This window comes from Acutalibacter muris (genome assembly GCF_002201475.1).
In the GTDB taxonomy this organism is placed as follows: domain Bacteria; phylum Bacillota; class Clostridia; order Oscillospirales; family Acutalibacteraceae; genus Acutalibacter; species Acutalibacter muris.
The window spans coordinates 3,725,188-3,782,858 of record NZ_CP021422.1 but is presented as its reverse complement, the minus strand read 5'-3'; the positions used below and the strand labels follow the sequence as shown (position 1 = coordinate 3,782,858).

Below are 57,671 nucleotides of genomic sequence, written 5' to 3'. Positions count from 1 at the left end.
TAAAGATACACCCCTTTATAGAATAATTTTATGAGGGACAAGCAAAAGTATGCCTGGAAACCAAAGGATACCGCTCTATATATTGGAAAAAAATGTAAAAAAACGTCAAGATATAGAAAAATGAAAAAAGTCGAAAAAAATTTAAAAAAAGGTGTTGACAAACGGGGAGTAGTGTGGTAAGATAGTCAAGCGCTCGAGAGAGCGGCCCGAAAAAAGGCGAACGAGAGCGAAAGCCGAGCAAGCCGAAAAGGGGAGCGTAGAGCGCAGGAGTTTACCGGTACTTTTCCGCAGGAAAAGGCAGCCGCTTCGCGGCTGAGGGAAACTCCGGGACTTACCGGAGCGTCAGCGAAGGTAATGTCCGAGGACCTTGAAAATTAAACAACGAAGAAGGAAGAACGACCCGTGAATTCTGAGAGTGAATACTCTTGGAGTGAGGAAGCAGAACCTTAGAAATCTGCAGAGAAGCTAGACGCTTCGCAACGAGCTAAATTAAAGCTCTAAGATTGATTTAAGAGTGGAGACGCTTTTAGATACCATATTTTAGAGAGTTTGATCCTGGCTCAGGACGAACGCTGGCGGCGTGCCTAATACATGCAAGTCGAACGGAGATATTCGCTGATGAAGTACTTCGGTAATGAATCTTGGATATCTTAGTGGCGGACGGGTGAGTAACGCGTGAGCAACCTGCCTTTCAGAGGGGGATAACGTTTGGAAACGAACGCTAATACCGCATGACATTATCTTATCGCATGGTAGGATAATCAAAGGAGCAATCCGCTGAAAGATGGGCTCGCGTCCGATTAGGTAGTTGGTGGGGTAACGGCCCACCAAGCCGACGATCGGTAGCCGGACTGAGAGGTTGGACGGCCACATTGGGACTGAGACACGGCCCAGACTCCTACGGGAGGCAGCAGTAAGGGATATTGGTCAATGGGGGAAACCCTGAACCAGCAACGCCGCGTGAGGGAAGACGGTTTTCGGATTGTAAACCTCTGTCCTCTGTGAAGATGATGACGGTAGCAGAGGAGGAAGCTCCGGCTAACTACGTGCCAGCAGCCGCGGTAATACGTAGGGAGCGAGCGTTGTCCGGATTTACTGGGTGTAAAGGGTGCGTAGGCGGCTTGGCAAGTCAGTAGTGAAATCCATGGGCTTAACCCATGAACTGCTATTGAAACTGTCGAGCTTGAGTGAAGTAGAGGTAGGCGGAATTCCCGGTGTAGCGGTGAAATGCGTAGAGATCGGGAGGAACACCAGTGGCGAAGGCGGCCTACTGGGCTTTAACTGACGCTGAGGCACGAAAGCGTGGGTAGCAAACAGGATTAGATACCCTGGTAGTCCACGCTGTAAACGATGATTACTAGGTGTGGGTGGACTGACCCCATCCGTGCCGGAGTTAACACAATAAGTAATCCACCTGGGGAGTACGGCCGCAAGGCTGAAACTCAAAGGAATTGACGGGGGCCCGCACAAGCAGTGGAGTATGTGGATTAATTCGATGCAACGCGAAGAACCTTACCAGGTCTTGACATCCCGCTAACGAGGTAGAGATACGTTAGGTGCCCTTCGGGGAAAGCGGAGACAGGTGGTGCATGGTTGTCGTCAGCTCGTGTCGTGAGATGTTGGGTTAAGTCCCGCAACGAGCGCAACCCTTACTGTTAGTTGCTACGCAAGAGCACTCTAGCAGGACCGCCGTTGACAAAACGGAGGAAGGTGGGGATGATGTCAAATCATCATGCCCCTTATGACCTGGGCCTCACACGTACTACAATGGCCATTAACAGAGGGAGGCAAAGCCGCGAGGCAGAGCAAAACCCTAAAAATGGTCCCAGTTCGGATCGCAGGCTGCAACCCGCCTGCGTGAAGTTGGAATTGCTAGTAATCGCGGATCAGCATGCCGCGGTGAATACGTTCCCGGGCCTTGTACACACCGCCCGTCACACCATGGAAGTCGGTAATGCCCGAAGTCAGTAGCCTAACCGCAAGGGGGGCGCTGCCGAAGGCAGGATTGATGACTGGGGTGAAGTCGTAACAAGGTAGCCGTATCGGAAGGTGCGGCTGGATCACCTCCTTTCTATGGAGAACTGACTGAGGAATGACTTGGTCTAACATCCTAGGTCGGCACGGAGTCGAGAAACCGGATTCGTTGTTTAATTTTGAAGGCCCTCCGGCATTGGCGCAGAAGCGCCAAGTCGCAGAGAGCTTTCAGGAGAGGAAAGGGAACACCTTTCGAGTATGGGGGTGTAGCTCAGCTGGGAGAGCACCTGCTTTGCAAGCAGGGGGTCATCGGTTCGAACCCGTTCATCTCCACCAGGGCAGAGAGTAGACAAAACCCAAACTTATGGGCTTATAGCTCAGCAGGTTAGAGCACACGCCTGATAAGCGTGAGGTCGGTGGTTCGAGTCCACTTAAGCCCACCAAGGCCGAAAGGCCAAAGGTTTTCCTACAGAGGGAAACTTGACGACTTGACGGAGCGTAAGCGGAGTCAAGTCAGGTGTACCTTGAAAACTGGATAAAGCGAAGAAGACAGAAATCGAGAGTTTTAACTGAGATATAGTCTTTTGAGTTGCTATGCAGCTCATGACTTGTTAAGGTGAGAACTGCAATTTCTAAAGGGTAAAGTAAAGCTTATTCAAAGCGAAACTTTATGAGAACACATGGTCAAGCTACAAAGAGCGCAAGGGGAATGCCTTGGCACCAGGAGCCGAAGAAGGACGCGATTAACTGCGAAAAGCCGCGGGGAGCCGTAAGTAGGCTTTGATCCGCGGATATCCGAATGGAGCAATCCGGCTGGAGTCATGTCCAGTCATCGTATGGTGAATACATAGCCATACGAGGGGAACCGCCTGAACTGAAACATCTAAGTAGGGCGAGGAAGAGAAATCAACCGAGATTCCGCTAGTAGTGGCGAGCGAACGCGGAGGAGGCCAAACCGGGGGTAGTAATATCCCCGGGGTTTGGACAGCTATATGTATCATGGAGCCTAGTTGAACAGCATGGGAAGGCTGACGAGACAGTGTGAGAGTCACGTAGACGAAAGGCAAAGTGAGCTGGCTGTATCCAGAGTACCGCCGGGCACGTGGAACCCGGTGGGAATATGGGGGGACCACCCTCCAAGCCTAAATACTACCTGGTGACCGATAGAGTATAGTACTGTGAAGGAAAGGTGAAAAGTACCCCGGGAGGGGAGTGAAATAGAACCTGAAACCTTGTGCTTACAAGCACCGAGAGCCCGTCAATGGGTGATCGGGTACCTTTTGTAGAATGGTCCGGCGAGTGAATGTAACTGGCGAGGTTAAGAGCTTAAGGCTCGGAGCCGTAGCGAGAGCGAGTCTGAATAGGGCGTATGAAGTCAGTTGTATTCGACCCGAAACCGGGTGACCTACCCATGTCCAGGTTGAAGTGGAGGTAAAACTCCATGGAGGACCGAACCGACTCCCGTTGAAATGGTAGCGGATGAGGTGTGGGTAGCGGAGAAATTCCAATCGAACCCGGAGATAGCTGGTTCTCTCCGAAATAGTTTTAGGACTAGCCTTGTATTAGATTACCGGAGGTAAAGCACTGAATGGCCTAGGGCCCGAGAGGGTACCGAAGCCTATCAAACTCTGAATGCCGGATAATTGATGTACAGGAGTCAGACAGTGGGAGATAAGTTTCATTGTCGAAAGGGAAACAGCCCAGACCCACAGCTAAGGTCCCAAAGTACACTTCAGTGGAAAAGGATGTGGGGTTGCACAGACAACCAGGATGTTGGCTCAGAAGCAGCCACTCATTAAAAGAGTGCGTAATAGCTCACTGGTCGAGTGGCCCTGCGCCGAAAATTTAACGGGGCTAAAGTGTACACCGAAGCTTGGGATTCCGTAAGGAATGGTAGGAGAGCGTCGTATAAGGGGTGAAGTCAGAGCGGAAGCGCTGGTGGACTTTATACGAGTGAGAATGCCGGAATGAGTAGCGAGAAATATGTGAGAATCATATTGGCCGAAAGTCTGAGGTTTTTGGAGGAAGGTTCGTCCGCTCCAAGTTAGCCGGGAGCTAAGGTGAGGCCGAGAGGCGTAGCCGATGCACATACGGTGGAAATTCCGTAGCCGCCGAAGGATTTAAGCAAGAGGACACCCTGGAAGGGCACGACCCGGGCGATGGTTGCCCCGGGCGAAAGGGACCGAAATCAAGTAGGGAAGCGTGCTTAGAAGGGGGCGAGAAAAGTCTTGTGTATATCCAAGGCGCCCGTACCGCAAACCGACACAGGTAGACAGGAAGAGGATTCTAAGGCCAACGGGAGAAGGGTAGTTAAGGAACTCGGCAAATTGATCCCGTAACTTCGGAAGAAGGGATGCCACAGAGATGTGGCCGCAGAGAATAGGCCCAGGCGACTGTTTAGCAAAAACACAGGTCTCTGCTAAATCGAAAGATGACGTATAGGGGCTGACACCTGCCCGGTGCTGGAAGGTTAAGAGGAGATGTGAGAGCATTGAATTGAAGCCCCAGTAAACGGCGGCCGTAACTATAACGGTCCTAAGGTAGCGAAATTCCTTGTCGGGTAAGTTCCGACCCGCACGAATGGTGTAACGATCTGGGCACTGTCTCAATTACCCGCCCGGCGAAATTGTAGTACCGGTGAAGATGCCGGTTACCCGCGACAAGACGGAAAGACCCCATGGAGCTTTACTGCAGCTTAATATTGGGTTTCGATAATTTATGTACAGGATAGGTGGGAGGCTACGAACTACGGGCGCCAGCTTGTAGGGAGCCACCCTTGGGATACCACCCTTAGATTGTTGGAATTCTAACCTGCGGCCGTGAATCCGGCCGGGGGACATTGTTAGGTGGGCAGTTTGACTGGGGCGGTCGCCTCCAAAAGAGTAACGGAGGCGCTCAAAGGTCAGCTCGGCACGGATGGAAACCGTGCTACTGAGTGTAAACGCATAAGCTGGCCTAACTGCGAGGATGACGGTCCGAGCAGTAACGAAAGTTGGAGTTAGTGATCCGGCGGTATGAGAGTGGAATTGCCGTCGCTCAACGGATAAAAGCTACCCTGGGGATAACAGGCTGATCTCCCCCAAGAGTTCACATCGACGGGGAGGTTTGGCACCTCGATGTCGGCTCGTCACATCCTGGGGCTGTATTCGGTCCCAAGGGTTCGGCTGTTCGCCGATTAAAGTGGCACGCGAGCTGGGTTCAGAACGTCGTGAGACAGTTCGGTCCCTATCTGTCGTGGGCGCAGGATATTTGAGGAGAGCTGTCCTTAGTACGAGAGGACCGGGATGGACGCACCTCTGGCGCACCAGTTGTCATGCCAATGGCACGGCTGGGCAGCTATGTGCGGAACGGATAAACGCTGAAAGCATCTAAGCGTGAAGCCGCCTCCAAGATTAGATATCCCACAGCTCAAGCTGGTAAGGCCCCTTGTAGACTACAAGGTTGATAGGCTGCGTGTGTAAGCATGGTAACATGTTCAGCTTGGCAGTACTAATAGGCCGAGGGCTTGACCATATTTGTTCCCACCCTTTTTTCGATTCCTTTCCTAGCTTTATCCAGTTTTTAGGGTATATGAGTTTTACTCTAAAGGTAAAATATGAAAGGTTCAGTCCATCCAGTCGGATGGGCTGTTTTTTCAATATATTGGAGGTGTATGCATTTGATGGGCCATCTTGGATTTTCATATGTGGGCTTGATTTTCCTGCTGATGCTATTTATCCCTAACATCGCATGGACACGAAATATGCCGGAGGGGTATTCCCCGGAGGGAGAGAATAAAATTCTGTTAGCATTTGAGAGGGCTGGGGAGATATTGACAACCACGCTTGCCCTGATATTTGACGACCTCAATTTCCATGGATGGACAAGTTGGACTTGGTGGCTTATCATAGCCTTTGCCTTCATGGCGATGTACATATTGTGGTGGGCAGGGTACTTTAGAAGTAAAAAGGAGCTCCGGGACTTCTATAGCAGTTTCCTGGGTATCCCTGTTGCCGGAGCGACTCTGCCGGTACTTGCTTTCCTGTTTCTTGGGATATATGGGCGGGTTATTTGGTTAGTGCTGGCCGCGCTGGCGCTGGGTATAGGGCATATCGGAATACATATCCAGCATAAAAGGAGCTTAACATTTAAAAATGACGGCAGGAGATGAATTTATATGAGTGTCGTGGCGCACACAATGCAATATATGGGCGGAGAAGTGAATCCTCCCTTCCTGGAGATCCGCAGCTATCTTGATTCAGACTATCCGGCATATAGAGAAATTTATAATGACTGCTTTACAGATATGCGTCAGGCCCTAGGGGTGTACCCTATAGAATGCTGTGATACCAGGGAGAGGCTCCTAAAAAAATCAGAAAATATCTTCCTTCTTGAGATAGATGGCCGACTGGCAGGTTCCATAGCTATCTATAACAATGAGATAGACGACCTGATAGTAGCCAGACAATATAGGCGGAAAGGATATGGTCAGGGGCTGCTGCGCTTTGCAGTGGCCCGTATGCAGCATATGGGCGTCTCGCCCATCATGCTCCATGTTGCGGACTGGAATCGTGGGGCCCTTGAGCTCTATTCCCAAAACGGTTTCCGCGTCATTAAAACAGAGACCGTATAGACTATATCTTATTCTGCGAGGTCAATTATGAATAAAACGGAAGTATTCGATTTCTACGAAAACGGCGCGGAGATAGGCCGTCTTGAGCGCGGCCTGGGAATTATTGAAGCCGCGCGCACCAAGGAACTTATTTCGCGCTTTATCAAGCCAGGCATGACCGTCTATGACGTGGGCGGCGGTATCGGGTATTACTCTGACTGGCTTGCCGCCAAAGGGTGTACGGTTTCACTATATGAGCTTGCACCCTCGGCCGTTCAATATGCTAAGGAGCACCAGACAGCCCACTACTATGCTGCTGCTGCGGACGCACGCGCTCTGCCTGTTCAGGAGGGCTCCTGTGACGCTCTGTTGCTCATGGGACCCTTATACCACCTGATGGATAAAGAGGAGCGGCTCAAGGCCCTCTGTGAAGCGTACCGTGTCCTGCGCCCGGGCGGTCTACTGATTGCCACGGGCATTTCAAAGTTCAGTTCTGCCACGTGGGCCCTCTCTGTCTATCGTACCGCTAATAACTTCATTGACGATGAGGTCTATATGAATATGCTTCGCGGCGAGCTCATTAAAGGCGAGCACCATAGGCTGGAGAAATATCCCAACTTTATTGCCGAGGCGTACTTCCACACGCCGGAGACCTTTGCCGCAGAGCTTTCGGAGAGCGGTTTTAATGTAAGTGAAGTGCTGGCAATCGAGGGTATAATTTGGCCGACCCCGAACCTGAACGCGAAATGGGAAGACCCGACCAGCCGCGAGCGCCTGTTGGAGCTGCTGCGGCTTACGGAATCAGAGCCATCAGTCTTAGGCTATAGCCCGCATTTTATGGCAGTTGCCGTTAAATAATAAAAAGCAGGACAGCTCCTTATTTAAGCTGTCCTGCTTTTATTATGCACAATCTTAGAAAATGCTCTGTAAGCTCTCCACTGCTGATGAACTGCTGGTGGCAATAACATTTGTTAAAAGAATAACATCTGTTGCCCCCGACTCGTTGACGAGCTCCGGCACGCTGTTGCTATAGCGGCTATAGTCCACCACATAAACCTTTTGATAGTGCTGAGTCAGGAAGGGGATAAAATAATTGCCGAAGGAGTCCTGCACTACGACACAGGCAGAGTTGTCGGTTATGTCGCTGTTTTCCAGCACCTTATAGGGCTGGTCACCGGCGGCAAAAATCAGATATAACAGTGAGGAGTCATAGCCATCGCCGTCAGAAATCACCGACCAGTCCTCATATTCGACGCCGTCGCTGTCGGTGAAATTCATGCTGGTGTTTCCACCGGGGAAATAGGCCTCCACCGTGTCGTCATATAGTGCGCCGCTGGTGGACTCGCTGTAGAAACCGCCGGAAAAGCCCTCGTATTCCTGCTTGGTAAAACTGTCCAGCGCGGCGGGCTCGATACCCTTTGCAGAGCAGAAGGAGCGGTAGGCATAGTACGCGCCCAGCTGGGTCCAGGTGCGGTCACTGTGGAAATATATGTATTCGTCGCAGTGCTCCCGGAGTGGAGTAAAAAGGGGTACAGTCTTTACAGAGGAGTTAATAGCGGAAATAGAAGGATAGATATAGTCGTCTATTGCCTTGCGCTGGTCGCTGCTGTTTATACTGTTTTCAGTGAGGTAGCTCTCCTGAAGCATAACGTCCATGCTTGTTGGTATTACCATGCTGTAGAAATTTACAGAAGACGAAAGGCTTTCGGCCGCGTCGCTGACCGCTAGGATATAACTGTTGGTGGTTTCCTCATTAAAGTGGTAATAATCATACCCACATCCCCCGGCTATCATAAAGCTCCCCATGTCGGAGGGCTCGGAATCCGGGTAGAGCTGGTCGGGCAGAGCGGCGGCAGGAGTGGGCGCTGGGGTTTCCAGGGCCGAAGCAGGCTCGTCCTCAAAGGGGGCAGAGACGGCCGAGGAGGGAGCCGGAGAGGAAGACTGGCTATCGCCGTCGTCCTCCGCGTTTCTATTTAGGAAATAGACCAGCGCCGCAACCCCCGCAAGGACAACCAGAGCCAGCAGCAACCATAGGAAGCGCGGCGGGCCATTGTGGCGGCTGGGCCTGCGGACCGGACCGCCGCCGCGCCGGCGGATATATTCACGCTGCTCCATGATAAATGCCCCCTTTCCGGGCGATAGTTAAAGGATTTTGCAGCGCCGTTCAAACGGCGGGCCCATTGGACCCAAGATCGTGTGGCGGCTGCTGGGGATTCAAGGGCTGCGGCTCCTGGGGCTGCTGTACGGCCACCGGCGGGGCATATTGGGGGGCGGCAGGATACACATTCTGCTGGGGATATGGCTGCTGTGGGGGCTGCATAGGCTGCTGAGGAACGCCATAGGCCACGGGATACTGTTGTTGGACAGGCGGAGCCACGGGCTTTGGCTTGCTCTTGCCATAGATGTGGTAGGCAAGCTCAGAGAACAGCGGGAGATTGGCTTCCTCCTCCTTGCGCACTCGGAGGAGGCCAAGAAGGGAGAGCACAATAGCGGCTAGGTAAACCAGCACAAAGGCGATAGTGGCAATCACAGACAGGAAAGCCGAAATATACGGTATGTGCACCAGATTGACCAGGCTCACAGCCTGGTTAAAGAAAAACACCACGACGGAAAGCATACAGGCCTGAAGGGTCTGCCGCCCGGCCCATTCGTCCTTTTCAAGGAAAATGGCAGCCATAGCAAAGAGCAGGCAGATAAGAGGTGAATCGAGAATAACGGCGGCAAAGGCCGCGATGGGATAGAAACATAGAACGATGCCGAACTTACCTTTTTTCATAGAAAAAGCCTCCTTTATATTCAGCCTAATAAAGAATCTATACTCATAGTTTAAGGCATTGCAGGGGGCAAGTCAAGAATTTTATTCTTAACGGTTTCTGACAAAGGGATATGAGCTTATCTTCAGCTAAGATATAACATATATCTAGTGGTTTATATTTATTAGAAAGCCATATAGGCTGCATCAGGAAAATATTTTAAAAATTTTGAAAAAAGGGCTTGCATTTTAAAATCAATTGTGGTATTATATTTAAGCAGTCGGGAAGACCGACAGCGATAAGTTGGTGTTGATTACGACGAGGGTCCACCCGTTCCCATCCCGAACACGGAAGTTAAGCTCGTTCGTGCCGAAGATACTTGGCTGGTGACGGCCCGGGAAAATAGGTTTTCGCCAACACTAAGAGACAGCCTTGATAGAGGCTGTCTCTTTTACTTACCAGAAGGTTTCCCAATAAATTCTACTAGGCTGCCTGCATACAATAGAATGTGGATATAATAAAGCAGACATACAATATATTCATAAAAGGAAAAGAAATTCGGAAAAATTCAAAAAAGGGCTTGCATTTTAAAATCGATTGTGGTATTATATTCAAGCAGTCGGGAAGACCGACAGCAATAAGTTGGTGTTGATTACGACGAGGGTCCACCCGTTCCCATCCCGAACACGGAAGTTAAGCTCGTTCGTGCCGAAGATACTTGGCTGGTGACGGCCCGGGAAAATAGGTTTTCGCCAACATAAAAAGACGGCTTCATTTAGAAGCCGTCTTTTTCATTTTAAAAAAGAACTGGGCGGAGCTCATATGCAAAATGGCAGAAGAGAAAATAAGAGCAAAATAGGCTTAACAGGGAGAAAAAACGAGTTAGTCTGGGAGCCGATTAAAAAATTGGGAAAAGCTGTTGACAGACGGGAGAACTTGTGATATCATCAACAGGTATCAAGAAAGAAGGCAGTGAAAGTTTGGAGGTTTAAGCTATGTCAACTACGATGCCTAAGGCCGGGGAAGTCGAGCGTAAGTGGTACGTTATCGACGCTGCCGGCAAGCCTTTGGGCCGGGTGGCGGCCCAGGCTGCGGTACTGCTCCGCGGCAAGCATAAGGTCACCTTCGCGCCCCATGTGGACTGCGGCGACCACGTCATCATCGTGAACTGCAAGGACGCCGTCCTTACCGGCGGCAAGGCGGAGAAGAAGTATTATTACCGCCACACCGGGTATATCGGCCATCTCAAGGCGACGCGTTATGACGCTTTGATGAAGACCAAGCCGGAGCTCGCAATGCAGCTGGCCGTCAAGGGGATGGTGCCGTCCAACTCCCTTGGGAGAAGCGCCATGTCCCGTCTGCGTCTGTACGCCGGCTCGGACCATAAGCACGCGGCCCAGAAGCCGGAAGCTTGGAATATGTAAAGGAGGATGTTGAGCTATGTATGAAACCGCACCTTATTTCTACGGAACAGGCAGGAGAAAGAGCTCCGTGGCTCGTGTCCGCCTTTACCAGGGCACAGGAAAGGTCACCATCAATGACCGGGATATCGACGATTACTTTGGCCTTGATACTCTGAAGTATATTGTCCGCCAGCCCCTGGCCCTGACCAATACCGACCAGAAATTCGATATCGTTTGCCGGGTAGCCGGCGGCGGCGTTACGGGACAGGCCGGCGCCATCCGTCACGGAGTGGCCCGCGCGTTGTTACAGTTCGACGGCGAGAATCTGCGCCCCACCCTGAAGAAGGCCGGATTCCTGACCCGCGACCCCAGAATGAAGGAACGCAAGAAGTACGGCCTGAAGGCCGCCCGCCGCGCTCCCCAGTTCTCAAAGCGCTGAATTTTGGAAAAGACCCCTGGAAGCCTACGGTTTCCGGGGTTTTACTTTTTAAAATACCTATGCTTTCCAGAAAGCTTTACATTTACGGTCAATTATGATAAGATAGAAAAGCAAAAAGCAGATCAGTTAGGAGAAGAGATGTATTATAAAAAGCAAAAGAGAAAGCTATGCCTGCGGATTGCCGCCCTGGCCGCAGCAGGGGCGCTTGCCCTTGTGCTTATTGCGGCGGCAGTAATGAAAGCCACCGCCTATTCTGTTTCCGGCACTGTACTGGACGGTGAGAGTACATACAGTGTTAAGACGGGAGAGGCGGCTCCTGAATTATTCCTGACCGCTGCCAGACGCCAGGGTATGCCTGAGCTGGGTCCGTCAGATACCACCGAGTTTGATGGAGAGTCCTGCGTTTTGACCGTACTCCGGGGTGTGGAGATGAAGGTGACCGATGCGGGGGAGACGACGGCCTTTACAGCCCGCAAGGGCGCAACGGTCGGGGAAGCGCTTAAAGAGAACGGCATAACCTTGGGGGAGGAGGATATAGTTTCCCCGGACAGGGAGCTGGTGATTGCTGCTGACCTTACAGTGGATATTAAGCGTTGCTGCCATGTTACCGTCGCCTTCGATGGAAATGTTGAGAAGGTTATGCTCTATGGCGGCACGGTCGCGGAGGCGCTCAAAGAAGCCGGACTGAAGTTTACGGAGGATATGGCGTGTAATGAGAGTATAGACGCGTCCCTGACAGACGGGATGGAGATCATCGTCACTCGGCTGACGGCCTTTACGGTCACAGCCGACGGCAAGACCGGCAGCTATAAGGTCTCCTCCGGGACCGTAGGCGAAGCACTAGAAAAATGCGGCTTTGCGCTTGGAGAAGGAGACCGCTTAAATATCCCCAAGGGGCGCAGGCTTACAGCCGGGATGAAGATAGTCATACAGCGGGTGCAGGTCAAGGAGGAAAAAGAGACCCAGGATATAGAATACGGTACCCAGTATGTAACCTCCCGGGAGCTGGCAGAGGGAAAGACCCAGCTGCTCAGCGCCGGACTGAAGGGCGAGAAGGAGCTTTGCTACCGCGCCACCTACGTGGACGGCGAGCTGGAGAGCAGGGAGCTGCTCTCTGAGAGGGTAAAGAGCGAGCCGGTGAAGCAGATAGTCATGCGGGGGACGGGTCTGCCCACCGCCGCCCCCAAGCTGGAGTTTATTGATGACGGCAGCGGGGCTACCCCGGACCCAACGCCCACCGGCGGCAAGAAGCCGTCAGTGTCTGTTTCAGCCCAGGAGGGTGTGCTGACCGACCCCTGGGGCAACGAGGTATCCTACTCAAAGGCCATAACCGGCACCTGCACCGCCTACTGTATCCCAGGGGGCACCACCTCTATAGGGTTGGAGGCTGTGCGGGGCGTTATAGCAGTGGACCCAGAGATCATACCCTACGGCACGAGGATGTATGTGGCTTCGCCGGACGGCAAAATTATCTATGGATACGGCGTGGCGGGCGACACCGGCGGGGCCTGCATGGCCGGGGAGATCATAGCGGACCTCTGCTATGACACGGTGGAGGAGTGCAGTATTATAGGCCGGCGGGAAATGGTGCTGTACATTTTACAATGACAGGGACACGGAGCGGGGAGGCTCCGTGCCCTTTTTTGTGCGCTTTCCCGATTTATGCGGCGCGGGCTTGTAATTGCAGAGGAAAAAGGCTATAATAAGCCGGAGAAAGGGTGTGAAGGGTATATATGGAGCAGTATATGTATGCGGGGCTCTGGATAGCTATAGGCTTAGTCCTGATCTTCTCAATGGCAAAAGAAAACAAGATATTCATCCTGGCAGGAGCCTTTTTTCTGGTACTGGGCGGCTGGTGGCTGGCGAATGCCCTTTTGCCGGAGGTGGATCTGTTTGCCGGCGGATGGGGAATAGCCCTAAAGTGTATTACGGGGGCGGCGCTGCTGATCCTGACGGCGGCGTTCGTAAAAGAGTACAGGAAAAAGTCCGCGGAGGCCCGCAGAGACGATGAGGAGGACAGGCCGTAGAGAAAGCGGCGGGATAAGGGGGGAAGTACATGAGTGCGGTGCTTGAGGTGGTGTCCAAGGTTGCGGTAATACTTATACTTATTCTGGTAGGGTGCTTTATTACAAAAAGGGGAATGCTCACCGAGCGGGGCGCGTCGGAAATAACTACGGTGCTTATAAAACTGGTGACCCCCTGCGTAATCATCAACTCCTTCATCGGCACAGAGGGGGCCCTGGACGCCTCCCTGCTGGCCATGGCTATGGTTTTGCCGGCGCTGTGGTCGATGTTAGGCGTGGGCATGAGCTACCTGGTGTTCAAAAAGGAGCCGCTGGAGCGGCAGAAGGTGCTGAGGTTCTCGCTGATTTTCAGCAACGTGGGCTTTATGGGCATACCGCTGGTCCAGGGTCTCGTGGGGGATAAGGGCGTGATATACGCCTCCTTCGGCGTGGTGGTCTTCAATGTGCTCTGCTGGACCTATGGCTACAGCATGATGAGCGGAGGGGCCAGGCTGAGTTTAAAGACCGTGTTGCTGAACCCCGGGGTGGTGGGCCTTGCCATAGGATTGCCCATATATTTCCTTAAATTACAGCTGCCGGGAATAATAGCTGAGCCACTTGGATATATCGCGGATTTAAACACGCCGCTGGCGATGCTTGTCATCGGCTCATATATCGCAAAGGCCGACCTGCACTCCTTCGTATCGGATTTAAGCGTATATAAGGTGTCGTTCCTGCGGCTGGTGGCGGTGCCGGCAATACTGCTGGGACTGCTGGCGGTGATACGCCCGGAAAAGGACCTGTTCCTGGCCACCATGGTCCAGGCGGCGACCCCTGTGGCGGCCAACGCGGTGCTGTTCGCGGTGCAGTATAAGAGGGACTCGGAGCTGGCCTCAAAGCTGGTGGCGGTATCTACAGTGCTCTCTATAATTACCATCCCGGTGATGACCGTTATAGCCCAGGCAATATGCTAGATAGAAAGCCCGCTTTCTATTATATATATATTTTGGGGAGAGCTTTAGCGCGGGACACAACATAGCGGAGAAAGGGAAATCAGGAGGGAAATATGGTTTATATTGCGCCGTCACTGCTGGCGGCAGACTTCAGCAGGCTGGCGGAGGAGGTCGGGCGGATAGAGAGGGCGGATATGCTCCATGTGGACGTTATGGACGGGCACTTTGTGCCGAACCTCAGCATCGGCCCCGCAGTGGTGGAGGCCCTGAGAAAAAAGACAAAGCTGCCCTTTGACGTGCATCTGATGATGGAGGAACCGCTGGCGTATATAGGCGTGTTCCGGCAGGCGGGGGCGGATATAATCACCTTCCATATAGAATGCCAGGACCAGCCCCAGGCGGTGATTGCGGCTATCAAGGCCAGCGGCGCAAGGGCCGGGGTGGCCATAAGCCCAAAAACTCCAGCCGAGGCCATAGGTCCATGGGGAGAGGACCTGAGCCAAATCACGGTGATGACAGTGGAGCCGGGGTTCGGGGGGCAGAGCATGATGCTGGATATGCTTCCAAAGGTGTATAAGCTGCGGGCAAGGTTCCCACAGGCCCTGGTGGAGGTGGACGGCGGCGTGAACCTGGAGACGGCCCCGCTGTGCAAGGCGGCGGGGGCAAACATACTGGTGGCGGGCACCTCTGTGTTCAGAGCCCAGGACCCGTATCTTGAGATGCGGTGCCTTGCGATGTAAACGCCCCTTCTGGCAGGCGGGTATTTTAAAGGGCACAAAGGGCGCGCCGCGCACATAGTATATGCTAGAAGCAAGGAAAAGGGGGGGCTGCCGGTGAAGTTGAAAAGGCCCCCGCAGCCCCTGGTGTTCATGTTCGACGGGCCCACCGCCCTTTGCGCGGCTGTGTCTGAGCTTTACCGCCGGGAGCCGAAGGCCCCTTCGGCACTGTGCGAGTGGCGCGGGAGATACTACCTGCAGGTGGGCGCGCCCCTTAACGGACGCAGAAGGCTGGCGGGCGTGGGGGAGCGCTGGGGGCGGTGCCTGGGGGCGAGGCCGGTGTTATACGCCTTTTGCAGGGAACACGGCCGCGAGATAAGCCAAAACGCCGTGGCCCAGCTGGGCGGGGCCCTTCTCAGGCAGGGGAAAAGGGGGAAAAAAGGGGAAGAATAGGAGCCCCGGCAGTTGCGCCGGGGCGCGTTTTATGCTATAATTGAAGAAGAGAGGAAAAACCGGGCAGGAGAAATCTGTAAATATGTACAAATATGAGCTTTGGCTTTTGGACAGCACCTCCAGTCCGGCCAGAGTCTTCCATGGGAAAGCCTGGAGGTAGTGTCTAAATATGGAGGGAATTTTAATAGGAAATTGCGTGAAAACCGCATAAATGCAGGGGTTAAGCATAGTCTGCCCTTTTTTAAGACAATTATGTAAATATAAAAAAAGATGAAAAAAAAGCTTGCATTTTTCGTCCCGAGGGATTATTATATAAATAACTTCCACTCGCCGGCAAAAAAGAGCCGGACGAGAATCTAAAATTAAGAGGGTTGAAATCATGAACAAAAGCAAGTTCCTGAAGAGATCACTCGCGGCGCTGTTGGCCATACTGATGGTCGCCACGATGATCCCGAGCGCTTTTGCTGCCGGTGAGGATGCACCAGAGATCTTCGTCGACAACAGACGCGCCACTTGTGATGGTACGAACTACTCCATCACAATCTATGACACGGACGACGTCCTCATCTCTTGGACGCCCATCCCGGGCACCAAGATGCGTGTCGTTACAAAGGACGGCATCGAGAAGGACCTGGACGCCAGGATCTATCTGCCCGAGAACGCCGCGTTTGATGGCAAGGACACCTACACCATCAAGCTGCAGGAGATCGTGGGCAAGAATGCTCCTATCGACCATAACCTGTCCATCACCATCAAGAGCACCAAGCCCACCAATGAATGCCGTCTGGGCGGCGTCCGCGTGGACAAGACCAGCGGCAAGTACAAGCTGGGCTATCTGGGCGACGGCACAAATGATGTCCTTGGCTACAGCAACAAGGTCGAGGATGACGGCATAGAGGCTCACGCCATTGAGGGCGTTGTGAGCGGCAACACTGTCACCGTCACCCTGCCCTTCGGCATGACTCCCGAAGATGTGGGCTTTGACGGGGCCGGCATAGCTAACGACATCACCGCCACCGCCGTTTTCGCCCCCCTGTCCGTTGTCGCCAAGAGCCACTATACTTATAACAGCGCCACCAAGACCGGCTCTGTGCGGGTCACCGCCAAGTCCGGCGCGACCAAGACCTACACAGTCAAGTTCGAGAGCGAACAGGTTTTTGAGAGCTTTGAAGGCGCCACCAACCTGGCCGATTTGGAGAATGTTACAAAAATCGACACCAATAAGGCTACCGCAACCAATGGTTATGTGTACTCCAGGTATACTCTGAAGGTCAACAAGAAGGTTGCTGACCCGACTTCAACAACCGCCACCTATACATGGGTTCCCGAGTTTGTGCCCACCGAGCGTGCACAGCGTATTATGGGCGTTGGCGAGGCGTCCAGGGATACAAGTGCTACTACGCTGAAACTGGAAAAACAAGCCAAGGCAAATGGTGCAGCAAACAGCGGCACAGAAATCGTTAATTTTACGACTAGCGCAGTTACATCACCCGCCAACAGCAGTATGCTTAGACTGGTAACCAGCGGACATGCCAAATGGGATATAAACGCAGGTCAGATGATTACTGGTAGTCCCGACTACGTCTATCTGCTGGTTCGCACCAAGGCCAACCCCTCCGGCGCTTATGTCGAAGTACAGCTAAATCCTGTTCTGAACCCCGCTGCCGGTCCTCGCATCACTGAGATCCAGGCGGCCAACACCCTGAGCAGCGAGAGCGCGGCTTTCGTGGCCGCAGACGCTACCTCCATCGACGTTGTGCTTGACAAAGAATACGGAGACGAGGCTGGCGGTTCTGAGACCCAGGGTGACAAGACCGACATAAGCAAGGTCTATCTGCATGTAAGCACCGACACGAACGCTTATGTGCGCATCCCCTCTCAGGAGGCCAACAATCCTGCTGTGTCCTCCAGCAGCTGGGACAGCCAGACCCCTTCCACCCGTCACCTGCTGAGGAACGTGAACGCCAAGGACGGCTCTGTTACCATCCAGATTACTGACGCAAACGGCAAGAATCCGCGCAACTACCGCGTAAACTTCAGAGTTGCGACCACTAACCATACCGAGCTGGAGCGCGTGGCGCTCTACACAGCTGACGGCGTGAAGGTTGCCGAGTCCATCAAGCAGGCCGATAAGACCGCCCCCAGAGAGCTGGAGGTTCCCTATGAGTATTTCCCCACTGCTGGCGATGTGAGCCAGGATCCCACTGGTACTGTTGCTGGCCATCCTCTTGCCAATCTCTATTTGTGCGTATTCCCCAGTGACGGTGCTGCGGTTGCTCCTGGCAAGTTACCGACTACTATTGATGTTAGCAATGTAGCAATCAATAGCAGCACTAATAGCCAGAATCCCGATCTCTTTGAGAACGGTGTTACTACGGTTGGTGATGTTTGGAACAGCAATTTCGTTGAGGACAGCGCTGGCAATGCTAGTTCTGACTTTGGCGATACACTGTTTGTTACCGTAAGCAACGCTGGCGCTGGCACAGAGGAAGAAACCTATCAGATTGTGCTCAAGCGCAAGCTGCCCAAGACCGAGGCCGAGCTGGATAGCGTTGAGACCAACAAGGCCCTGGACGCTAACTATGTTTACTCTCAGGCCAACACTCTAGGCAGAGAGAAGATGGGCCAGAGCTATGAGCAGCCTGTTGGGACAGCTGCCCCGAATCCGGCGGACATCGGTCAGGCCTACATTGCGGCCAAGGACATAGCTGGCAATGATCTGCCTGCTAGGATTTCTGGTAACGACATTATTGTCACTGTTCCCGCAAATTGGGACGCGAGCACCGATACTTTGTATTTGACTAAGCTGGTGCCGTCTGCCGACACGAAGAAAGTTTATCGGAGCGTCTTTAATGCTATGAGAGAGAGCTCCGCCTCTGGTACATCAATAATTGAGGCCAGCAAGTCGGTTCTCGTACCAACTGAGCAGAAGGATCAGACTCAGAATGATGTGGCCCTTCGCGATTACGGTGGTACGGTAAACCGATTCAAGAACCTTACTGTGGTAGGCGGCGGCGCTGAGGAGCAGAACATCCTGTACGCTGTAAGCGAAAGGGACTACTGGAACAATCCTGGCCTGAACGGTGCTGACCCCGCTGATGTTAATGCACTGAAGACCTACTCCACCCCCTATGAGGTGCACATCGAGTACGCTCCCGACAACAGCGAGGAGCGCGAGCTGAAGGACGTGCAGAGCGCCAATCCCGCTCTGGCTACCGCCAACTTTGACGCCGAGTATGGCCTGATCACCATCTCCGTGCCCGACTCCACCGACTGGTCCGACGGCTACCGCGGCGACCGCAGCAAGAACTTCAAGCTGAACTTCACCGCTTCCGCTGATGCTCTGATCATCGACAAGTATCAGAAGGAACTGAACGACGGCGTTGCCAATGCAAAAGCCGCCTCAGCTAACACCAACAACACTAACTGGGCAGGGGCTGCAACAGGACGCTATGCGATAGCCGGTGCCACCCCCACACCTGATGAGACCAAGGTTCTGAATGAGTACTGGCGGCAGCTTAACGTCCGCGACCAGATCACCAATGACACCGAGTTCTTCGTGCTCAACGGCGAGCTGTACATCTATGACCCGCTGACCGGCTATGAGACCCCTGTCACTGGCGTAGGCGGAAAGTTCACCAACAACAACTGGGCCACCATCAAGAGCAAGCAGGCTGAGATCCAGGTCTATGACGCACAGCAGAACGATAAGATCACCTATCGTCTGGACCTGAAGGTTGGCAGCAGCCAGCCCGTCAGCGGCGATAACACTCTCAGCTCCGTGACCGCTGATGGCCATGCCGCCACCAAGTCCGGCAACGATTACACCGTGTATGTTCCCGAAGGAACCGACATGAGCAAGGCAAAGCTGTCCCTGCTCACCACCGACTCGGGGGCACGCGTTACCTCTGTCGACGGCAAGACCTATACCGACGGCATGGAGGTTGACCTGAGCGAAGGCAAGACCGTGAGCGTGGTGGTAACCGCCGCCAACGGCGCTTCCGCCACCTATACCATCAAGTCCGCGTACGGCAGCGCGCCTGATCCCTGGACCAACCCCTTCACCGACGTGAGTGAGGACGACTGGTACTATAACGCTGTGAAGTATGTGAACCAGAACGGCCTGATGGATGGCACCTCTGCCACCAAGTTCAGCCCCCGCGTCAACCTGACCCGTGCTCAGTTTGCTCAGATTCTGTATAACGCAGAGGGCAACCCCGACGTGACCTGGACCGATAAGTTCAGCGACGTGAAGGAGGGTGCCTGGTACGCCAAGGCGGTTATCTGGGCCGCCGAGAACAACGTCCTCGCCGGTTATGCCAACGGCACCGCCCGTCCCAACAGCATAGTTACACGCGAGGATCTTGTAAGCCTGCTGTGGCGCTACGCGGGCAAGCCCGCTCCCACCGGCACTACTCTGGACTTCTCCGACGCGAGCAAGGTCAGCAGCTATGCTAAGGACGCCCTGCTCTGGGCCGTTGAGAACAAGATCATAAGCGGCAGAGCTAATGGTGAACTTGACCCCAAGGGCAATGCTCAGAGGGCCGAAGCCGCTCAGATGCTGATGCAGTATTTCAGCAATAAATAAGGTTTCAACTCACCTAAATTTTATGATTACCCCATAAAGGCAAAGGGGGCGGAGTTTTCCGCCCTCTTTGCTGTTGGTTTAAAAATTTTCCCGCTGTCACAAATTGCAGTTGCGGGAACAAAAATTTTATGATATAATTTTCTCAAAGGTCAGTTTGAGAGGGCAATATTCAAATTACCACTATTATTAAGGAAGTGTTTTCCATGAGCGTATACAAAATGACCATTGCCGGGTGCCAGCGCCAGCTGCCTATCTGCCCCATCAGCGACAGCCTGGATATTGCAGGGTTTGTCATGTTCGGTGACGTTGAGGTGACAGAGGCCGCCGCCAAAGCCCTGATGGAGAAGTGCCCGGAGCACGATGTGATAGTGACCGCCGAAAGTAAAGGCATCCCCCTGGCCTATGAGATGGCCCGTATTGGGTGCAGGAATTATGTGGTGGCCCGCAAGGGGATCAAAGCCTATATGGAGGAGCCTATACACGTAGAGGTCAAGTCCATCACCACTGACCATGTTCAAAAGCTCTATCTTTCCAAGGCCGACTGTGAAAGCCTCCGGGACAAGCGTATTCTGATAGTGGATGATGTTATCTCCACCGGCGAATCCTTGGCGGCTATTGAGGAGCTGCTCCACTCTGTGGGCGGACAGGTGGTGGGCAAGGCCTGTGTGCTGGCCGAGGGAGACGCCAAGGATCGCACGGACATAATTTATCTGGAGCCCTTGCCGCTGTTCTTTAAGTAAAATGTCCTATCTGCCCTTTGCCTGGATTGGTATAATTGTTTTTACCGCCGCTTCTTTGGCAACTGTGCTGGACCCCCATGTGACCGGGATCATGTCCATGGTCTGTGGGGGCCTGGCTTTTTTCGCGCTTATTCTTGGTGTGCTGCTGGGACGGACAGAGAATCCCAATAAACGCCGCAACCGCAGGTTCGTCTTGTTCCATGGCTCCCTTCTGCTTATGTCTGCGGGGATTATGCTTGCCCTATACGCCAACCGTTACTATACGGAGGTAGCCCATGTCCAAGAGCTGGACCAGGTTACTGCGGGGGTGCGCCTGGAACCTCTTGACTACCCTGACAAGAGATACGGCAAGTTTTATTATCCCGTGAGGATACTGGAGCTGGACGGACAGCCGGTAAAGCCTTTCCAGGTGCGGCTCTCCTGCTCTGAAGCCCTGGAATGTGGGCCCTGCGACCAAGTGGTATGTCAGGTGAAGTTTTATTCCTTTAAAGGTGGCGGGATGTATTCCACATATTCATCACAGCTGGCCGAAGGCAACTTGCTTGGCGCATATCCGGAGGGCTATAACGATTATGAGTACATAGCCAGTGAAGACTCCTTTCCTGCCGGACGGATTCTGCCGCTGCTGCGCAGCTATGTCTCCCGGGGGCTGGACCGGTGCATCTCCGGCGAGGAGGCAGCTCTGCTGAAAACCGTACTGCTGGGTCATGGGTCACAGCTGCCGGAGGAGATATATACAGATTTCCGGCAGATAGGATGTTCCCATATGCTGGCGGTTTCAGGTATGCACATGACCTTGGTGGGTGCGTTTTTGAATCTATTTCTGGCAAGGCTGCCGCTAAACCGACGTCTGCGCAGCCTGTCCAGTGTGGTTCTGTTGTTTTCCTACCTGCTGCTGACCGGCTTCCCGGTCTCTGCTGTGCGGAGCTACCTGATGCTGGTTTTTTGCTCACTGGCGGCCTCCACCTACCAAGTGGGAGACACGCTTAACTCTCTGGGGGCGGCAGTAGTGTTTATCTGCTTTTTAGACCCGTTTGCCGGCGGCAGCGTTGGGTTTGCGCTGTCCGTTCTCGCCACGGCGGGTATTGCGCTGCTTGGACGCCAGTTAGAGGAGACGATAGCCACGAAATCCTCTGGGCCTATCCGAAGGTACGTGGCTGGCACTATATCCACCTCCATATCGGCCACGCTGTTTACAATGCCGGTGCAGGTAGCGGTATTCCATGGACTGCCTATGCTGACCCTTGTATCCAACCTACTGCTTCTGCCAATTTTTGTTACGATGCTCTACTGTGCCCTTCCACTTCTGCTTCTCTCCCTTTTGGAGCCTATGGGAGCGCTTATACAGCCTATAGTTCTGGCCTGCGGTCTGCTTGCCAGAACGCTTTTGAAGCTCAGCCGCTGGATGGCAAGTCTGCCGGGTGTATACGTAAGCTTGACAGACCCGGTACATTTGTCTGCGCTGGCATTGCTTATGACAGCTGTGCTGCTCTGTCTTTCCAAGCGCTTCAGGTTTCGGCCAATTCTCATGATTATTTCCTTGACAATGGCCCTTTTCCTGCCCGTACTGCGCTATGAGTCCAGCCTGGACACAGTGACTTTGGCGGTAAGCGGGGACAGCGAGTCAGCCTGTGTGGTGGTCATGCAGGACCGCCGGGCTGCTGTGCTCAGCATGGGCACCTTTAACAGCGGGCTTGCCCGCCGGATAATAGCGCAGGAAAATATCTTCGAGCTGGACAGTGTTTTAGTGACACGCCAGGATTACCGGGCAAAGGCTATGCTGAGAGATATTTTGTCGAATTACCGTCCTAAAACCCTCTTAATACACGGTAAAACCCGTGGAGGGAAGGACCTGCGCTATCCAGGGATTACACTGGAAACCGCTTCGGACAATTGCCTGTATCAGGTGCTGCCGGGAGTTATGGTAGAGATGGCCGACGGCGGCGCAAAAATGCGCATATGGGCCAACAATAGGAAACTGCTGCTGGCCCTGGACGAGTGCTCCGATGAGACCTGCGACCTGCTTATAACCAGCCGGTCACTTCCACAGGTTAATACAGAGCTTACGCTTTTCATGTGCGAGGAGGGAGACTTGCCTGAGGACGCTGCTATGGGCCTGTATTCAGACTTTTGCCTTATTACGGACCAGGACGTTTCTTATGTGGACATTCCCTTTGATAGAGACGTTAGCCTCCGCAGTTGGTAGCCTGGGAAAAAGAGAGGCTGCCGCATGGAGATGGATAAGAACACTTTAAAAAACTAAATGATGAAACGGCATAGCTGCGGCTATGCCGTTTTCCACAAAAGTACCCTTTATGCCGGTTTACCTTCTCCCGTCCAGCTCACCAAGACTCACCGCTACGGTATGCCGTATGGGTTTCCATTGAGTCCCGCCTGACATGGCCACAGCTAAAGCGGCCATAAAGCTTGCCATGAAGAAGGGGTAGGTGAAGCTGAAAAGTATCTTCCGCGAAGCCCGGCAGGGTATCCTGCGCCACTCGGTTATAAGTGTCAACAGCCCTGTAAAGTACAGTCCAAGGTACGTGCCGCCCAGCGCCAGCAGAGCGGCTATCACCACAGGCCCGGTCTCAAAGCCGGGGGTGCAGAGCCCCACAGCAAACATCACCGTGTTCATCACAAAGCCCAGCCCCATGAGCACTGCCGCCAGGGAGTTTATCAGCAGGTCGTAGCAGGCGAAGCTGCCGGAGCCGAAAAGGGCATGTAAAAGGGAACCGCCGTTTTTGCCCATTATCTGCATGAGCCCCCGCATCCAACGGGCCCGCTGCACTACCGACTGCTTAAAGCCCGTGGGCTGCTCGTCGTACAAAACCGCCGTGCTGCAATAGGAAATTTTCTCTCCCCGGCAGACTAAATCAAGGGTAAACTCCAGGTCCTCAGTAAGGGCGTAATAGTGCCAGCCGCCCACCTTCTCAAGGAGCTTAGCGGAGAACAGGAATCCTGTCCCCGAAACCGCGCAGCTGGTGCCCAGGTAGTCCCGGGGGCGGTTCAGGTACTCGGACTCCCGGAGGAAGTACATGCCGTACCCTGCGGATATCCAGTTATCCCCAAAGTTCTTGGCGTTGCGGTAGCCTGTCACCACCGGGCATCCGTTGGAGAAGACCTTGTTCATCTCGCTTATATAATGGGGGTCAAGAAGGTTATCCGCGTCGAAGACGAAGAAGCCGTCATAGGTCCCCTCGGGTTTGTCCTGTGCTATTTTCGAGAGCAGGAATTCCAGGGCATATCCCTTGCCCACTTGGATCTTATTCCTGCGTTGGTACACCGTTACCTCCCGGGACGCGGCCACCATGGCCGTGCTGTCGGTGCAGTTGTCCGCCACCACGTATATGTCCACCAGCTCCGAGGGGTAGTCCTGAGCCTTTATGCTGTCGATAAGCTGGCCTATCACGGCGGCCTCGTCCCGGGCGGCGATAAGCACCGCGAACCGGCTGAGCGAGCGCTCCTTGAACCGCCGCCCAAGGCCCCGCACCCTTATCAGGGCGAACAGCACCTGATAGCAGCAGCATAGGCCCACCACCACCGCGATGGCTAAATTTATATATGTAAGGGTCTTCATATGCTCTCCGTCCTTTCGCGCATGGGCAGGTAAAGTTAATTTTCCATACCGCCTTTTCCTAACGCTAAAAGAATAATATGAACAGATTAAGTACAACGTGATGAATTTCTTACAAATTTCTTACGACAGAGAAGCGTGCAGGCCAAAGCCCCTTTAATACCCAAAATCCTCCGAAAAAATCAGATTTTTTGTAACCCCCGGCGCGCAAATGCCGATATATAAAGTGAGGGGACCCCACAGGAGGTGCTGGATAATGGAGGACGAGAGGATAGTGGCGCTGTTTCTGCGCCGGGACGAGGCCGCGCTGGGGCTTACAGCCGCCAAGTACGGTCAGAAGCTGCGCGCCCTCGCGGACAACCTGCTGCGGGACAGGGGAGCCGCCGAGGAGTGCGAGAACGACACCTATATGCAGGCGTGGGCCGCCATACCGCCCCACGAGCCCTGGAATTACCTCTTCCCATTCCTGGCGAAGATAACCCGGAGGCTTGCCATAGACGTGGCCCGGGCCCGCTCCCGCCAGAAGCGCAGCGCCCCCATTATGGAGCTTACAAGCGAGCTTGAGCAGTGCATACCGTCCCCAAACGACACCCCGGGGCAGGCGGACGGCACACTTCTTATAGAGCTTGTGGAGAACTTTCTGCGCTCGCTGTCCGAAGAACGGCGAAACATGTTTATACGCAGGTACTGGTACCTGGACCCGGTAAAGGAGGTGGCGGACTTCTTCGGGTGCTCCCAGGGCCGGGTGAAGACCACCCTGTATCGGGTGCGCCGGGACCTGCGGGAATATCTCATCAAGGAGGGATACGATATATGAAAGGCAGCGACCTTTTGGAGAAGCTGGGGAATCTGGACCCAAGGCTTGTGGCCGGAGCGGCGGAGCCCCCAAGAGAAAAAGTCCGCCGCCGGGGTCCCGAGTGGGGCGGGCTCCTGGCCGGGGCGGCCTGCCTTGCGGCCATTGCCCTGCCCCTGCTCCTGACCTACCTGATAAACGGCGTGACCCCCACCATTGAGTACGGACCGGGCTCCCGGAGCGAAAACACCTCCCATGAGGTCGCCTCGGCCGGGGACGAAGGAGGCGAGGGCGGCGATGGCCTTGGCAACACACAGAAGGGAGCCAACCGGGGAGAGGGTGACGGGCCTACGGCCAAATATTCCACAAACCCCGAGCCCCAGGAAAGCATCGTGGGCTATGACGACGATATCGCCTGGACCAGGTACCTCCTGGATGAAAGCTACTGCTCGGCCTACCCGGAGGGGCTTCCGGCGGAGGAGTATTTCAAGTACAATAAGCAGGAGCCGGAGAGCGGAAAAAGGCTGACCTCTGCCGCCTGGAACGACAGCATACTGGACGATTATGTATTCTGCCCTCTCATAACCAGAGCCAGCGCCAAAACAGCTTCCGCGGACGGAACCGCACCAAGCCCGTACGAGGTGATGAACACTTACGCCGAGTATATTTTTAGCTGTCTTCCGAATTGCGTCTGGCCCCCAGAAGTCGAATTCAAATGCACCGAAGACGGCAGCGAGCTGGGTCTTGTCCATATATCCACAGCTTCAGAGCTCAACCTCGACGTAACCGACGACCACCTGCGCGATAGCTGGGACATCTCCCTGACTATCAGCCGGGAACCCCCGCTGACGGAGGAGGTTCTGGCATCGGCAAAGTACGACTATAATGAGACTGTGGTGATATCTTCCGAGGGCGCGGAGCCTATCACAGCTTTGGGAGGGCTCAACACCAGCAGGATGCTCCTGTGCACGCTGCCCAACGGCATGTGGTGCCGGATAGCGGGGAACTTCAACGTGCCCTGTGAGGACATGGTGACGCTTATGAACTCGCTGCTCAAGGACACAAGCGTGCTGGACGAGATAAACGAAAAGCTCAAAAGCGGGGAGCTGGTACCTGTCACCATGGAGGAATTCAATAAGGACCGCTTTTCTTCCGCAAGCCCGGACCCCGATATTGACAGCGCAGGCGTAAAGCTTGAAGCGATCTTATAGGACGGCTATTATGTTGCAAAAAGCCCCCCGCTTTCCGGGGGACTTTCCTATTTCGGGAACACATACGCCCGCAGCAGTTTCTCCAGATCCTCCGGCGTGCGCAGGGTGTGGGCCCCGCCACGGTCGGGAAGGTACACCCAGACGCTCTTGCCCTGCTCTATGAGCGAGGCCATTACGAAATAGGTGCCCATGCTCCTGCCGTCCCAGAGGACCATGCCGCAGTCAGCGGCGGCAGTCATGGCAAGGGTGTTTTGCAGATGGCGGGGAGCCCCGCCCCAGCGGCCCTCTCGGGGCGGGCGTCGGACGGGCCAGCCGTCCAGATTGTGCTGGGGCCGGGGCCGGGCGGTGTATACACGCACCCAGTCGGTGTGCATATCCCGAAGGTACTCCTGCAAAGCCGCGTCCAGCCCCGAGTGGTCGCCCACCAGTATATGCCAGCCCTCGCCGCAGAGCTTTGATATCATCAGCTTCACCCGCCGGTCCGGCTCCGCGATGGTGTGTGAGCCCACTATCATCATTTTCTTTTTCGGATACATGGCCGGACCTCCTTTGGGTTTGCCTTTGAATTATTATAACACAGCGCGCGCAAAGCGTCAACGCAAAAAGCGCCCCTTTCGGAGCGCTTGCGTGCAGAACATTTACTCTGTGACCGCCTTGGCCGTTTTCGCCTCAAAGCTGAAAGCGTCTATGCTGTTGGAGATCTCATTTCCATCGCCGTCGGTATAGGTAATTACGGCCTTGCCGTCTTCGCCCTCTGTGACCACATAGCTGCCAAGGCCGCCCTTGACTACATCGCCGCTGTCAAGATGGTACTCCACTGTTTCGATGTCCTCGCCGTTAAAGGTGCAGGATACAACATAGGCGAACAGTTCCCCGCCGGACGCAGCGTTGGCCCCCATGGCCGTGAGCACCGCCAGGGCCATTATGGCTGCCGTCACCAGCAGATTACGGACTATCCTTCTGGGTTTATGCTTCTCTGTCATTGCGATTACCTCCTGTATTTTTTCCGGGGAGGCTTTCACCCTGGAAAACATTTTTTTATATTTTTCTTCCATTATGAATCCTCCTCTTGCTTTGTAAGCGCCTTTTTTACCCTCTCCCGGGCCCGCTGTAAGCGGGTTTGTACGGTGGACTCCTTGAGCTTACACAGGGCCGCTACCTCTTTTATGGTATAGTCCTCGTAGTAGTAGAGGTAGAGAGGCACCCGGTACTTCTCCGGCAGGGCCATGGCTATGATAAAGAGCTCGCTTTCTTCTGGGCTCTCAAAGTCCACCGTCCCGGCGTATTCCTCCAGGGACGCCCGCCTTTTGAACCACCCGGAGCTTCTGAGTTTCCTGCCCTCGTTCACGGCTACTCGGATAAGCCAGCGCTTCACGTGCTCCTCGCTCTCAAAGTCCGTCTTTTCCCGGTAGAGCTTTAAAAGCACCGTCTGCATAATGTCTTCGGCGTCGGCGGCGTTCTTGCAGCAGTTGAGCGCCACCCGATAGACTGTGTCGCCATACCTTTTCGCGTACCCGGCAAATTCCTCCGCTGTCATTTCGCGCCCCCCTCCGCCGTTCTTCTGAAAAGCTTTTCACCTATAATACCATTTTCGAGGGTGGAATATCTCATTTTGAGAAAAAATTTTTGAAAGCGCTTGACTTGGAGCGGGGTCTATGATATATCATAGTAAATACAAGCTTGGGAGATGGTCCTATGCCAGTTATAATTTTGACGGCGGGCCTCCCACGCGCTTATGGTGTTTGCCCTGTGGAGGTACGCCACCCGCTTCTATCTGTACATACTGGCGCACTTCAAGCACCGGGGGATCCTGACGGGCTCTATAGCCGGTATGCTGCTATCGGCGGCGCTGGCGGTCCTGCTGACGCCTTTGGACAGGTATGTAAGCCTGATATATACTCCCACATGGGCTGGGGCTCGTTTATTATAGGTTTTGCTCTATTGACAGTCTTTTATATTATCGCACTACATAAAACCCAAAAGGAGGACCTGAAATGAAAACCGTGACCCTTGGCCGCACCGGCATAACTGTCTGCAAGAACGGCTTTGGAGCCCTGCCCGTACAGCGCGTCAGCGCGGAGTACGCGGGGAGGCTGTTGAGAAAGGCCTATGATGCCGGGGTGAACTTTTTTGACACCGCCCGCTCCTATACCGACAGCGAGGAGAAGATGGGCCTTGCCCTCTCGGACGTAAGAGAGAAGATATTTATCGCTACCAAGACCCCCTCTACCACTGTGGAGGGCTTCTGGAGGGACCTTGAGACCAGCCTGCGGCTGTTAAAAACTGACTACATAGACATCTACCAGTTCCATAACCCCAGCTTCTGTCCCAAGCCCGGGGACGGCACAGGGCTGTACGAGGCCATGCAGGAGGCGAAGGCTCAGGGTAAGATACGCTTTATAGGCATAACCAACCACCGCCCCCACGTGGCCGAGGAGGCCGTTGAGTCCGGGTTGTACGACACCTTGCAGTTCCCCTTCTGCTATCTTGCCAGCGATAGGGACGTGGCCCTTGTGAACCGCTGTAAGGAGCAGAATATGGGCTTTATCAGCATGAAGGGCCTCTCCGGCGGGCTTATTACCAACTCCGCCGCGGCCTACGCCTGGCAGGACCAATTCGACAATGCCCTGCCCATCTGGGGCGTGCAGAGGGAGAGCGAGTTGGACGAGTTTTTGAGCTACATCGACAATCCCCCCAGCATGGACGACCCAAAGATAAAGGCCGTCATCGAGAAGGACCGCAGGGAGCTGGTGGGCAACTTCTGCCGCTCCTGTGGGTACTGCCTGCCCTGCCCGGCCGGGATAAACATCCCCCAGTGCGCCCGCATGAGCCAGCTGATACGCCGCAGCCCCTCTGCGGGATGGCTTACCGAGGAGTCCCAGAAGATGATGCTGAACATCGAAAACTGCCTTGACTGCGGCCACTGCAAGAGTAAATGCCCCTACGGCCTGGACACGCCGAACCTTTTGAAGGCCAATCTTGCCGACTATAGGGACATACTGGCCGGGAAGGCTGCTGTATAGAATTTGGACCCCAGCGTTTGGGAGACACACCGTAAGGAAGTTGACGCCCGCTGAAAGTGATCGCTTTTCGGCGGGCGCTGCTTTATAATAAACTGACCGGCAGATCGGGACCCTTGCGGGGCTTTTTCTTTACTTTTACGGCACGTTGTGCTATAATATCCCCACAAATCAAAGTATATTGCTTGGAGGGTTTAACTTGGTCACCAGAGTATTTGTAGAGAAGAAGCCCGGCTTTGATATCGAGGCCGGCCATATGCTTGCGGACCTGCGGGACGTGCTGGGCGTTACGGGACTTAAAGGCGTGCGCCTCCTCAACCGTTATGACGTATCGGGACTTACCCCCGAGGATTTCAGGATGGCGGCCAAAACTATTCTCTCGGAGCCCAATCTTGATAATGTCTATCCCGAGGACTATGAATTGGACTGCCGGGCCTTTGCAATGGAATACCTGCCCGGCCAGTACGACCAGCGGGCCGACTCCGCCGCCCAGTGCGTGCAGCTTCTGACTCAGGGTGAGCGGCCCCTTGTTGTCACGGCGAAGGTCATAGGCCTTCTGGGGGACGTGTCTGACGAGGACTTTCGGAGAGTAAAGGCCTACCTTATAAACCCGGTGGAATCCAGGGAGGCCTCCATGGACAAGCCCGAAACTCTCGAACTGACCGCCCCCGCTCCTGCGGACGTACAGCGGGTCACCGGCTTTATTTCCTGGGACAGGGAGAAGATGGCCGAATATTTCCAGTCCATGGGCTTTGCCATGACCCTTGACGATCTGATATTCTGCCAGGAGTATTTTAGAGATGAAGAGCGCCGGGATCCCTCTGTCACGGAGCTTCGGGTGATAGATACCTACTGGAGCGACCACTGCCGCCACACCACCTTCCTGACAAGGCTCAACCATATAGAGATAGAGGACGGACCCCTTAAAGCTGCCGTGGAGCAGGCCCTGAAGGATTACCTTGCCCTGAGGGACGAGATGTATGGGGAGACCGACCGCCCGATATCCCTCATGGACATGGCCACCATAGGCGGCAAGTACCTTAGAAAGAAGGGACTTGTGCCCGACCTGGACGTGAGCGACGAGATAAACGCCTGCTCCATCGAGGCTCCGGTCACTATAGACGGCGAGACCCAGACCTGGCTGATACAGTTCAAGAACGAGACGCATAACCATCCCACGGAGATAGAGCCCTTCGGCGGGGCGGCCACCTGCCTGGGCGGGGCCATCAGGGACCCGCTGTCCGGCCGGGCATATGTGTACCAGGCCATGCGGGTCACCGGCTCTGGGGACCCCACCGTGCCCCTTTCCGAAACCCTCCACGGCAAGCTGCCCAGCCGGAAGATAACCACCGGCGCGGCGGCGGGCTACTCCAGCTATGGCAACCAGGTGGGCCTTGCCACCGGACAGGTCACCGAGCTCTACGACCCCGGCTATGTGGCGAAGCGCCTGGAAATAGGGGCCGTAGTTGGCGCCTCCCCCAAGGAGAACGTGCGCCGGGAGGAGCCCGCCCCCGGGGATATCATAGTGCTCCTTGGCGGGGCAACAGGCCGGGACGGCATCGGCGGAGCCACCGGCTCAAGTATGGCGCATACTGAAAAGTCCGTGGAGGTCTGCGGGGCCCAGGTGCAAAAGGGCAACCCGCCCACCGAGCGTAAGATACAGCGGCTCTTTAGGAACGCGGCCGCCGCAAAGCTCATAAAGCGCTGCAACGACTTCGGCGCGGGGGGCGTATGCGTGGCCATCGGGGAGCTGGCCCCGGGGCTTATGATAGACCTGGACAGCGTGCCCAAGAAGTACGAGGGGTTAGACGGTACCGAGCTTGCCATCTCCGAGTCCCAGGAGCGCATGGCCGTGGTGCTGGCCCCGGAGGACGTGGAAAAATTCAAAGTCCTGGCCGCAAGAGAGAACCTGGACGCCCAGAGTGTGGCCGTGGTGACCGAGAGCCAAAGGCTTAAAATGCAGTGGCGTGGAGACCAGATTGTTGACCTCTCAAGGGCGTTTCTTGATACCAACGGTGTGACCCAGAACGCCGACGCAAGGATAACCGCCCCCCAGGGCCCCTGCGCTATGAAGGAGGTGCCGGAGGCCCTGAAGGGCAAGTCCGGGGCCCAGGCGCTGCTTGCCAATATGGCCCGCTTAGAGGTCTGCTGCCAGAAGGGGCTTGTGGAGCGCTTTGACTCCGTCATAGGCGCGGGCACGGTGCTTATGCCCTTCGGCGGGCTATACCAGCTTACCCCGGAGGAGGCCATGGTGGCGAAGGTGCCCCTGCTCTCCGGCGAGACCGATGACGCCACCGCCATGAGCTACGGCTATGTGCCGAAGGTCTCCCGCTGGTCGCCCTTTATGGGCGCGGCCTACGCGGTGGTGGAGAGCCTTTCAAAGCTTTTGGCCGTGGGCGCGGATCCATTAAAGGCCCGGCTCACCTTCCAGGAGTATTTCCCCCGGCTGCACGCCGTGCCCTCCCGCTGGGGCCAGCCCGCCGCGGCGCTGTTGGGCGCGCTCTCGGCCCAAATAGGGATGGGACTGCCGGCTATTGGCGGCAAGGACAGTATGTCCGGCTCCTTTGAGGATTTAGATGTGCCCCCCACCCTTGTGAGCTTCGCTCTCTCCATGACAAAGGCCAGCCGCACCCTCTCCGCCTGCGTGAAGCATCCGGGGACCAAGCTGGTGCTGATACCTGTGCCCCAGGAGGAAAGCGGTATGCCGGACTGGCCAAGGCTGAAGGAGCTGTACAGTAAAATACTGGCCGCCATGGACTGCGGGGAGATAACCGCCGCCGCCGTGGTGCGGGAGGGCGGCGCGGCCGCCGCGGCCATGCGTATGTGTCTGGGCAATAAGCTGGGCTTTAAGTTCCAGCCCGGGCTCTCCGCCGAGACGCTCTATGCCCCCATGCAAGGCGCGATAGTCGCGGCCCTCTCCCCCGAGGCGGAGCTCCAGGGCGGCATACTGCTGGGGCACACTACCGGCGGGGAGAATGTGCACATAGACGGAGAGAAAGTTCCCGTGGAGGAGCTTATAAAGGCCTGGTCCGGCACCCTCGAGGGGGTATTCCCCAGCTTCGCCGCCCCGGCCCCCATGCCCGCCGACACGCCTCTTTATACTCAGAGGAACAGCTCATCGCCGGTGATAAAGGCCGCAAGGCCCAGGGTGTTCCTCCCGGCCTTCCCCGGCACCAACAGCGAGGTGGACTCCGCCCGAGCCTTTGAGCGGGCCGGGGCCAGGGCCAATGTGCTGGTGGTGCGCAACCTGACCCGCGCCGGTATTGAGGAGACCATAAGGGAGATGGAGAGGAGCATAAGGGAGAGCCAGATCATCATGATACCCGGCGGCTTCTCCGGCGGCGACGAGCCGGAGGGGTCCGGCAAGTTCATCGCCACCACCTTCCGCAACCCCCGCATAGCCGAGGCGGTCATGGACCTTTTAGATAACAGGGACGGACTGATGCTTGGTATCTGCAACGGTTTCCAGGCTCTTATAAAGCTGGGGCTTCTGCCCTATGGAAGGATAACCGAGCCCAGCGAGGACGCCCCCACCCTGACCTTCAACTCTCTGGGGCGGCACGCCTCCAGGCTCGTGTATACCCGGGTAACCAGCGTCAAGTCCCCGTGGCTTAGGGGAACGAACGCCGGGGATATGCACACCATAGCCATCTCCCACGGAGAGGGCAGGTTCGTTGCCAATGACGAGGCCTTGAAGGCCCTCATAGAGGGCGGTCAGATTGCCACCCAGTACGCGGACCCCCAGGGCGCCGTAAGCGGGGATATCCTCTGGAACCCCAACGGCTCCGTTTGCGGCATAGAGGGTATTACCAGCCCCGACGGACGCATACTCGGGAAGATGGGCCATAACGAGCGCTGGACAAAGGGGCTCTTTAAAAACGTACCCGGGCATAAGGATCAGAAGTTGTTCAAGTCCGGGGTAGAATACTTTGCGTAAGGCTCATAAACTATAAGAAAGCGTGATGCCAATGTCCATGCAGTTAAACCGCCAGCTTCCCATGCCCGCCGATTTGAAGGCCCAGCATCCCCTGTCCCCCGCCGTCCTGGAGCGCAAGGCCCAGAGGGACCGGGAGATAAGGGAGGTTTTTGAGGGGAAGTCCGACAAGTTCATAGTTATAATCGGCCCCTGTTCCGCCGACAACCAGGAGGCCCTTCTGGAGTACGTCCACAGGCTTGCGGAGATAAACGAGGCCGTGAAGGACCGGCTCCTGCTGATACCAAGAGTCTACACCAACAAGCCCCGCACCACCGGCCAGGGGTATAAGGGTATGCTCCACCAGCCCTCCCCGGACAAGGCCCCGGACCTTTTGGAGGGCATAATCGCTATAAGGCGTATGCACATCCGGGTCATAGAGGGGACCGGGCTCACCGCTGCGGATGAGATGCTGTACCCGGAGAACCGCAGCTATCTTGACGACGTTCTGAGCTATGAGGCCGTGGGGGCCCGCTCGGTGGAGAACCAGCAGCACAGGCTCACCGCCAGCGGCATGGATATCCCCGTGGGCATGAAAAACCCCACCAGCGGAGATCTGTCCGTTATGCTCAACTCCATCCAGGCCGCCCAGAGCTCCCATAACTTCCTCTACAGGGGCTGGGACGCCACCACCGGCGGCAACCCACTGGCCCACGCCATCCTGCGGGGCGGGGTGGACAAGTACGGCACCTGTGTGCCCAACTACCACTATGAGGACCTTATGCGCCTTTTGGAACTGTACGGCGAGAGGGATCTGCTGAACCCGGCGGTGATAGTGGACGTGAACCACTCCAACTCCGACAAGAAATATAAGGAGCAGATACGCATAACCAGCGAGGTACTCCACAGCCGCAGCCACAGCCGGGAGCTCCATAAGCTGGTAAAGGGCGTTATGATAGAGAGCTATCTGGAGGAGGGCTGCCAGCCTATAGAAGGGGAGCGCACTTATGGGAAGTCCATCACGGACCCCTGTCTCGGCTGGGCGGACACGCGGAGCCTGATATTCAGCATAGCCGAGAGGGCGTAGTCCATGGAGATGATAAGAAACTCCGCAAAGGCCCTGCTGCTCTCCACAGACGGCAGGGTCCTCTTGAACCGCTGCGTGACCAGCTCCGGGGAGGAATACTTCGACCTGCCCGGCGGCGGGCAGCACGTGTATGAGACCATGGAGGAGGCCGTCGTCCGGGAGGTCCTTGAGGAGACCGGCCTTGCGGTGGAGCCGGTGCGCTTCGCGGCCCTCTGCGAAGAGATATTCACAGACCCGGATATGCGCCGGAGATACCCGGAATACTGCCACCGCACTTTGCATATATTCCTGGTCCGCGCGGTCTCCGACAGGGTGCGCGAAAAAACCGAGACGGACTTCCAGCAGACCGGCAGCGTCTGGAGCACGCCGGAGGAGGCGGAAACCCTGCCCCTTGTGCCCCTCCAGCTTCGCGGGCGCGTGCGGGAGGTTTTAAACTCGGCGGGGCCGGTATACCTGGGCTCCGTGCGCCGGGACGAGGTGTGTATGTAATTTTGACTTGACATACGGCTTTATATGTGCTAATATGACCCTACAGACTTCTAAAGAAAGGCGGTGAGCGGCGATGTTACCATATACTTCCCCGGAAAGCAGAGGATCCGCCGCTTGCTGTGCTTTTGTCTGAGCAGCAGAAAAAACGGTAGGACCGGCCCTGTTTTTGGGGCCGGTCCTTTACTTTTGAAAGGAGAGAGGTTTTATGCAAAATTTTGACCATGGCACAAAGAAAAACGAATTCTATCAGGAGGCATTAAATGACAGATATAAAAACCTACGGCTTCCCGGAGGAGCTTATCCCCCCGGAGGGCCCCGCCCTGCCCGCCAGGGTCACGGCGGTATTTAAGGGCCGCTGGCAGCTTATCACGCCCGAGGGCCAGCAGTACGCCACCCTCAAGACCAAGGAGTATATTTATGAGAGCGGCGAGGAGTTTCCCACCACCGGCGACTATGTGCTGGCCCTGCCGGCCCCCGGCGACTGGCAGATAGTGCGCACGCTTCCCAGAAAAAGCTTTTTCTCCCGGCTGGACGGCTGGCACGGCACCGAGCAGGCCGTGGCAGCCAATATGGACGTGGTGTTCGCCGTGCAGAGCCTGAACGAGAATTTCAGCTTGAAGCGGCTGGAGCGATACCTGACCCTTGGCTGGAACAGCGGCGCAAGGCCCGTGGTAGTCCTTACCAAGGCCGACCTGCCCGGGGACCACGGCGAAATGCTCAGGGAGGCCAAGGCCGTTGCCGGGGAGGCCCCGGTGTTTGCCCTGAGCTCTAAGACCGGGGAGGGCATGGAGCAGCTTGCGCCCTATCTCCGCCCCGGGACCACCGCCGCCTTTCTTGGCAGCTCCGGCGTGGGCAAGTCCAGCCTTATCAACGCCCTGGCGGGCGAGGAGATAATGTCCGTCAGCGGCGTGCGGGAATACGACTCCGCCGGACGGCACACCACCACCCACAGACAGCTGCTCCTTTTAAAGAGCGGCGTGCTGGTGATAGACACCCCCGGCATGAGGGAGCTGGGTATGTGGGACGCGGGAGAGGGGCTCAGCACGGCTTTCCCGGACGTGGAGAGATTCCTGGGGCGCTGCCGCTTTTCAGATTGTAAGCATGAGCGCGAGCCCGGCTGCGCCATAAAGGCCGCTATTGAGAACGGGGAGCTGGACCCTGAGCGGTGGGAGAGCTATAAGCTTTTGAACGGCGAGTCAGAGAGGAGCCGCCGCCTGGGCGCCGTGCGGAGGAAGCAGGGCCAGCCCAGCAAAGCTCTTGCGAAGTCACGGCGGCAGGAGCGCAAATACAGAGGGAAAAATTTTCCCGGAGAGTATTGACATTTCTTTCAAACCAGGCTATAATTATCAAAATATATTTTAACTGCATATCCCTAAAGGCTATGACGAAGACAGCCTGGGGTCCGTCTCTTCAGAGAGCTGGCGGCTGCTGCGAGCCGGCGTGACGTCCCCAATGGGCTTATCCCTTCTGAGCTGAAGACCCGAACCCGTGGAGTTGGCTTTGCCAATTCTCTGGTAGTAGACGTCTTCCGTGTACGCCGCGTTAGAGCAGGGGCTTGCTGGAGCCTGACATTTTGAGAGCGGCGAAATACTTACCTGACGGCAAGAAGGCCTTGCCTGGCGGCAAGTTTCGCAATATGAGTGGTACCGCGGAGCATATCCGTCTCATAGGTATATTCCTATGGGACGGTTTTTTTATCGGCAGGAATGTGCAAACTAGATATATGGCAAATTACTATAATACTTAACTAGGGGGATGCCAAATGGAAAAAACAGATCTGAAGGCCCAGCTGGGAGAGGTGGCCCAGCGTATCCGCACCATGCGGGAGATAACCGGCCTTTCTGAGGAGGAGATGGCCCGCTGCACAGGTGTGAGCACGGAGGAGTACGCCCACTGTGAGGAGGGGGAGCAGGACTTCAGCTTTACCTTCATCTACAAGTGCGCAAAACGCTTCGGCGTGGACCCCACCGACCTGATACGCGGGGTGAGCCCCACCCTCTCCAGCTATACCATCGTGCGCCATGGGGACGGCCTGCCCATAACCCGCCGCCACGGCTTCAAGTACCTGAACCTGGCCCCGCTCTTCAAGAACAAGACCGCCGAGCCCTTTTTTGTCACCATGCCCTACTCTGAGGCTGAGCAGCACGTGGCCATAAAGCTGGCAAGCCACGCGGGTCAGGAGTTCGATATAGTTGTCAAGGGCTCCATGAAGGCCCAGATAGGCAGCCATATCGAGGTGTTGAACGAGGGGGACTCTATCTACTATAACTCCGGCACCCCCCACGGCATGATAGCCACCGGCGGGGAGGACTGTCAGTTGTACGCCATGGTCATGAAGGGCACCGAGGACCAGGCCCCGGAAACCGACCGCTTCCAGACCCTTATAGACCGCAAGCTGGCCCGCCAGCCCAGGGAGGGCGTCATTGACCCCTTTATTGAGACCAGCCTGGACGAAAACGGCATATTAAGCGGCATAAAGTTCAAGAACGAGGAGAACTTCAACTTCGCCTTCGACGTGGTGGACGAGATAGCCAGAAGGGAGCCCCAGCGCCTCGCCATGCTCCATCTGGACCACGACAAGAACGAGCGCCGGTTCACCTTCTCGGATATCAGCAGGCTCAGTAATCAGACAGCCAACTATCTTGAGAGCCTGGGCATAAAGCGGGGCGACCGGGTGCTGGTGGTCTTAAAGCGCCACTACCAGTTCTGGTATGTGATCACCGCACTCCACAAGATGGGCGCGGTGATAATCCCCGCCACCCACCTTTTGATGGAGCACGACTTTGACTACCGCTTTAAAGCGGCGGGGGTTAAGGCCATACTCTGCACCTCGGACGGCCAGACCGCTGACGAAGCAGACCGCTCCGCTAAGAATTGCCCCGGGGTGGAGGTGAAGATCATGGTGGGAGCAAACCGGCTTGGCTGGCATGACTTTGACAAGGAGATGGCCGCCTTCTCGGAGGTGTACGAGAGAAAGCCCGACTCACCCTCGGGCAGCGACCCAATGCTGATGTACTTCACCTCGGGCACCACGGGCTACCCCAAGATAGCCGTGCATAGTTATAAATATGCCCTGGGACACTATATAACCGCAAGATACTGGCACAACGTGAACCCGGACGGCCTGCACTTCACCATCTCCGACACCGGCTGGGGCAAGGCCATGTGGGGCAAATACTACGGCCAGTGGATGTGCGAGGCGGCCATTTTCACCTATGACTTCGACAAGTTTGACGCCCACGATATCCTCCCGATGTTCGCAAAATACAAGATAACCACCTTCTGCGCCCCGCCAACTATGTACCGCTTCTTTATAAAAGAGGACCTCTCAAAGTATGACCTCTCCGGCATAGAATACTCCACCACCGCCGGCGAGGCCTTGAACCCCGAGGTCTATGAGCAGTGGAAACGGGCCACCGGCCTTGCCCTTATGGAGGGCTACGGCCAGACAGAGACCACCTGCGTAATCTATAACCCTGTGGGCTCCATACCCAGAGTGGGCTCCATGGGGGTGCCCAGCCCCTTATACGACGTGGACGTGGTGCTGCCAGACGGCACCTCCGCCCCTGTGGGGGAGACCGGCGAAATAGTCATACGCACGGATGAGAACGTGCCCTGCGGCCTGTTCCTTGGGTACTACCAGGATGAGAAGCAGACAAAAGCCTCCTGGCACGACGGTATGTACCACACCGGCGACACCGCCTGGCGGGACGAGGACGGCTACTTCTGGTACGTGGGCCGCACGGACGACGTGATAAAGTCCAGCGGCTACCGCATCGGGCCCTTCGAGATAGAGAGCGTGATAATGGAGCTGCCCTACGTCCTGGAGTGCGCGGTCACCGCCGCCCCGGACCCCATCCGCGGCCAGGTGGTAAAGGCCACCATTGTCCTGACACGGGGCACGGTCGGCACAGAGGAGCTGAAAAAAGAGATACAGACCTATGTGAAAAAGCACACCGCGCCCTATAAGTACCCCCGCATAGTTGAGTTCAGAGACGACCTCCCCAAGACTATCAGCGGTAAGATAAGGCGGGTGCAGATAAGAGAGGAGGACAAATAATGCTTACAAGAGAGGTGAACTTTGCTTTAAAGGACGGCAGGAAAGCCGTTCTGCGCAACCCCCGAAACGAGGATATCCCCGGCCTCTTGGATTATCTTGTGCGCTCGGCGGGAGAGTCGGACTTCATCATGCGCTACCCCGAGGAGTGCGCAAAATACACCGCCGAGGGCGAGGCCAAGTGGATAGAGGACAATAACTCCAACGAAAACGCCGCCGTGCTAGTCTGCGAGGTAGATGGCAAAATAGCCGGAAACTGTAGTGTTCACCGCAACCCCATGATGAAGGTGCGCCACCGCGCTTTCATTGCCATCGCCCTGTTAAAGGAGTTCTGGGGCTGTGGGATAGGCACGGCCATGTTCTGTGAGATGGAGCACATCGCCGGGGAATGGGAGGGCGTTACTCAGCTGGAGCTGGAATTCGTGGAGGGCAACGCCCGGGCCCGGTCCCTCTATGAAAAGAGGGGTTTCCGCATAGTGGGCGTGCGGCCGGACGCGTACCGCTTTAAGGACGGTACACTCCACAATGAGTACGTCATGATGAAGAAACTTCCTCAAGAGTAAGAAACTTTTCAGAAACCCGCAAGCCATTCTTTTGAACTGTAAGGTATCATTATCCCAGAAAATACCGGGAGTGATATCCATATGAAAAAGGCAGCCCTATTTTTGACCCTCTGCCTGCTGATACTGTTTGCGGGCTGCACTAATGCCAAGGACCCGGAGGGACGATACGTCTACACCACGGTCCTGAAGTACAGCGGCGAGGACGACCCAAAGGCATACCTTGAGATAGCGACACGGAGCCAGAAGCTCTTGTCCCTGTTGGAGGAGAAGGCCGGCGTATTTGTAATGAACGCCTATAACTTTCAGGACGTTGACGGCGAGGGCACGCCCCTTTGGGAGATGAACCGAAGGGACCTGCCCACCGAGATAGACCCCGCCGGGCACTGTGTCTGCGTGGACAGGAACTACCTGGACCTCCACGGCATAAAAGCTGCCGGCGGCACGCCAGCCAGTGAAAGCCTGGTCATAGACGACCGCACCCAGAATATACTTGTCCCCGAGAAATTCAAGGACCGGGAGCAGGACATAATAAAGGCCTATAGGGCCAGGTTCTACTTTGAGAAGGTGACGGCCGAGAACAGCTATAACGAGGACGCGGGCCTAAGCGAGCGCTCGGACCTTACCGAAGAGGAGCTTACCGTCAACATCATTTACGTGGAGGACGGCCAGAGCTACCCGGTCTATCGGGAGGATATCGTCTGCGAGAACGGCTCCATAACCGACCCGGTGGTACAGGTGTACACCGGCAATATCCACTGCAACTATGCCCACAGCAATCTGTCCCAGTGGACATACTTCTACTACGACGAAACTGACCCTGAGAAGGCATATGAGGAGCTCCAGCCATATGTAGAGCAGTGTGGGGCGGAGGAGAGCTTGCAGTCCGTGAAACGGATACAGCAGAAATAAACCATGAAAGGACCATGAATATGCTCAAATATTTCCGCAACAGCCTTATACTGACCTCAATTTTATACACCCTCCTGGGCCTGGTGCTGATAATCGCCCCGGGCAAGACCCTGCGCCTGACGTGTACGCTTATCGGCGTTGTCACTGTATGGTACGGACTGTCAAAAATCATTGCCTGCCGGAAGTACGGCATGACGGAGGAGGGCCAGCCCTTTGACCTGTCCCTGGGGGTGGTCCTTCTTGCCCTGGGGCTTTTGCTGCTTATCTCCCCGCAGTTTATAGTGTCCATCATACCCGTGGCCCTTGGTATATATATCCTGGTGGATAGCGTGTCCGCCATAAAGAGGGCCCAGGACATGAAGGCCCTGGGCTTTGACAAGTGGTGGGCCTCCCTGCTTGCCGCCTTAGCCCTGGCGGCGTTTGGGGTGGTGATAATCCTAAACCCCTTTGGGGCCGTGGAGACGCTGATAGCGTTTGTGGGCGCGGGCTTTGTTTTTGACGGCGTTTCCACCCTTATAAACACCGTTATATCCGACCGCATCTATAAGGGCCGCTGAGAGCGGTTTTTATAGAACAGTTCCTTCACGCCAATTATCAGTATGAAACCGCCGAAAAGCCTTTTCAGAAGCCCCATGTCCATCCCCGCAGCCAAAAGGGAACCGGTTATACAGGCGGGCACACCGAATATGACGCACCAGAAAACGGCCTTCTTCTCTATAAGGCCGTTTTTTATATGCCCAAATACCGCCGGCAGGGCGCAGGCAATAAAGTACAGGAGGTTTACTCCGCCGGCTCTGGCCTGGTCCATTCCCATCACTGCCGTCATCCATAAGAGCAGAAGAGTCCCGCCCCCGACGCCCAGGCCGGACAGCACCCCGGTCAGCGCCCCTATAAGCACCGCTATGGCTATACTCACAGGCCCAGCACCGCCTTTGCCCCACAGTATGCCATCAGCGCGCCGAAGCCCCGTCTCAACCACTTTACCGGCACCTTCTTAAGCGCCCTGCCGGAGAGGAGTCCCCCTGCTGCCCCGCCCAGGATATAGGGCCAGGCGGCGCTCAGATCCACGGCTCCCTTGAAGAAATAGACTACCGCAGATACCGCCGACAAGGGCAGTATCACCCCCACCGAAGTGGCGAAGGCCTTGCGCTCGGGCAGGTCCGTCCAGCGGGTAAAGAGGGGCACGAGAAAGAGCCCTCCGCCGGAGCCGAAAAGGCCGTTGGCAAGGCCCGCAAGGCCACCGGTAATGCAGTATTTCCATTTTCTGTCCATCTCCACCATCTCCTCTCCGAAGGTAATTATGCGTATTTTCCGTCCGAAAATACACATAATTGCATAGAGGTGATACCGTGAAACGGACAAAAAGACTCTCTCTTATGAAGCTGCGCGCCTGGTTTATGCTGGCGCTGATATTTGCGTTGATGGCCTTTGCCGGCCACTCCCTTATAAGCGTCTCGGGCCGGGCCGAGTATGTTGCCGCCGCAGGGCAGCAGAGCTTGTACAGGCTGGATGTGGCCCGGTCCCGGGGGACCATATATGACTGTAACCTCGCGCCCCTTACCGGCAGCACCAGCCGCTGGGTGGCGGCGGTGGCCCCCACCATCGAGGCCGTGGGCGCCCTGGAGACCGCTACCCGGGGCCGCTATAGGGAGCGGCTGGCGGCGGCCCTGGAGGACGGCAGGCCCTTCACCCTGGAGATCTCAAGGCCCATAGAGCACGCCTGCATAGAGACCTTCAGCGTGCCCCGGCGCTATGGCGAAAACCAGCTGGCTCCCCATGTGATAGGATATCTTGACGGCATGGGGCGGGGGGCCTCGGGGATAGAGCTTGCCATGGACGACGCCCTCTCTCAGTATAAGGGGCAGCTTACGGTGTACTATCAGGTGGACGCATTGGGCAGGGCCATCGCCGGGGCGGAGCGCCGGACCGAGAACACCATGGAACAAACCGCCGGGGGTGTGGCCGTCACGATAGATTCCGACATACAGCTCCTGGCCGAAAAGGCGTCAGAGGAGCTGGGCAAGGGCGCGGTGGTGGTCACAGAGGTCCCGAACTGCGAGATACGGGCCCTTGTCAGTATGCCGGGCTTCCGGCAGGACGAGATATACGAAGCCTCGGGCGACCCGGATTCCCCCCTTTTGAACCGAGCCTTCAGCGCCTATGCCCCCGGCTCGGTCTTCAAGCTGGTCACTGCCGCCACGGCCCTTGAGGAGGGCTCTGTGCTAAAGACCTTCGACTGCACCGGCTCCATAAACGCCGGAGGGCTCATGTTCCGCTGCTATGACGGCCAGCCCCATGGTACGGTGGGCCTGCAGGAGGCCCTTGAGCAGTCCTGCAACGGCTACTTTATCAGCACGGCCCGGGCTATGGGCGGCCAGCCGGTGCTGAGCATGGCGTACGAGCTGGGCTTTGGGGTCCAGCAGGAGTTTGGCCGGGGGCTCTACAGTGCAGGGGGAAACCTTCCGAATATCGACAGTCTGTATAACTACCGGGCCCTGGCCAACTTCTCCTTTGGCCAGGGAGACCTTACAGTTACCCCCGTGCAGCTGTGCGGCATGATGAACGCCATAGCCTCCGGCGGGGAGTATAGTTCGCCAAAGCTCATAGAGGGCCTTGTGGCCGAGAACAGGGAACTGATACCTCAAAAGCCCGTCTCCGACGAGGCCTACACTGCCATGAGCGGCCGCACGGCGAAGCTTTTGCAGCAGTACCTTATAGGCGCGGCAAAGGACGGCACCGGGACCAAGGCCGCGCCTGCGGGCTGCGTCAGCGGGATAAAGACCGGCACAGCACAGACCGGGGTGTACGAGGACGGAGAGGAGCTGCTGAACTTCTGGTACTGCGGGTTCATTTCGGACGATACCGGGCCGCGATACTGTATAACTGTGCTGAAGGAGGGAGCAAGGGACAGCGGCAGCGCGGCAAAAACCTTCCGTGAGCTGGCGGAGGGGATAGCCGCCAAAAAATTAGGTTGACATCCCGGGGAAAACTTGCTATAATTAAAAAGCTCTATGATTTGCACGGAATGACTCATTAGCTCAGTTGGCAGAGCACCTGACTTTTAATCAGGGTGTCCGGGGTTCAAATCCCCGATGGGTCACCAAGCAGAGCGCAGGTGGACCCATCGGTCACCAAACGGAGTGCGGTGATCCGTCGGCCACCAAAAGAACCTCTGGAAACTATGCGGTTTCCAGGGGTTCTTCCTTTTGACGCGCCCTCCAAAACAGCGCCAGCACGTTGGGTATTGCCATCAGCCCGTTCATGGCGTCGCCCAGCAGGAACACCTGGTCTAAGGGCAGCAGGCACCCGGCGAACGCGGCTATTCCTGCCGCTATGGGATAGGCCGCCCCGCCGTGGCCCTTTGTCAGGTACATCAGCCCCTCCTTGCCATAGCAGCACCAGGCGAGGACTGTAGCCAGGGCGAACAGCGCCGTGCACAGGGAGACCGCCGTGCCACCAACCGATCCCAAAGCGGAGCGGTACGCGTAAAAGGTGAGCTCCGCGCCGTCCATAGCCTCCGGCGGGCAGCTGCACAGGAGGCATAGGCCCGTGACGGTGCACATGACAATAGTGTCCGCGAACACCTGAAATATCCCCATAGAGCCTATCTCCCCCGGGGTATGGCCCCGCACGTCCGTATAGGCGAAGGCTGAGCTCCCAAGCCCCGCTTCGTTGGTGAACACCCCCCGGGACACCCCGGCCCTCATGGCTATAAGCATACCCGCCGTGCCGCCCGCGCCCGCGCGTAAAGTGAAAGCCCCATCAAGAATGCTTGCCACAGCTCCGGGCAGGTTCTCCCTATGGACCCAGAGAACGCCCAGCGAAGCGGCAAAAAAGATGAGCGTCATTATGGGGACCAGCTTTTCTGTGAGCCGCCCTGCCGCTTTCAGCCCGCCCCTTGCCACAAGGAAAACCAGCGCCCCTACCGCTGGGGCCACCCACTGTACTGGTAAGCCAAGGTCTTCACAGGCCGCCCCAAGGGCGTTTACCTGTACCATATTCCCCATGGCAAGGGAGGAGAGGACACACCCCAGAGCATATACCCCGGCAAGTGCGCCACCCAATTTCCCGGCTTTCTCTATGTAGGAAAGGGGCCCGGGGGCTTTGCCGCCCTTCTGCCGCGCTTTAGCCGCGAAAAAATTTTCGGCGTATACAGTCATCATTCCCAGCACAGCCGAAGCGCACATCCAGAAGACGGCCCCGGGCCCGCCCACAGTTATGGCCGCCGCAACGCCCACTATGTTGCCGGTGCCGATGGATCCTGCCAGCGCCGTGGAGATGGCCCGAAAGCGTCCGCTGCCTCGGCCCCTCCCCGCACCAAGGGAGGCTTTAAGCCAGCGCAGGGGGTGGAAAAGCTGGAAAAAGCAGCTCTCATAGGAAAAATACGCCCCGGCCGCCAATATCAGCAATAGCACCGGCCAGCCCCACAGCACGTCCCTCAATCCCTCGAGAAACGCCGTCACGACTCTGCCCCCAGAAAGTCCGCTGCCGCGGCCGCAAGAGCCGCCGCTATTTCCATGGCGCTGTTCACCAGCCAGGCTTCGTCCTGGGGATTGTCGTGGTAGCCAAGCTGTATGAGCAGGGCAGGGGCCTTTGACTCGCTGAGCTCTTTCCTTGCGGCGGTAGGGACTGTTTCCACCAGGTCAGGCTGGGGATAGACCGATTTGATGTACCGGGTGAAGACCTCTGCGGCCCGCCTGGCAGCGGGACTGTACTCATAGTGGGAGACCTGGGCCCCTTTTATTTTTGCCTCCACCTCCTGAGGAGCCGAATGGCTGCAAAGGTATAGGCACAGCCCGCAGCTTTCAAAAGCGGACCCGTCCCCGTCCTCTATACAGGTAACGCCCCGGGCTCCCAGGTCCTCCCTCAGCTTGTCGGATATTCTGGCTATCCAGTAGGCCTCGTCCCCTCCGTTGGGATATCTGTCCGGCCTCTGGGAGGGCTTCAGACATATTGTGCCGCTCATGTTTCCATCTCCTTTACGGTGAAAGATTAATCTTGTTTTCAAAAAATTCTTTGGAGCTTATTCCAGACTCCCGCAGGAACCGCCCCAGGGCATAGAGGGATTCAGGGTCTCGGGTGACGGTGCTCACCTTCTCCCGGCAGAGAAGGGTGGCGGAAAAGCCCATTTCCTTTATTATGTCCGGGGTAGACTTGCTCATGGCCCCAAAGGGGTATACAAAGGTGCTGGGCGCTTTCCCCAGATTAGCCTTAAACACCTCCTGGGCCCTGCCAAGGTCCGCGGTCAGCCGCGCCTTATAAGCGCTGTCCGTTTCCCCGGTTCGCTGTTTTACCCCAAGGGCCCCGCTCCGCTGTTCGTGCATATCATAGCTGTGGTTCTGCACCTCCACGAGCCCGGACTCCGTCATCTCCCGAAGATGCTCCCAGGTTGCGTGGGAGTAATAGCCGTTGGCCTCGCCGCTCTCGCTGTATAGGTCCGTATAGCGCCCGATGGGAGATATCACGAACTTTACCCTATACTGCTTCGCAAGCGGGAAGGCGTAGAGGTAGTTATTATAATATCCGTCGTCAAAGGTCAGCAGTATGGGCTTCTCGGGAAGACTGCCGCCCTTTGTATAGTTTATCAGGTCCTCCATCAGTATGGTGGTATAGCCGTGCTTTTTTAGGTAAAGGATATCATTCTCAAGCTCCGCAGGGGATATCACGTACTTGCCGTGGTACTTCTCGTCCTTTAGCACAGAGTGGTACATGACAATGGGTATCTCCACACCGTCCTTCGCCGCCATGGCGCTGGCCGTTACCACCGCCAGCGTGCCCAGCAGGACCGTCAGCGCCCCCAGGGCCAGAACCCGCAGGTCCAGCCGGATAAGGGCGAAAATGCGCCCCTTTCCTCTTGTGTCCATAATGAGCTCCCCTCCTCCTTTTTCTATTTATAAGCCCCGAAGGGGTAATTTATTCAAATAAATCTGGAAATATCCTTAAAGGCGTGATAGAATAGGCAGTGACAGAGTATATAAAGTCCCCGGAGGTGTCCCTATGCCAAAAACCCTATACGTCAGCGACCTGGACGGCACCCTCTTAGACCGCCGGCACCGCATCCCCGCCCATACGGCGGACGCCCTCAACGCCCTTATCTCAAAGGGTATGCTTTTCACCTTCGCCACGGCCCGCTCCTGGCACTCGGCCCATGTGGTGACGGAGGGGCTCTCCCCCAGGCTCCCCTGGATAGTCCACAACGGCGCCATGCTCTGCGATGGCAAAACCGGAGAGCGCACGGACCAGATGTACTTCACCCACTCCCAGCGCCGGGAGATACTCTCCCGCAGCGAAGCCCTGGGCCTGTGGCCCCTCTCCTACGGCATACTGGAGGGGGAGGAAAAGGTTTTCTACCTTGAGGACATAAACCGCCACCCCGGCATGGAATACTATATAGACCACCGCAGAGGGGACAAACGCCTCTCCCCGGTAAAAGATAAAGAGGCCCTCCTTCAAGGCGAGACCTACTATTTCACCTTCATACATGACCGGGAGGCTCTCCTGCCCCTCTGGGCGAACGTGCGTGACCTCCCATGGGTGAACCTCGTCTTCCAGCAGGAGCTCTACCAGAAGGAATACTGGCTGGAGATAACCCCAAGGGAGGCCACCAAGGCCCGGGCGGCGCTGCGGCTTAAGGAGCGGCTGGGCTGCGACAGGCTTGTGGCCTTCGGCGACGCTATGAACGACCTGCCCCTGTTCGGCGTAGCCGACGAGAGCTATGCTGTGGAGAATGCCCTGCCCGAGGTAAAAGAAGCCGCCACCGGGGTAATAGGCACTAACGAGCAGGGCGGCGTGGCCCGGTTCCTGATGGAGAGATTTGAACGGGAGGGCATATTATGAAAGCGGTCATAAGAATAATACAGGCATTGCTTACGGCGGTATGGCTGGCGCTGCTGGCTGTGTCGGTGTTGCTCTTTATAAGCGCCATGGACGGCGGCTTAGCCGGTATATCCGACTGGCGGGGCTATATAGTCACGGACGGCAGCATGGCCCCGGAGCTTAAAGAGGGGGACCTGGCGGTGATACATATGGGCGCGGTCCCAAAGGCCGGGGACGCGGTGCTCTCTAAGGACAGCTCCGACAGCCTTGAACTCACCAGGATAATCGGCACCAGCGAGGGGCAGCTCATACTAAAGCCCGACGGCCTTGAAGAAAGCAGGCTTGCCGGAGCGGAGGAGCTAGAGGGTGTATACGCCGGATACGTTCCGGGCTTCGGGGAGCCCTTCAGGTTCCTCTGCGGCATACCCGGTATTATAACCGTATTCGCGGCCGGGATTATGCTCATAGTGCTGCCGGGCTTTATGCTCCGCGCGCCCAGGGCTGCAAAACTCCGCGCCGCCCAGAGCCCCGGCTCCAGAGGTCAAAACAGGATGGCTATACCCCGCGCCACTGAGAAAGGAGCTTGTAATGGAACTGCCAAAGAAATATAAGCATGAACTCTCCCACTCATATGCCCTGGGTCCCTTCCCAACTTTTGAGCTTTTAAGCTGCCGGCCGGATATGGCGAGGGCTGTATACTACCGCGAGGATTTCACCCAGCGGGACAAGCTTATAGACCTGTGTGAACAGCTGGACATACCCTGCCACTGCTCTCAAAAGGCCCTGGACCGCATCTCCCAAAAGGAGATATGCTATGCCGCCGGGGAGTTTATAAAGTATCAGGAGAAGCTCTGCCGTGAGCGGCCCCATATTGCCCTGGTGCATCCCGGGGACATGGGGAACCTGGGCACCATAGAGCGCACTGTTTTGGGCTTTGGCATAAGGGATCTTGCCATAATCGGCGGCGGTGCCGACCGCTGGCACCCCAAGGCCGTGCGGGCCTCTATGGGCGCGGTTTTCCGGCTGAGGGTGCAGGAGTTCGGGGACTTTGACGAGTACCTCTCGGAGTTCGGGAACAATAGGGATATCTTCCCCTTCATGCTGGACGGCGGGACTGTCCTGACCCCCAATACCTGCCCTGAGAGCGAGCTTTACACCCTGGTCTTCGGGAACGAGTCCACAGGGCTGCCGCCGGAATTCCAGAATTTTGGCCAGAGCCTGTTTATTGCCCAGACAGAGGACGTGGATTCATTGAACCTCGCCGTGGCGGTAAGCATCGGCACATATCTGTTTACACAGCGCAATGGAGGTGCAGCTTGAGAGAATTTACTGTGGCCGTGCTGGCGGACGTGCACGGCAATTACTTGGCCCTAAAGGCCTGCCTGGACTATGCCCGGGCGCGTAAAATAGAAAAGTACGTCTTCCTTGGGGACTATATCACCGACCACGCCTATCCCCAGCGGGTTATGGAGCTTCTCTATGAAGCGGCGGGCCGGTACGACTGCCGGTTCGTTCGGGGGAACCGTGAGGACTATATGATAAGCTACCGGGCCAACGGCGGTAAAGAGGCCGATGGCTCTGTCTGGAGGGACGGCTCCTGCCAGGGGGCGCTCTTATACTGCTATGAAAACCTGACAGATAGAGATATCGACTGGTTCGAGGGCCTGCCCGTTTACGGCTCCTGGCAGATAGGGAGCGCGCCGCCCATAGCCTTCTGTCACGGCTCGCCTTATAAGACCAAGGACCAGATATACAGTGTTGAAGCGCTGGAGAAGCTTGCACAGCTCCCGGAGCGCATACTCCTGAAGGGCCATAACCACCGCTTTTTCAGCTTCTGGCACAAGGGTCTGCGGGCAGTATGCGCGGGCTCCGTGGGCAACCCCATCTACTGCCGGACACGGGCCGGGGTCGTGGAGGTGACCCCCCTTGCAAAAGTTGCGCAGATGCTCCTTATGCACTATGAGGGTGGGCGCTGGGTACCTGAGTATGTGACCGTGCCCTACGACTGGGAACAGACAATAAAAAATTTAGAGCTCTCCGGGCTTACAAAGCGCGCGCCGGTATGGGCTGCCATGCTCCGGCATAATGTGCTCACCGGCACGGATCCCTTCGGCAGGGTGCCACAGCGGGCGGTGGAGCTTTACCGTTTGGATACCGGGATAAAAGCGGCGGGCTGGGCAGGGGTGCCGGAGGAATACTGGGTAATGGCCGCAAAAGAGTATAAAATAGAGCTTGTACCAGAAAATTTATGGTGAATTCAGATTATCTCTTTAGAAGTTCTTATATACCCTCATAACTTCTTAGGTTTTCCCTCTGGGCGGTAGAAAAAGAAGTAGTAAATCTGTCTAAAGGCTTTCCTGCTGCTTTGCTGTGAGGGGTACTTCCGGCTCTGAAAATCAAAGCCGCCGGGATAGAGTAGGCATGAAAATATGTCTGCGTTCCTTGTTGATACGCGGCAACAAACTCATTATCTCTGCTCCTGTATGACTGTCAAGGTTTCCCGTAGGTTCGTCTGCAAACAGGATTTCGGGATTTCCGATTAGTGCGCGGGCGAGGGCCACACGTTGCTGCTGTCCCCCGGACAATTCGCGGGGGTATGCCCTTTTTTGGTCCGATAAGCCCGGAGGAAAAGCCCTCTATTAGTGTCATCTTTCTGTTTTGACGGTTACTTAGTCCAATGGATTTATACGTGGCAAGGGTGCGCCGCTTTTGTATATAGTTGATTAAAAGGTTATTGATAACGCCGCCACCCGCTCCCTCCAACAGCTTTACCGGCGTAAAGCCGGGCGATAAATGCACCCGGGCGGAAATAGTCTCCTTCCTGTACCGTGGGCGGTTTCTGTAACAGGCAAGCGATAAATATCCACACCAAAAGAGGGACGCTGTATGCGTCCCTCTTAATTTTGCGCTTTGCGAAGTCTACAGAGCTTTTACCTTACCTTCACCGGCCTTAACACCTCATACCCTATCCCCTCCGGGTAATGCCGCTGATAGCACTGGCAGGCCTCCTCGTTCCACAGGAACCTCCCCGCGCCTGCCGCCGTGCTCAGTCCGCTGGGGTCCACATGGTCCTTGCTGAGGTCATAGCTCCAGGCAAGTTCCTCTACCCTGCCCATCACCTCGCCGTTATCCTCCATATAGTCAAAGGGCGGGTGATAGAACACAAGATAGTAGCTCCCCGGGAACTCCCGCACCTCAAATCCGTCGGGTATCGGGCCGTCATAATCCTCCCTCAACCCCATGCCGTAGAAGTAGTGCCGCTCTCCGTTCACATAGTGCCAGCCCGCAGTATGGGGGGTTACCACCGGGTGGGCCGCGTTCGTCATGCTCTCAATTATGCCGCAGACCTCGTCGCAGTTGTGGCGCGCCCAGAAGGTGCCGTAGCAGGTAGCCACCTTGTCCCAGATACCCATGTACTTGTGGGCGGGGACGTACTCCACCCTCATTCTTGCATCTCTCAAATCGCCTTTGCTCATGTCTCTGCCTCCTTTTTTATACTGCTGTGCATACTGCCAGGGGTGAAACACGTCGTGGCTCACGAACAGCGGCAGGGGCCGGGGGCTCAGCCTGTACTCCCGGGGGGTGCACCCGAAGGCCTCCTTAAAGGCCCTTGTAAGAGCTTCCTGGGAGGAGAACCCGGAGCCCAGGGCTACGTCCAGTATGCGGGAATTTTCGTCTCTAAGGGCCAGCGCCGCCATGGTCAGCCGTCTTTTTGCCACGTAGCTTCGCAGAGTCATGCCGCAAATCTGATGGAACAGCGCCGAGCAGTACCAGGGAGAATACCCTACGTGCTTCGACAGCGGGAGAAGCCCCGGTTCCCCCGAAAGGTTCTGTTCAAGCCACTCTATCATCCTCTGCACTGTCTCGTTGCTGTGGTACATGGTATCACCTCTTAGCTGAGATTAGTATAGCAAAAGGCGTGGGCAGATTGCTTGATATCAGTTGCGGTTTTCAAAGGAGTACAGCGCCCTCTCATAATCCTTCACATAGTACCTGATATTCCTCCTGCCCCTTTGCACCACTATATGCCCCTCTGCCTCAAGGCTCTCCCTCTGGGCCTCTATTCCCCCAGGATACTTTGGGTTCAGCTCTCCCCCGGCCTTCAGCGTGCGCCAGTAGGGGGTCTCGTCTTCGCCCCGCTGAAAGCTGGCCCAGGCGGCGATGGACACGAATATTCCCGCCGTGATTGGCTCCGTGAAGTCGGCGCCGTTGGCTCTGGCAAAGTAGGCTCTTATGTCCGTTATGGTGGCGAGCTTACCCTCTGGCACCCTCCTCATGGCCCGGTCATATTCCATGGGCGGCGCAAAGTACATCCTGTCCCCGCCGTACTTTTTAATGGTCCCCGGGTCCGTGACTATCTGCACCTTGGGCATATCCTTGCTGTCGTGAAGCATGGCGTTAAAATCCTTCTTCTCCTCGTTTGGCATAAAATCATCTCCTTAAGACAAGCATAGCACAGCCAGGCTGCGCTATGCAATGAGACGGTTTAAGTTTTTTTATCTGCGAGAGGGTATTTCCTCATGCGCACAAAATAAGCCAATGTGAGCAGCACCGCCGCCCCGGTCCAGGCTCCCACCTCGGCGTAGTATATGCCGTCCGTAAGCAGAAGGGGCAGCAATAGGGCTATGCCCACCCGCATTACCATCTCCATAAAGCCGGATATCATGGGCACCACCGTGTCTCCCAGGCCCATCAGGGCCGAGCGGTAGATGTGCAGCATATAGAGCACCGGCAAAAACAGGCTCATTATGGCCAGGTACTTATAGGCGATGTCCATGGAGGCCGAGACCTCCTCGGTTGTGCCGGAAATGAAAAGCCCCAGGAAGAGCTTTCCGAGAAGCAGCATGGCCGCGGCTATCACCGCCGAGGTGATAAGGGCGATGACCGCCGCCGAGCGCATACCCTTTCTTATGCGGGCAAAGAGCCCTCCGCCCAGGTTCTGCCCCACGAAGGAGGTGACCGCATATCCATAGGACGTGGCGGCTATCTCCAGAAGGCCGTAGAGCTTGTTGGTGGCGGTGAAGCCGGCGATAAAGAGCATACCGTAGCGGTTCACCACGGACTGGACCACCATGCCCCCGGCGGAGATTATGGCGTTCTGCAGCGCCACGGGGGAGCCCAGCTTCAAAAGCGCCCCTGTGATAGCCCTCCCCAGCTTAAAATCCTCGGGACGCAGCTCAAGTATGCTGACCCGGCGCACGTTTATATAGCAGTACACCGTGGACACGGCCTGGGCTATGATAGTGGCCCCCGCCGCCCCGGCTATACCCCAGTGGAAGCCCAGCACGAACAGGAGGTCCAGCCCTATGTTCACTACCGTGGCGACGACTACGGCATAGAGCGGAGTTTTGCTGTCCCCAAGGGCCCGCAGTATGGAGGCCAAAAGGTTATAGGCGGTGATTATAGGTATTCCCGCAAAGATTATGCGCAGGTATAAAAGAGAGTCCCCGATTATATCTCCAGGGGTGTTCAAAAGTCTTAATACCGGCTCTGAAAGCCCCTGGCTCAGCGCCAGCATCACTACGGCGGCAATGCCGCATAAGGTGGTGGAGGCTCCCACGGTCCGGGAGAGCTCCCTATAGTCCTTTGCCCCGAAGTGCTGGGCCATAAGTATGGAAAAGCCCTGGGCAAAGCCCTGGACAACGCTTAATACCAGCCAGTTCAGCCAGTCTGCCGCGCCTATGGCCGCAAGGGCCTCGACCCCCACCCCCTGTCCTACCACGGCGGTGTCTACCACGGTATACAGCTGCTGAAAGACGTTGCCCAGCATAAGGGGCAGGGCGAAGGTTATAAGCAGCCTTGTGGGGCTGCCCTCGGTCATGCTTCTGATACGGTTTGACATGTGTTCTCCTTTCAGTATGTTTTCGTTCTTTCTTTGTCAGAAAACCGCAGAACTTTTTCCACCGTTTTTTCTTTGGCCCTCTGAACGCTCAAAAACCGCGCACACTGCGCGGTTTTTGAGGTGGCATCTGTTAAGATGTGTAAACATGGTGGGCGCTAACGGACTTGAACCGCTGACCCCCTGCACGTCAAGCAGGTGCTCTAGCCAGCTGAGCTAAGCGCCCGGGTCTTTCTTATTATACACTCCTGCTGTGAAAAATGCAAGCCCTTTTTTCAACTTTTTGTATTTCGCCGCCTTTTACGAAAATCCGCATCTCTTTTGAATCAATGTCCTTGACCCGCAGTTTTTCAATTTCATCACAGCAGAAAAAGGCGTAATCGATTTCTTTCTCTGCCAACTCAGGTAGTTGCTCTATGGTGGAGGTGTCGCCGGTAACATAAATCTAGCGCCCGCCGGAAAAGGTCAGCACATAACCGGCACACTGGTTCACGTCGTGCCAATCGTTATAGCGGCGTCGATCCCCGCCACTTCCTCCGCCGTCAGCCGGATATCTCCCGCTCCGGCATTCTCCTTCAGCCGGCTGGACTTCCTGGTGCCCGGTATCGGCACGATCCAGGGCTTTTTGTTTATCATCCACGCCAAAGAAAGCTGGCCCAAAGTGGCATTTTTTTCCTTGCCCAGCTGGGTGAGGTAGTCCAATAAAGGCTGTGTTTTATCCATGGTCTCATCGCTAAACCAGGCGGAACCTCGGCGGTAATCGCCCTGCTCGAACTCCTGGCCCTTGGTGTACGCACCAGTCAGCAGGCCCTTTGCAATCGGGCAGCAGGACACCAGGCCGATGTTCAGCTCCTCGAAGGTGCTGAATAAAGATTCATCCGGGGCAATCAGGGAGTACACGTTCTGGGAGGCGGTCAGGGGGCAGACGGCGTGTGCCCGGCGGATGTAATCCTCGCTGGCCATAGACACGCCCCAATGGCGTATCTTGCCCTCCTTGATGAGCTCGGACATGACTTCCGCCACAGTTTCCGGCTCCACGTTGGGGTCTACCCGATGCTGGTAGTACAGGTCGATATAGTCGGTATTCAGTCGTTTCAGGCTCTCGTCCACGGACTTTCGGATGGTCTCCGGGCGGGAGTCCGCGTTGAGCTTGGGGTGGTACTCATTCTCACTATAGTCGAACCACACGCCGAACTTGGTGGCGATCACCAGCTTGCCGCGCATACCGGAAAACGCCTTGCCCAGCAGCTTTTCGTTGTGATGAGGATCCTCCTTGTAGCCGTAGGTCTCGGCGGTGTCGAAGAAGGTGTAGCCATCCTCCACGGCCTCCCGCAGCAGCCGGACAGCCTCGTTTTCCTCGGTGGGAGCGCCGTTGGCGTGGGACAGGCCCATGCAGCCCAGCCCGATAGCGCTGACTTTCAGATCCTTGCCTAAAATTCTGGTTTCCATAGTAATCCTCCTAAAACAATAATGATTAGTCTATATACTCCGAACCCATATTGACCTCCTTGCGTCTGCCGTACACTTTCAGGTCTGCCAGCCCGTTTTCCAGCTCCCGGAACTCGGCGTCGGTCAACTCCACCTCGCTGGCCCGGAGATTTTCCAAAATGCGCTCCTGATTCTTCGAGCCCGGGAGGGGCACCACGCAGGAATATTTATGCAGCATCCACGCAAGGGAAATCTGGGCGTTTGTGCATCCCTTTCTCTCAGCCACGCCGGACACCAAATCGATAAACGGCTGGTTTGCGGCGATATTCCGCTGGCTCAGTTGGGGCACCCAGCGCCGCACATCGTCCCCCACAAACTTGGTGTCAGCCGTCACCTTGCCGGACAGGAACCCGCTGGCGATGGGCGAAAACGCCACAAAGCCGATGTTGTTCGCCTGGCAGTAGGGGAGGACCTTCTTCTCATAATCCCGTTCCATCATGGAGTAGATGTTCTGCACGGCGCTCACCGGCGTGACCTTGTGGGCCCGGTCGATAAAGTCCACCGTCACCATGGACAGCCCCCAGCCACGGATAAGCCCCTCGTCTATGAGCCTGCCCATACCCTCGGCTACCCGCTCCACCGGCACATCGGGGTTGATGCGGTGGAGGTAGTACAGGTCCACATAGTCGGTCTGCAAACGCTTGAGGGACGCCTCCAGGTGCTTGCGGAGGGCGTCATAGGCGGAGCGCCTGGCCTCGCCTGTGCCGATGAAGAGCTTGGTGGCCAGCACCACGTCCTCCCGGCGGCCCTTGATGGCCTTGCCTACAATTTTCTCGTTGTGCCCGGTTTCGGACATATAGGGGCCGTAGGCTTCAGAGGTGTCCAGGAAATCACAGCCATAATCCAGGGCCTTTCGGAGGGCCTCAATGCTGTATTCCTCGCTGGGGATCTGCCCGTAGCCGTGGGAGAAGCCCATGCAGCCCATGCCGATCTCGCTGACAGTTAAATTGCCGCAATTTCTGGTTTTCATTTTGATTCCTCCCTTTTTCTTACTGCATCATAGATTGTATGGCTAGCTCCTTTACCGCCGCCCTTACATCAAAATGCCGAGGGCAGTGATCCGTGCAGGCCCCGCACTCGATGCAGTAGATGGGCAGTCCCTGCTTTTGAAAGTCCTTGATGGGCCGGAGAGCCGCTTTCTCCCCGGTCTGGAATTTGCAGTAAATTTCCAGCATGGCCGGGATATCAATGTGCCCAGGACAGCCCCGGGAGCATTTCTGGCATCTCCCACAGCCTGCCAGCTTTTCCGCCGTGATAGGCTCAACCGTTTTGGTTCTCATCACAGTCCACCCTGCCTTTCTGGGTTCAGTATACCGGCTGCGAGTGGGAAAGTACACACCATTTCAGCAGGGAATGGGGTTTACGCCACACTTCACGCAAAAATGTGGCGTAACTTTGCAAGTGAAAATATGGGTCAGGTGTTGCATATCCGTCACGAGTATAGTAAAATAAAGAAAAGGAGGGCTGACCATGCCGGAGAAGAAGGTGGACTTGCGCGTCCAGCGCACCAAAGAGAACCTCCGCCGGGTGTTTGAGGAGATGATCTGCGAGATGGACTATGAGGAAATGTCCATCAAGGAGCTGACACAGCGGGCCCAAATTAACCGCAAGACCTTTTACCTGCACTACGACTCTCTGGACGACCTGCTCCGGGAGATTCAGAACGACCTGGCCCAGGACTTTATCAGGCGCACCGAGGGCATGGCACCGCCCCGGGACATGGACAAGATCACCCGGGAGTTTTTCCTGTCCCAGGAGAGTCTGGGAAAACTGGGTGAGCGCATCACCTGCGCGGGCAGCTACCACTATGTGAGCCGCCGCATCACCAGCGACATTATGAGCCAGACCTGGACGAAAGGTCCCGGCGACCCCTTCCGGCAGGACATCATCATGACCTTTATCTCCCAGAGCACCCTGGCAATCTACAAGCAGTGGGTGGCCGACGGCAAGCGGATCCCGCTGGAGGATATCATCGAGTTGGCGATCCGTCTGGTGTGCCACGGGGTGGATGGGATAAAGCTGTGAAGAAAAAGCGCGGAGCTTTTCGGCTCCGCGCTTTTGTGTGTTTATTTGTAAGGTGGATACGAAAAAGATATTTTTACCAAATTGGTCATTGTATTCGAACTCTCAACATCGCTTTCTAAGCTGTGACAAACCAAATCTTATAACTTGTGCTCCGAATATGATCAAGTTCCATATCATCTTATTCCGCACAATGTTTTCATTAAAGATTTTATTATTACAAATTTTCAACTTGATATACATCCGGAATATTGGCAAACAAACGATCATCCAGTTCCAACTGGGAGTCAGTCCACTGGAAATCCCGTAAGTGTATTTTTTCAGGAAACTCAATGTTATCACCTACTACATCTTTCACTTTCACCCAACTATCTATTGAAGCATTGAATCTATTTGCCAACCAGGCATATTTGCCGAATATCTTTATATCCTGAATTTTAAAAAGATGTTCAGAAGGTGGATCACAAGGGCTTATTCGCATATTACGGACACTCTGTAATAGCATTTCAATTATTGCTTTGCGGCAATCCTTAAGCATATCTTTTTGCAAAACCATTTCTCTCTGCATTCGCTCGATAACTTCCGAACGTAGATTTGAATATCTCTCTATATCACATAATAGCAATTTCGCTTCTCGTTCATTAAAACAATCAACAGAAAAAAGCATTTCTGAATCAATGCAAATTGGGCTTTCTACAAAATCTATACTACGCGAATATACGTTGGAAAATGTGGGGTCAATAACGATTCTAGGATAATTGGCTATTTTACTCTCAAGTTCGTAAGCCCGATTCATTGCTTTGCCAAAAAGCTGATTAGTTTGACTGTTATATGATATGTTTCCAATTGTGATACCCCCACGAATCAATATGCCTTTTTTCAATAGTTCAAATTGAATTTCAGCTAATGAAATTAGCTCTTTTTCCAAAATGCACATATAAAGCCCGTCACACGCATTGCTTTTTTCATAATTTGGTGCATATCTAATTCTCACCACCGAATCAGAAAAGAAAATGGTTTTTATGGTTTCAGAAAGCTCTTTTGATAATATGGAGTCTTTAGGAATAAATTCGCTAAAGGGTGTTTCTTTATTGAACTTATGAAACAGCGACAAAATTTCGTGCATCTCATGTTCGCTCTTACTATCTACGAGATTTTTGAATCCCAAAATATCAATAAAAGTTACAACTGCTCGCTCCATTTATTATGTACACTACCTTTCGTATATGAAATATAGACGTTTCTGCAATAGCCGGGAGCTTTTATTCTCCTTTGGA

51 protein-coding genes, 4 tRNA genes, 4 rRNA genes and 2 pseudogenes (1 of these 61 running past the window's edge) are annotated in these 57,671 nt (G+C 55.7%); 38 read left to right on the top strand and 23 right to left on the bottom strand.

What is annotated here, in order from left to right; all coding sequences use genetic code 11:
• A protein-coding gene (gene sleB, locus ADH66_RS19455) for a spore cortex-lytic enzyme (protein WP_066537386.1) crosses the window boundary here: on the bottom strand, position 1 shows a 1-nt sliver of it. 701 nt of this gene lie to the left of the window's left edge; just 1 of its 702 coding nucleotides falls inside the window; its start codon straddles the left edge of the window (only 1 of its three bases is visible, at position 1); the stop codon falls past the left edge of the window.
• 536 nt (positions 2–537) lie between these two features.
• Between sleB and ADH66_RS19450 the strand changes: the two genes are divergently transcribed.
• From ADH66_RS19450 to ADH66_RS19420, 7 genes are all read left to right on the top strand, one after another.
• Positions 538–2,071 (top strand): 16S ribosomal RNA (locus ADH66_RS19450).
• Positions 2,072–2,234: 163 nt separating this feature from the next.
• Positions 2,235–2,310 (top strand) — tRNA-Ala (locus tag ADH66_RS19445).
• A gap of 30 nt (positions 2,311–2,340) precedes the next feature.
• A tRNA-Ile gene (locus ADH66_RS19440) sits at positions 2,341–2,417 on the top strand.
• Between the two features lie 239 nt (positions 2,418–2,656).
• Positions 2,657–5,487: ribosomal RNA gene (locus tag ADH66_RS19435) — 23S ribosomal RNA — on the top strand.
• The 16S and 23S rRNA genes sit together here with 2 tRNA genes alongside, the layout of an rRNA operon.
• A gap of 148 nt (positions 5,488–5,635) precedes the next feature.
• Positions 5,636–6,124 (top strand): hypothetical protein, encoded by a 489-nt coding sequence (locus ADH66_RS19430; RefSeq protein ID WP_066537389.1) that lies wholly within the window; start codon positions 5,636–5,638, stop codon positions 6,122–6,124.
• 6 nt (positions 6,125–6,130) lie between these two features.
• Positions 6,131–6,586, top strand: a complete 456-nt coding sequence (locus ADH66_RS19425; RefSeq protein WP_066537392.1) for a GNAT family N-acetyltransferase — start codon at positions 6,131–6,133, stop codon at positions 6,584–6,586.
• A 27-nt stretch (positions 6,587–6,613) separates the two neighbouring features.
• On the top strand, positions 6,614–7,423 hold the full coding sequence (locus ADH66_RS19420) for a class I SAM-dependent methyltransferase (protein ID WP_066537394.1): 810 nt from the start codon (positions 6,614–6,616) through the stop codon (positions 7,421–7,423).
• A 54-nt stretch (positions 7,424–7,477) separates the two neighbouring features.
• Here ADH66_RS19420 and ADH66_RS19415 read toward each other — a convergent pair whose 3' ends face one another.
• Together ADH66_RS19415 and ADH66_RS19410 are read right to left on the bottom strand one after the other, a co-directional pair.
• Positions 7,478–8,680, bottom strand: a complete 1,203-nt coding sequence (locus ADH66_RS19415; protein ID WP_066537396.1) for a DHHW family protein — start codon at positions 8,678–8,680, stop codon at positions 7,478–7,480.
• 49 nt (positions 8,681–8,729) lie between these two features.
• A complete protein-coding gene (locus tag ADH66_RS19410) occupies positions 8,730–9,341 on the bottom strand; it encodes a hypothetical protein (protein ID WP_066537398.1) in 612 nt (203 codons plus the stop codon).
• Positions 9,342–9,620: 279 nt separating this feature from the next.
• Here ADH66_RS19410 and rrf (ADH66_RS19405) point away from each other — a divergent pair.
• The 12 genes from rrf (ADH66_RS19405) to ADH66_RS19350 all read left to right on the top strand — a co-directional run bounded on the left by rrf (ADH66_RS19405) (position 9,621) and on the right by ADH66_RS19350 (position 22,819).
• A 5S ribosomal RNA gene (gene rrf / locus ADH66_RS19405) occupies positions 9,621–9,737 on the top strand.
• Between the two features lie 222 nt (positions 9,738–9,959).
• Positions 9,960–10,076, top strand: a 5S ribosomal RNA gene (gene rrf / locus ADH66_RS19400).
• Between the two features lie 237 nt (positions 10,077–10,313).
• Complete coding sequence (rplM, locus tag ADH66_RS19395; RefSeq protein WP_066537401.1) at positions 10,314–10,742, top strand: 50S ribosomal protein L13; 429 nt, start codon at positions 10,314–10,316, stop codon at positions 10,740–10,742.
• Positions 10,743–10,758: 16 nt separating this feature from the next.
• Positions 10,759–11,160: a 30S ribosomal protein S9 gene (gene rpsI / locus ADH66_RS19390; protein ID WP_066537404.1), complete on the top strand. Its 402-nt coding sequence runs from the start codon at positions 10,759–10,761 to the stop codon at positions 11,158–11,160.
• 138 nt (positions 11,161–11,298) lie between these two features.
• A complete protein-coding gene (locus ADH66_RS19385) occupies positions 11,299–12,768 on the top strand; it encodes a ubiquitin-like domain-containing protein (RefSeq protein WP_066537407.1) in 1,470 nt (489 codons plus the stop codon).
• Positions 12,769–12,893: 125 nt separating this feature from the next.
• Positions 12,894–13,187, top strand: coding sequence for a hypothetical protein (locus tag ADH66_RS19380; RefSeq protein WP_066537410.1), 294 nt, complete (start codon positions 12,894–12,896; stop codon positions 13,185–13,187).
• Positions 13,188–13,216: 29 nt separating this feature from the next.
• Positions 13,217–14,137 carry an AEC family transporter gene (locus ADH66_RS19375; protein WP_066537412.1) on the top strand — a complete coding sequence of 307 codons (921 nt, stop codon included), beginning with the start codon at positions 13,217–13,219 and terminating at the stop codon, positions 14,135–14,137.
• Positions 14,138–14,229: 92 nt separating this feature from the next.
• Positions 14,230–14,856 (top strand): ribulose-phosphate 3-epimerase, encoded by a 627-nt coding sequence (rpe, locus tag ADH66_RS19370; protein WP_066537414.1) that lies wholly within the window; start codon positions 14,230–14,232, stop codon positions 14,854–14,856.
• 93 nt (positions 14,857–14,949) lie between these two features.
• Complete coding sequence (locus tag ADH66_RS19365) at positions 14,950–15,285, top strand: hypothetical protein (RefSeq protein WP_066537416.1); 336 nt, start codon at positions 14,950–14,952, stop codon at positions 15,283–15,285.
• Between the two features lie 379 nt (positions 15,286–15,664).
• Positions 15,665–19,873, top strand: a complete 4,209-nt coding sequence (locus ADH66_RS19360; RefSeq protein WP_066537417.1) for an S-layer homology domain-containing protein — start codon at positions 15,665–15,667, stop codon at positions 19,871–19,873.
• A 203-nt stretch (positions 19,874–20,076) separates the two neighbouring features.
• The gene (locus tag ADH66_RS19355; protein WP_066537424.1) at positions 20,077–20,613 is read left to right on the top strand and encodes a phosphoribosyltransferase family protein; all 537 of its coding nucleotides are present in this window, start codon (positions 20,077–20,079) and stop codon (positions 20,611–20,613) included.
• A 64-nt stretch (positions 20,614–20,677) separates the two neighbouring features.
• Positions 20,678–22,819: a ComEC/Rec2 family competence protein gene (locus ADH66_RS19350; protein WP_236757267.1), complete on the top strand. Its 2,142-nt coding sequence runs from the start codon at positions 20,678–20,680 to the stop codon at positions 22,817–22,819.
• A gap of 117 nt (positions 22,820–22,936) precedes the next feature.
• Here ADH66_RS19350 and ADH66_RS19345 read toward each other — a convergent pair whose 3' ends face one another.
• Positions 22,937–24,190: a glycosyltransferase family 2 protein gene (locus tag ADH66_RS19345; RefSeq protein ID WP_066537426.1), complete on the bottom strand. Its 1,254-nt coding sequence runs from the start codon at positions 24,188–24,190 to the stop codon at positions 22,937–22,939.
• A gap of 253 nt (positions 24,191–24,443) precedes the next feature.
• Here ADH66_RS19345 and ADH66_RS19340 point away from each other — a divergent pair, with 253 nt between their 5' ends.
• Entirely contained in the window at positions 24,444–25,004 is a 561-nt protein-coding gene (locus ADH66_RS19340; RefSeq protein ID WP_066537427.1) for an RNA polymerase sigma factor, read from the top strand.
• Entirely contained in the window at positions 25,001–26,191 is a 1,191-nt protein-coding gene (locus ADH66_RS19335; protein WP_066537428.1) for a hypothetical protein, read from the top strand. The genes ADH66_RS19340 and ADH66_RS19335 overlap by 4 nt, the downstream gene beginning before the upstream one ends.
• A gap of 47 nt (positions 26,192–26,238) precedes the next feature.
• On the opposite strand, the gene ADH66_RS19330 is transcribed toward ADH66_RS19335, so the two are convergent.
• The 3 genes from ADH66_RS19330 to ADH66_RS19320 form a co-directional block, all read right to left on the bottom strand.
• Complete coding sequence (locus tag ADH66_RS19330; protein ID WP_066537430.1) at positions 26,239–26,727, bottom strand: hypothetical protein; 489 nt, start codon at positions 26,725–26,727, stop codon at positions 26,239–26,241.
• 102 nt (positions 26,728–26,829) lie between these two features.
• Positions 26,830–27,174, bottom strand: a complete 345-nt coding sequence (locus ADH66_RS19325) for a hypothetical protein (RefSeq protein ID WP_157130625.1) — start codon at positions 27,172–27,174, stop codon at positions 26,830–26,832.
• Positions 27,175–27,245: 71 nt separating this feature from the next.
• A complete protein-coding gene (locus ADH66_RS19320; RefSeq protein WP_066537435.1) occupies positions 27,246–27,728 on the bottom strand; it encodes an RNA polymerase sigma factor in 483 nt (160 codons plus the stop codon).
• Between the two features lie 198 nt (positions 27,729–27,926).
• Here ADH66_RS19320 and ADH66_RS20305 point away from each other — a divergent pair, with 198 nt between their 5' ends.
• From ADH66_RS20305 to ADH66_RS19265, 10 genes are all read left to right on the top strand, one after another.
• Complete coding sequence (locus ADH66_RS20305) at positions 27,927–28,121, top strand: hypothetical protein (protein WP_157767234.1); 195 nt, start codon at positions 27,927–27,929, stop codon at positions 28,119–28,121.
• Positions 28,122–28,185: 64 nt separating this feature from the next.
• Entirely contained in the window at positions 28,186–29,214 is a 1,029-nt protein-coding gene (locus ADH66_RS19310; RefSeq protein WP_066537439.1) for an aldo/keto reductase, read from the top strand.
• Between the two features lie 196 nt (positions 29,215–29,410).
• Entirely contained in the window at positions 29,411–33,148 is a 3,738-nt protein-coding gene (locus tag ADH66_RS19305) for a phosphoribosylformylglycinamidine synthase (RefSeq protein WP_066537441.1), read from the top strand.
• A gap of 31 nt (positions 33,149–33,179) precedes the next feature.
• Positions 33,180–34,211, top strand: coding sequence for a 3-deoxy-7-phosphoheptulonate synthase (locus ADH66_RS19300; RefSeq protein ID WP_066537443.1), 1,032 nt, complete (start codon positions 33,180–33,182; stop codon positions 34,209–34,211).
• Between the two features lie 3 nt (positions 34,212–34,214).
• On the top strand, positions 34,215–34,700 hold the full coding sequence (locus tag ADH66_RS19295) for an NUDIX domain-containing protein (RefSeq protein WP_066537446.1): 486 nt from the start codon (positions 34,215–34,217) through the stop codon (positions 34,698–34,700).
• A gap of 260 nt (positions 34,701–34,960) precedes the next feature.
• Positions 34,961–36,019: a ribosome small subunit-dependent GTPase A gene (gene rsgA, locus ADH66_RS19290; protein ID WP_066537449.1), complete on the top strand. Its 1,059-nt coding sequence runs from the start codon at positions 34,961–34,963 to the stop codon at positions 36,017–36,019.
• A gap of 443 nt (positions 36,020–36,462) precedes the next feature.
• The gene (locus ADH66_RS19280) at positions 36,463–38,760 is read left to right on the top strand and encodes an AMP-binding protein (protein ID WP_169714856.1); all 2,298 of its coding nucleotides are present in this window, start codon (positions 36,463–36,465) and stop codon (positions 38,758–38,760) included.
• Complete coding sequence (locus ADH66_RS19275) at positions 38,760–39,320, top strand: GNAT family N-acetyltransferase (protein WP_066537452.1); 561 nt, start codon at positions 38,760–38,762, stop codon at positions 39,318–39,320. Before ADH66_RS19280 ends, ADH66_RS19275 begins: the two co-directional genes overlap by 1 nt.
• Positions 39,321–39,401: 81 nt before the next feature.
• Positions 39,402–40,229, top strand: a complete 828-nt coding sequence (locus ADH66_RS19270; protein WP_066537454.1) for a hypothetical protein — start codon at positions 39,402–39,404, stop codon at positions 40,227–40,229.
• 14 nt (positions 40,230–40,243) lie between these two features.
• Positions 40,244–40,786: a DUF308 domain-containing protein gene (locus tag ADH66_RS19265; RefSeq protein WP_066537456.1), complete on the top strand. Its 543-nt coding sequence runs from the start codon at positions 40,244–40,246 to the stop codon at positions 40,784–40,786.
• On the opposite strand, the gene ADH66_RS19260 is transcribed toward ADH66_RS19265, so the two are convergent.
• Both ADH66_RS19260 and ADH66_RS19255 read right to left on the bottom strand, forming a co-directional pair.
• Entirely contained in the window at positions 40,771–41,145 is a 375-nt protein-coding gene (locus ADH66_RS19260; protein WP_066537458.1) for a sulfite exporter TauE/SafE family protein, read from the bottom strand. The genes ADH66_RS19265 and ADH66_RS19260 overlap by 16 nt on opposite strands.
• Complete coding sequence (locus ADH66_RS19255; RefSeq protein ID WP_084384609.1) at positions 41,142–41,558, bottom strand: sulfite exporter TauE/SafE family protein; 417 nt, start codon at positions 41,556–41,558, stop codon at positions 41,142–41,144. Before ADH66_RS19255 ends, ADH66_RS19260 begins: the two co-directional genes overlap by 4 nt.
• A gap of 47 nt (positions 41,559–41,605) precedes the next feature.
• Between ADH66_RS19255 and ADH66_RS19250 the strand changes: the two genes are divergently transcribed.
• The gene (locus tag ADH66_RS19250) at positions 41,606–43,204 is read left to right on the top strand and encodes a peptidoglycan D,D-transpeptidase FtsI family protein (protein ID WP_088364487.1); all 1,599 of its coding nucleotides are present in this window, start codon (positions 41,606–41,608) and stop codon (positions 43,202–43,204) included.
• Positions 43,205–43,256: 52 nt separating this feature from the next.
• Positions 43,257–43,332 (top strand) — tRNA-Lys (locus tag ADH66_RS19245).
• Positions 43,333–43,408: 76 nt separating this feature from the next.
• Here ADH66_RS19245 and ADH66_RS19240 read toward each other — a convergent pair.
• The 3 genes from ADH66_RS19240 to ADH66_RS19230 are packed head-to-tail and all read right to left on the bottom strand — an operon-like array spanning position 43,409 to position 46,093.
• Positions 43,409–44,692 carry an alanine/glycine:cation symporter family protein gene (locus tag ADH66_RS19240; RefSeq protein WP_066537460.1) on the bottom strand — a complete coding sequence of 428 codons (1,284 nt, stop codon included), beginning with the start codon at positions 44,690–44,692 and terminating at the stop codon, positions 43,409–43,411.
• Entirely contained in the window at positions 44,689–45,195 is a 507-nt protein-coding gene (locus ADH66_RS19235) for an N-acetylmuramoyl-L-alanine amidase (RefSeq protein ID WP_066537462.1), read from the bottom strand. Before ADH66_RS19235 ends, ADH66_RS19240 begins: the two co-directional genes overlap by 4 nt.
• A gap of 13 nt (positions 45,196–45,208) precedes the next feature.
• Entirely contained in the window at positions 45,209–46,093 is an 885-nt protein-coding gene (locus ADH66_RS19230; protein WP_066537463.1) for a polysaccharide deacetylase family protein, read from the bottom strand.
• A 133-nt stretch (positions 46,094–46,226) separates the two neighbouring features.
• Between ADH66_RS19230 and ADH66_RS19225 the strand changes: the two genes are divergently transcribed.
• The 4 genes from ADH66_RS19225 to ADH66_RS19210 are packed head-to-tail and all read left to right on the top strand — an operon-like array spanning position 46,227 to position 49,300.
• A complete protein-coding gene (locus ADH66_RS19225; RefSeq protein ID WP_066537465.1) occupies positions 46,227–47,066 on the top strand; it encodes an HAD family hydrolase in 840 nt (279 codons plus the stop codon).
• A complete protein-coding gene (locus tag ADH66_RS19220) occupies positions 47,063–47,656 on the top strand; it encodes a S24/S26 family peptidase (protein ID WP_066537467.1) in 594 nt (197 codons plus the stop codon). Before ADH66_RS19225 ends, ADH66_RS19220 begins: the two co-directional genes overlap by 4 nt.
• A complete protein-coding gene (locus ADH66_RS19215) occupies positions 47,634–48,365 on the top strand; it encodes a TrmH family RNA methyltransferase (protein WP_066537471.1) in 732 nt (243 codons plus the stop codon). The genes ADH66_RS19220 and ADH66_RS19215 overlap by 23 nt, the downstream gene beginning before the upstream one ends.
• The gene (locus tag ADH66_RS19210) at positions 48,362–49,300 is read left to right on the top strand and encodes a metallophosphoesterase family protein (protein ID WP_066537473.1); all 939 of its coding nucleotides are present in this window, start codon (positions 48,362–48,364) and stop codon (positions 49,298–49,300) included. Before ADH66_RS19215 ends, ADH66_RS19210 begins: the two co-directional genes overlap by 4 nt.
• A gap of 141 nt (positions 49,301–49,441) precedes the next feature.
• Here ADH66_RS19210 and ADH66_RS19205 read toward each other — a convergent pair.
• The 10 genes and pseudogenes from ADH66_RS19205 to ADH66_RS19170 form a co-directional block, all read right to left on the bottom strand.
• Positions 49,442–49,666, bottom strand: a pseudogene (locus tag ADH66_RS19205) (ATP-binding cassette domain-containing protein); the annotation flags it as partial.
• Positions 49,667–49,715: 49 nt separating this feature from the next.
• Positions 49,716–49,844, bottom strand: a pseudogene (locus tag ADH66_RS21920) (hypothetical protein); the annotation flags it as partial.
• A 131-nt stretch (positions 49,845–49,975) separates the two neighbouring features.
• On the bottom strand, positions 49,976–50,926 hold the full coding sequence (locus tag ADH66_RS19200) for a helix-turn-helix transcriptional regulator (protein ID WP_066537475.1): 951 nt from the start codon (positions 50,924–50,926) through the stop codon (positions 49,976–49,978).
• Between the two features lie 57 nt (positions 50,927–50,983).
• Complete coding sequence (locus ADH66_RS19195; RefSeq protein WP_066537476.1) at positions 50,984–51,472, bottom strand: MGMT family protein; 489 nt, start codon at positions 51,470–51,472, stop codon at positions 50,984–50,986.
• Positions 51,473–51,531: 59 nt separating this feature from the next.
• Positions 51,532–52,887: an MATE family efflux transporter gene (locus tag ADH66_RS19190; RefSeq protein ID WP_066537477.1), complete on the bottom strand. Its 1,356-nt coding sequence runs from the start codon at positions 52,885–52,887 to the stop codon at positions 51,532–51,534.
• 146 nt (positions 52,888–53,033) lie between these two features.
• Positions 53,034–53,110 (bottom strand) — tRNA-Val (locus ADH66_RS19185).
• Positions 53,111–53,122: 12 nt separating this feature from the next.
• Positions 53,123–53,284: a hypothetical protein gene (locus tag ADH66_RS20300; protein WP_157130626.1), complete on the bottom strand. Its 162-nt coding sequence runs from the start codon at positions 53,282–53,284 to the stop codon at positions 53,123–53,125.
• Positions 53,285–53,373: 89 nt separating this feature from the next.
• Positions 53,374–54,333, bottom strand: coding sequence for an aldo/keto reductase (locus tag ADH66_RS19180; RefSeq protein WP_066537479.1), 960 nt, complete (start codon positions 54,331–54,333; stop codon positions 53,374–53,376).
• Positions 54,334–54,358: 25 nt separating this feature from the next.
• The gene (locus ADH66_RS19175; RefSeq protein WP_066537482.1) at positions 54,359–55,342 is read right to left on the bottom strand and encodes an aldo/keto reductase; all 984 of its coding nucleotides are present in this window, start codon (positions 55,340–55,342) and stop codon (positions 54,359–54,361) included.
• A gap of 19 nt (positions 55,343–55,361) precedes the next feature.
• A complete protein-coding gene (locus ADH66_RS19170) occupies positions 55,362–55,652 on the bottom strand; it encodes a 4Fe-4S dicluster domain-containing protein (protein WP_066537483.1) in 291 nt (96 codons plus the stop codon).
• Between the two features lie 190 nt (positions 55,653–55,842).
• Between ADH66_RS19170 and ADH66_RS19165 the strand changes: the two genes are divergently transcribed.
• Positions 55,843–56,397: a TetR/AcrR family transcriptional regulator gene (locus ADH66_RS19165; RefSeq protein WP_066537485.1), complete on the top strand. Its 555-nt coding sequence runs from the start codon at positions 55,843–55,845 to the stop codon at positions 56,395–56,397.
• Positions 56,398–56,611: 214 nt separating this feature from the next.
• Here the strand turns inward: ADH66_RS19165 and ADH66_RS19160 are convergent, their stop codons facing one another.
• Positions 56,612–57,595 (bottom strand): hypothetical protein, encoded by a 984-nt coding sequence (locus ADH66_RS19160; protein WP_066537488.1) that lies wholly within the window; start codon positions 57,593–57,595, stop codon positions 56,612–56,614.
• Positions 57,596–57,671 lie beyond the last annotated feature (76 nt).

Coding starts and splice junctions, on each gene's coding strand:
- ADH66_RS19345 (WP_066537426.1), bottom strand. CDS start 24,190: ATGAAGACCCTTACATATATAAATTTAGCCATCGCGGTGGTGGTGGGC.
- ADH66_RS19300 (WP_066537443.1), top strand. CDS start 33,180: ATGTCCATGCAGTTAAACCGCCAGCTTCCCATGCCCGCCGATTTGAAG.
- ADH66_RS19420 (WP_066537394.1), top strand. CDS start 6,614: ATGAATAAAACGGAAGTATTCGATTTCTACGAAAACGGCGCGGAGATA.
- ADH66_RS19250 (WP_088364487.1), top strand. CDS start 41,606: ATGAAGCTGCGCGCCTGGTTTATGCTGGCGCTGATATTTGCGTTGATG.
- ADH66_RS19165 (WP_066537485.1), top strand. CDS start 55,843: ATGCCGGAGAAGAAGGTGGACTTGCGCGTCCAGCGCACCAAAGAGAAC.
- ADH66_RS19230 (WP_066537463.1), bottom strand. CDS start 46,093: ATGGACACAAGAGGAAAGGGGCGCATTTTCGCCCTTATCCGGCTGGAC.
- ADH66_RS19295 (WP_066537446.1), top strand. CDS start 34,215: ATGGAGATGATAAGAAACTCCGCAAAGGCCCTGCTGCTCTCCACAGAC.
- ADH66_RS19160 (WP_066537488.1), bottom strand. CDS start 57,595: ATGGAGCGAGCAGTTGTAACTTTTATTGATATTTTGGGATTCAAAAAT.
- ADH66_RS19320 (WP_066537435.1), bottom strand. CDS start 27,728: ATGACAGCGGAGGAATTTGCCGGGTACGCGAAAAGGTATGGCGACACA.
- ADH66_RS19385 (WP_066537407.1), top strand. CDS start 11,299: ATGTATTATAAAAAGCAAAAGAGAAAGCTATGCCTGCGGATTGCCGCC.
- rpe (WP_066537414.1), top strand. CDS start 14,230: ATGGTTTATATTGCGCCGTCACTGCTGGCGGCAGACTTCAGCAGGCTG.
- rplM (WP_066537401.1), top strand. CDS start 10,314: ATGTCAACTACGATGCCTAAGGCCGGGGAAGTCGAGCGTAAGTGGTAC.
- ADH66_RS19360 (WP_066537417.1), top strand. CDS start 15,665: ATGAACAAAAGCAAGTTCCTGAAGAGATCACTCGCGGCGCTGTTGGCC.
- ADH66_RS19235 (WP_066537462.1), bottom strand. CDS start 45,195: ATGAGCGGCACAATATGTCTGAAGCCCTCCCAGAGGCCGGACAGATAT.
- rpsI (WP_066537404.1), top strand. CDS start 10,759: ATGTATGAAACCGCACCTTATTTCTACGGAACAGGCAGGAGAAAGAGC.
- ADH66_RS19415 (WP_066537396.1), bottom strand. CDS start 8,680: ATGGAGCAGCGTGAATATATCCGCCGGCGCGGCGGCGGTCCGGTCCGC.
- ADH66_RS19380 (WP_066537410.1), top strand. CDS start 12,894: ATGGAGCAGTATATGTATGCGGGGCTCTGGATAGCTATAGGCTTAGTC.
- ADH66_RS19310 (WP_066537439.1), top strand. CDS start 28,186: ATGAAAACCGTGACCCTTGGCCGCACCGGCATAACTGTCTGCAAGAAC.
- ADH66_RS19355 (WP_066537424.1), top strand. CDS start 20,077: ATGAGCGTATACAAAATGACCATTGCCGGGTGCCAGCGCCAGCTGCCT.
- ADH66_RS19195 (WP_066537476.1), bottom strand. CDS start 51,472: ATGCCAAACGAGGAGAAGAAGGATTTTAACGCCATGCTTCACGACAGC.
- ADH66_RS19410 (WP_066537398.1), bottom strand. CDS start 9,341: ATGAAAAAAGGTAAGTTCGGCATCGTTCTATGTTTCTATCCCATCGCG.
- ADH66_RS19265 (WP_066537456.1), top strand. CDS start 40,244: ATGAATATGCTCAAATATTTCCGCAACAGCCTTATACTGACCTCAATT.
- rsgA (WP_066537449.1), top strand. CDS start 34,961: ATGACAGATATAAAAACCTACGGCTTCCCGGAGGAGCTTATCCCCCCG.
- ADH66_RS19275 (WP_066537452.1), top strand. CDS start 38,760: ATGCTTACAAGAGAGGTGAACTTTGCTTTAAAGGACGGCAGGAAAGCC.
- ADH66_RS19425 (WP_066537392.1), top strand. CDS start 6,131: ATGAGTGTCGTGGCGCACACAATGCAATATATGGGCGGAGAAGTGAAT.
- ADH66_RS19375 (WP_066537412.1), top strand. CDS start 13,217: ATGAGTGCGGTGCTTGAGGTGGTGTCCAAGGTTGCGGTAATACTTATA.
- ADH66_RS20305 (WP_157767234.1), top strand. CDS start 27,927: ATGGTGTTTGCCCTGTGGAGGTACGCCACCCGCTTCTATCTGTACATA.
- ADH66_RS19175 (WP_066537482.1), bottom strand. CDS start 55,342: ATGAAAACCAGAAATTGCGGCAATTTAACTGTCAGCGAGATCGGCATG.
- ADH66_RS19190 (WP_066537477.1), bottom strand. CDS start 52,887: ATGTCAAACCGTATCAGAAGCATGACCGAGGGCAGCCCCACAAGGCTG.
- ADH66_RS19330 (WP_066537430.1), bottom strand. CDS start 26,727: ATGTATCCGAAAAAGAAAATGATGATAGTGGGCTCACACACCATCGCG.
- ADH66_RS19220 (WP_066537467.1), top strand. CDS start 47,063: ATGAAAGCGGTCATAAGAATAATACAGGCATTGCTTACGGCGGTATGG.
- ADH66_RS19430 (WP_066537389.1), top strand. CDS start 5,636: ATGGGCCATCTTGGATTTTCATATGTGGGCTTGATTTTCCTGCTGATG.
- ADH66_RS19200 (WP_066537475.1), bottom strand. CDS start 50,926: ATGTACCACAGCAACGAGACAGTGCAGAGGATGATAGAGTGGCTTGAA.
- ADH66_RS19340 (WP_066537427.1), top strand. CDS start 24,444: ATGGAGGACGAGAGGATAGTGGCGCTGTTTCTGCGCCGGGACGAGGCC.
- ADH66_RS19335 (WP_066537428.1), top strand. CDS start 25,001: ATGAAAGGCAGCGACCTTTTGGAGAAGCTGGGGAATCTGGACCCAAGG.
- ADH66_RS19170 (WP_066537483.1), bottom strand. CDS start 55,652: ATGAGAACCAAAACGGTTGAGCCTATCACGGCGGAAAAGCTGGCAGGC.
- ADH66_RS19255 (WP_084384609.1), bottom strand. CDS start 41,558: ATGTGTATTTTCGGACGGAAAATACGCATAATTACCTTCGGAGAGGAG.
- ADH66_RS19225 (WP_066537465.1), top strand. CDS start 46,227: ATGCCAAAAACCCTATACGTCAGCGACCTGGACGGCACCCTCTTAGAC.
- ADH66_RS19270 (WP_066537454.1), top strand. CDS start 39,402: ATGAAAAAGGCAGCCCTATTTTTGACCCTCTGCCTGCTGATACTGTTT.
- ADH66_RS19215 (WP_066537471.1), top strand. CDS start 47,634: ATGGAACTGCCAAAGAAATATAAGCATGAACTCTCCCACTCATATGCC.
- ADH66_RS19280 (WP_169714856.1), top strand. CDS start 36,463: ATGGAAAAAACAGATCTGAAGGCCCAGCTGGGAGAGGTGGCCCAGCGT.
- ADH66_RS19325 (WP_157130625.1), bottom strand. CDS start 27,174: ATGACAGAGAAGCATAAACCCAGAAGGATAGTCCGTAATCTGCTGGTG.
- ADH66_RS19180 (WP_066537479.1), bottom strand. CDS start 54,333: ATGGAAACCAGAATTTTAGGCAAGGATCTGAAAGTCAGCGCTATCGGG.